A 51205-nucleotide genomic window follows, 5' to 3' on the forward strand; every position below is an offset into this window, starting at 1 on the left:
TTGTTTTCTTGGACTAATTCTTGGATAAATTTTAATCCAGCAAAACCTCTATCCAACTATTTCACTAAAAACTAGTACAGCACGGCGGAAATAAGCAGATCATTAAATAATCTCCAAGAAGTGGTATTAAATTTTGCAGCTAGCTAATATTCACATTGCACGCTCATTCAGTCAGCGATACTTGTGTGACGTATTTCTTATTTCCATAAAATCACATAGACACTGAATACTCAACAATTACTTAGTAATCTTCATTACTAAGTAATTGTTGAGTCATCTTCATGAAATTTTAATAGACCTCTTGCAAAATTATTTTGTGGTATAATTAAAACTTTTCGTAAAAATTCAGCTCAAAATTGATACAGAAAACTTTTATTACCTCATTGGTATATTTGATTCAAAGGTAGCGCAAATTTTAAAGTTAAAAACTATACCACAAATTCTTTTTGCAAGCGGTCTAATACGAAGTTTCATAACTCCTAACTAAATTGTCAACGTCCGCCAGGTTTGTTGACCAACTATTCCATCCACACCTAAATTCTGCTGATTTTGAAAGGCTTTGACAGCAGTCTCTGTCAGTGCGCCATAAATCCCATCTACTCTAACGGCATAACCGTTAGATACTAACAGCTGTTGTAAGACTCTGACAGCAACACCAGAACTACCGAAATAAAGAGTCGGCAGTTGGCTACTAAACTTCTGGAATCGTCCTGTAGCCTTTGCACGGACTTTACCTTCAGACTGAGAATACTTCTTAGACTCACCTAAGTTAGAAGAAGCTAGTCCCGGATTCTTTTTGCTGATTTTCTTAAGTATATGTTCTTTCTCTAGTGCGATCGCACAGGGAGAAGCCTGAGAAATCTTATCTGTCTGCATGAATTCAGGTGGTGTGACTTGAGCCGTTATCTTTAACTGACTCTGTTTTAACTGGGTTACGTCATTTTCCATCTGAAATAATTGCTGCTCTGGCAAATTAGCCTCAAATGCTTGTCTTATTGTTAAGATGCTTGTCATCATCAGGCCAATTTCAGTCATTGTAGTTCAATTTACTTTAACCAATATTTCTTTTAACCTACAACATTGCTGCTGTCCGGGATAGTGCATCTTGACCAAATAAAAAAGTCAATCGCTGATTACGAAGAGTTGTAAATACTGAAAAAATTTTTACCTTTTCTCATCTCGCCATAAAGCAATACCGCCTAATAAACCAGTGATATTGGGGATGAGTTTGACATTTAATGGTAGCTGGAAATTCACTCTCACAGCTTCCCCACCGCCAATGTAAAGGTAATCATAATTGAACAGATGTTCCAAGGATGTGATCGCTTTTTCTAAACGCTTATTCCATCTTTTCTCACCAATTTTTTCTAACTCTGCACGCCCCAACTGCTGCTCGAAAGTCTGGCCTTTGCGAAACGGATGATGCCCCATTTCCATATTCGGCACGAGTTTACCATCCACAAATAAAGCCGAACCAAACCCCGTACCCAGAGTAATCACCAATTCTACACCTTTAAGAGCGATCGCCCCAAGTCCCTGCATATCTGCATCATTAATTACCCGTACAGGCTTGTTTAAGTGTTTTAATAATGCTGTTTCCAAATCAAATCCGATCCAATCTGGATGTAAGTTTACGGCTGTTTCCGTGACTCCATACTTTACCACACCGGGAAAACCAACCGAAACGCGATCAAATTCACCTTGAGCGGCTGCCAACACAACAATTGCATTAATTACAACTTCTGGTGTTGCCGGTTGGGGTGTATCTAAACGCGCTCTTTGCGTTACAGGATTCCCCGTAATATCCAAAACCATAGCCTTAACGCCACTACCGCCAATATCAACCGATAGGGTAAGAATCGATCCATTTTCTCCAACCATTGAGTTACATCCTTCTTAGTGCTTGCTTGCTGCTTGTTACTTCGTTATTATGCTCTGCTGCATCTGATAATATGCAGATGTTTGGAGAGTCTTCACATTGAGGGGGAGTAGGGGAGGGATTGACACGTTTTACTCAAAGTTAAAAATACAATATTATTAGATGCGGGAAAGCATCAAGATTTGCTAATGTAGGAATAATGGAAATAGTGCTGGCGTAGCTGCTTAAAATCTAGCAAGCAGCAAATTTCTATTAAAACTAATATAAGAGAAAGAATTATGACGGCCTTTGAACCCAAGAGCCTCCGCTCTTATAGTCAAGAAGATGTACACCAAATTTTGCACTTAGCGATCGCTCGTCAAGCTGATGATAAAGACACAGAATTTTCTTATGAGCAGATATTAGAAATTGGTGCTGAGTTAGAAATTTCACCTGAGTCTTTAAAATTAGCAGAACGTGATTGGTTAGTACAACAAGGCCAAGTGCAACAGCGAAAAGCTTTTGATGCCTACCGCATCAGAAAATTTCAGAAGCGTCTAGGCAATTATACAATTTTAAATGGATTTTTGATACTAGCTGATTTAATCACTGGCGGCGGAATTTCTTGGTCGCTGTACATTTTATTATTCTGCGGATTGCCTGTAGGGCTGGATGTCTGGAATACCTTTCAAACCAAAGGCGAAGAGTATGAAATGGCATTCCAGAAGTGGAGCCGTAATCATCAAATTAAGAAAACCATCAGCACAGTTTTGAATAAGTGGTTTAAGGCATTACAGGCTTAGGAGATTTGCTTGCCTAAGCGTACCCTTATTTCTTAAGCAAGCTACGGTCTATGGAGGTATGGCTCAAGTTTTGCCTAGCAGTGTTTGTGTAAAATGGTATGACATGAGTATTCATTTAAGTTTTTCGTGAGCAGCCAAAATAATTTTTTCGGTTTCTTCCCAGCCAATACATTTATCAGTTACAGAAATACCATATTTTAATTCTTCTTGTTTACCAGTAATTGGTTGACTACCTTCATACAAATGCGATTCCAGCATCATTCCAACTATTGATGTGTTGCCATCCAGTATTTGCTGAACAATATTTTCTAAGACAGCACCTTGTAATTTGTAATCTTTATTGGTATTGCCGTGGCTACAGTCAATCACAATTCTCGGTGGTAAATTTGCCTGTTTTAATTTATCTTCTACCAGTTTGACATTTGCTGGATCAAAGTTTGGCTGACTACCACCCCTTAAAATTACGTGGCCGTAGGTATTACCTTTAGTTTGAAAGACGCTAACCTGTCCGTTTTGATTAATTCCGAGAAAATTATGGGGGTTTCTAGCTGATTGTAGGGCATTCAAAGCTACTTGAATATTGCCATCAGTACCGTTTTTAAAACCCACAGGCATCGAAAGCCCACTTGCCATTTCGCGGTGAGTTTGTGATTCGGTCGTGCGTGCTCCAATGGCAGACCATGTAATCAGTTCACTAATGTATTGAGGGATGATTGGATCTAGTGCTTCTGTACCAGCAGGTAATCCCAACTCTGTAATTTTTAATAATAGATCCCGTGCAATTAGTAAACCATTCTCTACATGGAAAGAATCATCCATATCTGGATCGTTAATTAACCCTTTCCAGCCTACGGTTGTTCTTGGTTTTTCAAAGTATACTCGCATAATTAGTCGCAGGTTATCCTGGACTCGCTCGGCCAATATTTTCAACTTCTCAGAATATTCGAGTGCTGCTTTTGGGTCGTGGATTGAGCATGGCCCAACTACTATAAATTTTCGGCGATCCTGAAAATCCAAGATATCTTCTATTTCCTGCCGATATGCTAAAACTCTTTGTTCAGCTAATTGTGTTAAAGGTAATTTTGATTTGACTTCATTGGGAGTTAACAAAACGCGATCGTTCTCAATGTTAGCGTTGTCGATATTACTGTTAGCGTTGTCGATATTACTATTAAATAATTTCTTGTGCATGGGGATGCTCTGGCAATTTTCTATCCGCACTTCAACTCAAGAGTGTAACACAAACCCATCAAATTTTAAAATAGCCGGAAATAGCCTGTTTTCTCCTTGACAAATTTCTCATTAGACTGTATGTCAGTAAGATAATAACTGAAAAAGGGAGAAAATATTCCCCCTTTTTCTTTATTATTGGACTACTGACTCAGTGCAAGTATATATCATTACTGCCATACAAACACTTTAGCTTCGTATGGACCCAAGTCAATTATAATGCCATCATCACCAGCTTCTACATCATAATTGGCTGTCCATTCGTGCCATGTACCAGGGCTAGCAAAGTTAGGAATATGATAGCCAGCTAGGAAGTTTTCTGAGAAATTTGCGATTACGACTACACGAGAACCTTCATCATTCCAACGAGTATAAGCTAATACTTTTGCTTCGGGATTTTCGTGGATAAAATCAATATTTTCTGTGTAGAGGGCATGATTATTTTTACGCAGGTTGGTTAAGCCTTTGTATGAATCAAATAAACTACGATTTAGATCATTACCTAACAGCGTCCAATCAATTTTAGATGATTCAGGTTGTTTAGGTTTATATTCCCCAAATTCCTCTCCCATCCAAATCAAAGGTACGCCAACAGCAGTCATTAGGATGGCTACTCCTAATTTAGCCCGTCTAAAAGCTTCTTCGTTAAAAATCTCACGGTTTCCCAATTCAACCATGACATGGTTATGGTCGTGGTTGGTGAGGTAATTTATTACATTTGTTGCACCCAAGAAACCTTGGCGCTTGCAGTCAATGACATCTTTTAGACGCTCTAAATCAAATGTATCGCCGCAGATATGTTCTAGAATGCAGTGATAGAAACTGTCATGCCAGCAAGCATCCATTGGCCCATCTAGATTGGTAATGCTGGTATTTTCAGGAATATGTTCCGCAATGTTGTAAAAAGGCTTCATGCTAGCAGCTTTTTTGGCTTCTTGAACAATCCAGTACATGAAATCGTAGTTAGCAATTTGCCTTGCTGCATCATAGCGAATACCATCAAGATGATATTCCTGAATCCAGAAACGGATTGTATCACCAATAAATTTCCGCGCTGGATGAATCTCTAATTTTTCGTCATAATGTTCATAATTAAACTCAGGTCCCCAGTTATTATCAGGGTCACGAGGTTCGTGATGATACCAATAATCGTGGTCAATTTGTGTTAACGGAGCAGATGCTTCTGAATGGTTATAAATCCCGTCAATGATTATACGAATGCCTCTGCCATGACACTCGTCAATCAATTTTTTCAACTCAGCAGTAGAACCATAACTAGATTCTGTCGCAAAAAAGTGACGGGGGTTATAACCCCAACTATAATCACCAGGATATTCTTTAAGTGGCATCAACTCAATAGCGTTGATTCCGAGTTCACACAAATAATCTAACTTTTCAATAACATGTTTGTACTTGCCTCGGGCATAAGGATCATCTTCGCCACCAGAAAAGTCACCGACATGCAATTCATAAATTACCAATTCCCGGTCAGCAGGTAAAGGTTTATCATCATGTTGCCAAACATAGGTATCAGTAATCCTTTTACCATCTTTGACCCGGATAACACCATCATCTTTTCCACTTTGTTCATCAATATCAGTTGCATAAGGATCTGTGACATCAACCCATTGTTCTGGTTCAAAAAACCATGAATTAGTCTGAACGCGGAATTTATATTTATAAACGCCGTCTTCTAGTTCAACACTTGTCCGAAAATAACCATCATCACCTTTTTCCATTGGAATTTCTTGCCAATCAGAAAAAGAAGCAATTAATGCGGCTCCTTTGTTGTAAGGTGCAAATAAATTAAATTCAATTGGCTTTGCCATAGAAGTGTTTCTAATATTAAGGGTTGATAGGAATATTCTCTAATGCTAAATTAAATTTGCAAATCGCTCTAGAGAAAGAATTAGATAAGTACTGCTTCTATCTTCAGGAATAATTTATGAATTATTTATAAAACTTAACTAGGTTATTTTGATTTTTGGTTTTTTCCAGCATTTATTAATTGACTAATATACAGATTTACTGTAATGACGATTGTGACTATAAAATTACTAATTTTAAAATGCTATTACATACAACTGCAAAAATTCAGTAAATAAATCAATAGTTTTTTATTAAACTATAATACAGCAGATATTCGGTAAAAATAGGATATTATTTGCCAAATATCTCCTGATAAGATTACTCAATTTTGTCGTTAAGTAGGTAGACAAGAATCAATCAATCCAACTATGCTACGCGATGTAAAATTAATTAAAGGTTTGTAGTAATAGCTTCAGCCCTGACTACAAACCTTTAATTATTCGTACCCACCTACTTAGTTTGTCGCAGATAACTTAACAACCAATTCGCCGCCGTCGCCCTGCGAGTTTGCCGAGGCCCAAATTCACCAATTTTATAACCTTTGAAACCCAGTTTTTCTTTTAGCATTTGTTTATTTTCAGCAGGAATGGAACGAGTCAACTTCACTGTTGCGGGGCGAGATTCAATGAAATCTGGTGGTTGTGGATACTCATTCTGCCATTCTGGTGCAACTTGGCTAGTGTCCCATTGTGCAGTTGATGAGTGATAGCGATAGCCTAAATAATGCCATAGCAACTGGTTAACTGTGGCATCATCCAGTTTCTCGTCAAGAATTGCCCAAATTGTTTCTGTATTGAGTGGTGGCAGGTTAGACATAAACAATTCAAAATTCCAAGTGGAAAAACTGACTACTGATTAAATTACAGCAGTTTTCAGGTATTTAGGCTACGACAGATATGGGGAATAGGCAGAAATGTTGAATGCTGATACAAAACTTTACATTGTTAGTTACACTAAGTCTTAAAAGCTTAAATTAGTCAACGAAAATCGGCGGGAATCCCATCCCAACAAGAGGGGTGTCCGGGATAGCCGCCGGCCTTTCCATTGTCATTAGTTATTAGTCATTAGTCATTAGTCATTGGTACTAATGACTAATGACTCGAAATCCTTCGGGTTCAAGCCGGGGGATGAGTTAACAAAACATCATCTCCTCAAACCAATGAACATAACTGATTTTCTGATAAATACAAGATTGTAAATAGCGGAATTTATCTAATAGCGTATGTCCTCATTGTGCAGGAATAGATAAAAGCTGTAAAATCAAATAAGCTATGAAACTAACGTAAATTTGTCTGGTGATACCATTGAAATTTTTAGTAATTAACTTGTCAAGTTTTAAGTGTATCTTTAAAAACTTCCACAAATATTTTGTTTCGGGAGTTGTCGAGAGCGATCGCACCGAGAACGCCGCAGGCATCGCAAGCAGCGCAACACAGCAATAAATCAGCATTTAAAACCGAGGGGGATGAGTAGGAATACTCATCCCCCAACTTTTGGAAATTTCCCAGTTTCACTAAGTTACAGTGAACGTGTATTATGATGGGCGCTAAACTGTCATTTGTCATTTGTCTTTTTTTCAACCTAATGACCAATGCCCCATACCCAATGACAATAATTAACAGTTGTGTCCCAAGTTGTTTTAGAAAACGTTTATAAAAGTTTTTCCTCGCGTCAAGGGGAAAGTGTGACCTCACAAACTCAATCTTCCCTCACGCCTGGGGAGAAAACTGATACAGCGCCAGAGCGTGCGGGAAGTGTCAACGTCTTGCGGCGGATTAACCTGACGATCGCAGATGGGGAATTTATGGTGCTGGTTGGTCCTTCTGGTTGTGGTAAAAGCACCCTGTTAAGGTTAATCGCCGGGTTAGAAGTGATGACTGGAGGGAATATTTGGGTAGGCGATCGCTTGATCAATGACCTACCACCCAAGGAACGCGACATCGCAATGGTGTTTCAAAATTACGCCCTCTATCCTCACATGACGGTGTATGACAACATCGCCTTTGGGTTACGCCGTAGGCAATTGGGCAATAGGGAAAATCAGCATTCCCCACTCCCCAACTGGGGAGAAAATCTTTTTGTGGGGGCAACAAGAAAGTTACCTAAAGGACTCCGTTATATTTCTGACAAAGAGCGGGCGGTGGATGAGCAGGTACGTAGTGTTGCTCAACTGTTGCAAATCGAAACATTGTTGAATCGCTTACCCAAACAGCTTTCTGGGGGACAAAGACAACGGGTTGCATTGGGAAGGGCGATCGCGCGTGACCCGGAAGTATTTTTAATGGATGAGCCACTTTCTAACTTAGATGCCAAACTGCGGGCAGAAACTCGCGCCCAGATTGTCAAATTGCAGCGCCAATTGGGGACAACGACAATTTACGTCACCCATGATCAAACAGAAGCGATGACAATGGGCGATCGCATTGCAATTATGTCTGAGGGTAAAATTCAGCAAGTTGCTTCTCCCCTAGAACTTTACAACCGCCCTGCCAACCTTTTTGTAGCAGAGTTCATTGGTTCACCACCGATGAATTTTATTCCTGTAGAATTTCATGCGCCGCAGTTAATTACCTATTCCCAGTTTCGTTTCACCCTTCCACAAATCTGGGGAAATGCCCTACAAAAATATGATCGGAAAACTCTAATTTTAGGTATTCGCCCAGAACATTTAAACTTGAGTATGCCTGCCACGAAAAATCTCCCAGTGCAGGTAGATTTGGTAGAGAATCTCGGCAACGATTCCTTTCTCGCTGTTAAGATTGCCGAACCGGGATCTCAACCTACTACTACAGCTAATTACCTACAAGTGCGAATACCACCAGACCGATTTGTACAAGCTGGTGAGCAACTATGGTTATCACTAACTCCAGAGAAAATTCACTTTTTTGATCCAGAAACTGAGTTAGCGATATTTCCCTAGAATCAATCAAATTAGCTCTAAGATTGATTGCAAGACATCCTACAGCACTTGGTTATCTACTGTAAACTATCAACAAAAAGAATTCGTTATGGCTTAAGCAAAACATAAATTTAAGTATAAATTATTATAAGTATAGATCAATGTTTGAAAAATATCATATTTTAGTTGGCGATCGCTAAAATTAAGTACCCAGAAACCGATTAACACGAGATAATAATAAACTCACACTACCCTTGGCTGTTATCCCATCAACCATTACAGAACTTGTTCTGACTTGGTTTAGGTAATTCACTTCCCAGCCACAGGGTCGAATTTTGCAAGTAGTTCTGAACCAAATTATGAAAACATCTACCGAATTGCTAGCCCGCCTGGAGTATTATTACCAGCAAATCAAAACAATCATTCTGACTCGGCAGAATCCGATTACTGGTTTACTACCTGCGAGTACAGCGATTACAGCCCACGGCGATTATACTGATGCCTGGGTACGAGACAACGTTTACAGCATTTTGGCAGTTTGGGGTTTAGGACTTGCATACCGTAAGATTGACGACGACAAAGGACGCACTTATGAACTAGAACACAGTGTGATCAAACTGATGCGCGGGTTGCTATTTGCAATGATGCGACAGGCTTATAAAGTAGAGACATTTAAACATACTCAGTCGCTACTGGATGGACTGCACGCTAAATATAATACCGCGACTGGCGATATTGTTGTTGGTGATGACGAATGGGGACATTTGCAACTGGATGCCACATCTATATTTTTACTAATGTTGGCGCAGATGACCGCAGCCGGATTGCAAATAATTTATACGATTGATGAAGTGAATTTCGTCCAAAATTTGGTTTACTACATTGGACGAGCTTACCGCACCCCAGATTATGGCATTTGGGAACGTGGTAATAAAATTAATCGTGGTAGTGCTGAGTTAAACGCTAGTTCCGTAGGTATGGCAAAAGCTGCTTTAGAAGCTATCAACGGACTCGATTTATTTGGTGTGCGTGGTAGTCAAGCATCGGTGATTCATGTGCTGCCAGATGAAATTGCCCGCGCCCGGATTACTTTAGAATCACTATTACCGAGAGAATCTGGTTCCAAAGAAATTGATGCGGCGCTGTTAAGTATTATTAGTTATCCTGCCTTTGCAGTGGAAGATTTGGAATTACGCGATCGCACCTTTAACGATATTATCAATAAACTGGCAGGTAAATACGGCTGCAAACGTTTTCTGCGTGATGGACACCAAACCGTTTTAGAAGATCATCAACGCTTACACTACGAACCGTGGGAACTTAAGCAATTTGAACATATTGAATGCGAATGGCCGTTATTTTTCACTTATTTAGTTCTAGATGGATTATTTCGCGGCGAGCAAGAGCAAGTTAAAAAATACCAAGAGCTTTTAGAATCATTACTTATAGAACAAGATGGTTTGCGTTTATTACCAGAACTTTATTATGTTCCAGCCGAAAACATAGAAGCAGAAAAATTAGCACCCCAAACGCAACCACGTTTACCCAATGAAAACATTCCCTTAGTGTGGGCGCAGAGTTTATATTTTCTCAGTGAAATGTTGAGTGAAGGGTTAGTGGCGGTTGGTGATATTGACCCTTTAGGAAGATATTTGTGTGTGGGAAAACAGCGCGAGGCATTGGTTCAAATTGCTTTCTTAGCAGAAGATGAAGATTTACAGACAAAACTAGAAGTTCACGGGATTGAGACACAAACGCCTACCCAAGTAGAACCGATTCAGGTGAGAAAAGCTGAAGAATTTTCCGCTATTTATACCCAAATTGGAAGTAACAATAAACTTGGTTTAACTGGGCGTCCAGCGCGGCGGTTGCGGAGTTTAACAACATCTAGAATCTTTCGGATTCGCGGTGAAACAATTGTATTTCTGCCTTCATTTTCCGACTCTCAACAGTTTTACTTAACCCTTGATTACCATTTTCTGCTAGATCAAATTAGAAGCGAACTAGCTTACATTCAAAAATATTGGAACGATTTAGGGCGTCCTACTCTGACTTTAATGTTGACGCATACCATGTTAGAAATTGGTTCTGAGGCATTACTAGAATTAATGCAAGAACTGAAAAATGGTGTTTGTAACGGTGTGCGGGTGAAATTAGGGCGGCTAAATCAGCTAATGCTGACATCTGGAATCCAAAGAATTGATTTTCTCCCAAATGCAGAATTTTCGCGATCGCCAGTGAAAAATGCTAGCCCACGTTGCTATTATTTGGCTTATCATCCTGAGAAAAACTGGCGCTTAGGAAATACCCAAGAATTTCAAATGGAATGCGAAACCAACTTTGGGTTATTACTTTCTTATTTGCGCTCATCAGAGAATATCTACGAGCAAATTGAGTTATTGCAAACTTTAACTCGCTTGCAGGGAATGCAATTTGATACGGGGTACGGTGAACCAGGATATCCCGTCACCGTAGCTGATTTACTAGATGAAGTTTACACCAAAGCTGGAGATTTAGCTATTTGGGCAGTAGTACGCCAGGCTGCGGGGTTACGGCTTATGGTTGATATCAGCCTATCAGATGCAGTGACGAGTATTTTGGTACGGGGTAAGCAAATTGCTGTGGGTAAAGCTTACAGTGAAGCGTCCTTGATTACCGTACCCATGTCCCATAATGAAATTGCCGATAAAATTAATCATTTTTGTCGTGAAGATATACGCGATCGCGTCCTCACTCAAGAGATTTTAATCTATCTTGGTATCTTAATTCGTTCAGAATCCGAACTATTTCAAGGACTACTAACGCTGAGAGTCGGCTATCTGATCTTATTGATTACCAGCGAACTAGCGCGGGAATTGTATGTCACTCAAGATGAAGCTTATGATCACTTAATGCAACTTTCACCCTTTGAAGTGAAAATGCGCTTGCGTCAGGTATTAACTGGATATACAGGTATGAGTAACCTGTTGCGCCAGCAAGAATCACTGCACGTCAAGCAAAAAGAAAGTGATATTGCTTGGGTGGTGTCACCAGCAATAGAAGAAGAAATACAAGTAATACCAGGCGGTTGGCGGCGGTTTCGCCAAGCCGAGGGTGCGACGGGACGCGTACCAAAAGAATTTTTTCAGCAAGTTTGGCTATTAATGCAACATTGCAAGGGTCTAGTAATTGGCGATAAACTAGAGCGCCGCAATCGTTTAGATAGTGAGATAATGTTGTCAGAAATGACAGCAGGTGAAAGAAATTTTGCTCTCTTGGTTGAGCATTTGCTGAATAAAATCGAAGCTCCAGAATATCGCCAAGTTAATATTGAAGCATTAAGAGAATTAGCTGCGATCGCTGCCAATAATCCCAACTTGCAAATAGAAGGATATATAGTATTAGATGTGTTAATTGGTCATGCAGTACGATTGGCATGGTTAGAAAACCATACTCATCGCAGCGATCGCTATGATGAGGATAAAGCTAGTGCGTGGCGATCGTTTTACAATACTTCTCCTAGAGATTGCGTTAGTTATATTTTAAAGGCTTTCCGCTTTTTAACAGAGTTTGTGAAAGATTTTTAAACGCAGAGGAACGCAAAGGAAACCGCAGAGGATGAGAGAGAATGAGTTGAGTGAGGTGATTATTGGTTGTGCGATGAGGGTGCATACTGCTTTGGGGCTTGGTTTGTTGGAATCGGCTTATGAGGTGTGCTTGGATTACGAGTTGAACGAAGCCGGATTGAATGTTGGTAAGCAAATTCCATTACCTTTGGTTTACCAAAATGTGCAATTGGAATGCGTTTATCGATTAGATTTGATAGTCGAAAACCAAGTAATTGTAGAAATTAAGTCTGTAGAATCCTTGAACCCGATTCACTCCGTTCAACTCCTAACCTATCTCAAACTAGCAAACTGCAAACTAGGACTTATGATCAACTTTAACGTCCTCCACCTCAAAGAAGGAATCAAACGCGTAGCCAACAACCTCTAACTCTTCCTCTGCGTTCCTCTGCGTTTCCCTCCGCGTTCCTCTGCGTTTCAAAAAAATATCCCCCACCTCAGATTCCAAAAGCAGGGGTTTTATTAAATCTACTTAACAGAAACAGCATCAACATCAATCGTGCTTGCAGTGGAGGTAGAACCCTCACTAGTATTGGGTACTTCACTAGCCACATCACCCTTACGAGCTTTCCAGCCTTCAATCACTAGTCCAGATACCTCACTAACTAGTAAAGTCAAAAGGAAAACATCATCAATCTGTCCCACAACGGGTAGAAAATCTGGGACAATATCGATTGGGCTAACCAAGTAAACCAACGTTCCTAAAATTACCCACCAACGGTACTTGGGGTTACGAAGCAAATTGCCATACCAAGTGTAAAGTGATTGGATTGAAAATTTCATATTTTGAACCTCCAGTTATCTTTCATTTTGACAAATTATCCTAAAAACTCCCGGTGGGAATAACCGCCCTAGTTAGTCTGGAAGACGCTACTGGTAATCTGTCACCAATACCCAATGCTTACACCGTCTTTTTAGGTTTTCGAGAAATTTATATTTTGGAAGTCCCTCATTTTGCATTAATCTCTAGAATTAAAATGCTTTAGCATATTTGCTCTAGTCATGGAGGGAGGAAACTTAAACAGTGGATATTTTAGATTTGTTTTATAAGGGCGGACCAGCGATGTGGCCTTTGCTGGTTCTCTCGATTCTGTCTTTGAGTGTGATTTTCGAGCGTTTGTGGTTCTGGTTGCGAATGTTGACTCAGGAAAAGCAAATAGTCAATCGCATCCTGGATGCTGCCCAAGATAATTGGGAAGTAGCTGCGGACATTGCTAGCAGGGCAAGCCATCAGCCTGTGGGGCGTTTTCTCTACGCCCCTCTACGCTTTGCTAAAACTGATGCGGAAACCTTTCGATTAGCACTGGAAGCTACCGCCGAAGATGAATTGGCTGGAATGCGGCGGGGCGAAAAACTTTTAGAAGCCGTGATTGCCCTAGCGCCACTGCTGGGATTGTTAGGCACGGTTTTGGGTTTAATCCGCGCTTTGCGATCGATTCGGATTGGGGATTTAGGAACTGAATCTACGGCTGGGGTGACAACTGGTATTGGTGAATCACTGATTGCTACGGCAACTGGGTTAATAGTTGCCATCATTAGTTTGGCATTTTACCGCCTATTTCAAAGTTTTGTAGTTAACCAAGTCAAAGTTTTTCGGAAGGCAGGGAATGAGATGGAATTGCTCTACCGCCAGTCTCCGCCTGATTTTAGTAATAGAACATCAGCAATTGTGCCAGAAAATTTCACTCCACCCCGCAAGCCAGGAAAGACTAAGTTTTCTGAAACTCCTGAACCCCCGAATGCACCTAATTAATAGTCAAGAATTCAACCCCAAAACCAGGTGTTAGAGTGAGACGATGAAAGTTAATCTACATACTCCAATTGAAGAAGTCCAAGTTCAAATCATCCCTTTAATTGATGTTGTTTTTTGTATCCTGACGTTTTTTTTGTTAGCAGCTTTACAATTTACGCGGCAACAGGCAATAAATGTTGATTTGCCTAAAGCCAGCCCCAGTTCAGTATCTGGAATCACCTCACAGAGTGGAAGTCTGATTGTAACTATCGATGCCGTTGGCAATACTTATATAGAAAAACAGCCTGTAAAACGGGAGGATTTGCGACAAAGCTTAAAACAGTATTTCCAACAAAATCCCAGTGCCATTGTGGTGCTGAATGCTTCCCGGACAGCAACTTACAATGATGTGATTGAGACATTGGATTTGCTCCGGCAAGTAGGGGGCGATCGCGTTTCTTTGGGAATTATTCCTGGCCCATCTCAACCACCCACAGACTCACTCAAGGAGCCGGCTGTTCCGTCATTCCCAATCAATCCTGGTGCATCAACACTTCCAGGTATCAATCCCGAAGGGAATCTTACCCCTAATTTTCCCTTAGCACCTAATTCCGTACCCTTCCCGACGGTAACTGGTCAACCTACAACTCGGCAAGGCATCAGTCCGATCAATCCTGGTATTTCTAACCCACCAGCATCCCCAGCCCCTGTAGCACCCAAACAAACCCAACCTACTCTTAAAAAATGAGATCGGGAGCAGGGGAGAATTAGATCCCCACTCCCCTTCAAGCTTTTTCCCAAACCTAAAGATATCTAAAATAAAATTCGGTTAGATAAAAATTTCCTGCTAATTTATAGATAATTGGTTGAGCTTTAAAGATTTTTCCAGCGATAAACTAAAGTAATTTATCACCAATTGCCATTCACGTTTCAGGGGTTGTGGCATGAATATCATGACGCTTTTAATTGTTTGGGTAGTAACAGCTATCAGCCTGTTGATAATTAGCAAATTACCTCTGGGAGTTGAAATTGACACTCCAGGTAAAGCTTTCCTTTCGGCGGCAGTGCTTGGTATCGTCACAGCAATAGTCAGACCGATTTTAAGCCTCGTTTTTGCAGTACCAAATTTACTCACATTGGATTTACTATCCAGTATTTTCACATTTATGATTGCCGTGGTTTGTTTTAGTATTGCTGCTTGGTTAGTAGACGGCTTTTACTTACGTTACGGCATTTGGAGTGCTGTTATCGGAGCATTTACGCTGACTATAATTAACAGCTTAATCTACAGATTATTAGGCGTATAAAGTTAAAAATTAGGAGTTAAGAGTTAAGAGTTAAGAGTTATTAACAATTCCTCACTCAGAACTCCTAACTCATCACTTTCATCTCCTAACTATTCGTTGGAACTTGGGGGAGCAACTGGGGTAGTTGATTGTTGTTTACGTTGCTCGCGTTTTTTGCGATCGGCTGAGAGCATATCTGCCATCACTACCAGTGCTTGCGCCATCTTGTCTAGATTAGAACGGTATAGCTCCAAATCCTTGTTGAGTTTGTCATCAGAGAGGTGCAAGCCAGCAGCGATCGCTTTCAGCGCCTCAGTGAGTTGTTTTTCATCTTTGACTAATTCCGGATCTGACAGTTCTAATAACGAAAATACACCAATTGCAAACAAACGGTTGTATTTAAAGTTAGGATTGTTGGCGATCGCTTGCAGGTGTCCTTGCAAGTCAGCATCTCGATCTAAATGAGTAGTTTGACCTAGCCACGCAATTAAATCTTTAACTGGCAAACCTTTAGCTACAGTTTGCAATCTTTCGGCATCCTGTCGATAGCGTTGCGGATCGTTTTCTATAGCCCGACATAGGGCATTAAAAATTGATTCTTGATCACGTTCTGGTTGATAGCCCTCCATGAAGCGGTCAAAGGTAGTGACGACACCCAAGGCATAAATCGGATTGTAGCTAAAATCGATATTTACTGACAGCAGATGCATTTCCACCATCAATTCTTCTACTACCCGACGATAAATAGTGTTGATCGGACGGGTGTGAAGATTGTAGAAAGTTCGCTTTGTATCAGAGACAGTACGGACGTTATTCACAAAGAAAAAGAGAATGTTAAGGGCGACGTATCTTTATTTTCACGCTTAAAGGCTAGTTTGCCAAGTTAAGCTTTTAGCTGGTGACGGTTTCATTTACAATATAGACAAATCAGAAGTATTTTATCAGCTGCTAGAGACAGGGGATAAGACCATTTACCCTGAAAAACTAGCCAAAAATTATTATCCTTTAATGATTCGTTTATCGCATTTATGAACTTCTCGCCACAGTTAATTGCTTTAGGTGAGTACCTAGCTGGTGAATTTGATAATCGAGAACAAGCGATCGCAGATCCAGTTTGGTATGTCCACCTCCGGCTGTGGCAAAGACCAGTTAATCTGTTCATAGAAGATAGCATCACCTTGTTTGCCGAACAGGCTAGCGTTATTAGCCTAGATCAACCTTACCGCCAGCGAATTATCCGGTTGCGTCAGAGGAGCAACTCTGATGCATCTCTGGAAGTACAATACTATATGCCTCAAGATCCAGGTGCATTAAGAGGCGCAAGTCATAACCCTGCTCTACTGAACACACTGACACCCGAACAATTAGATTTACTACCAGGTTGTATCCTAACAGTTACCCAGAAAACACTAGCTGGCGATCGCTATCAGTTTACCGCTACCCCACCACCAGAGACTCGTTGCAGCTTTACTTATCTTGGTAATATCGTCTATGTTTCTTTGGGATTTGAAGCTACTGCGGCAGAATTTCACAGCTACGACAAAGGAATTGATCCAGTAACTAAAAAAGCAACTTGGGGAGCGATTATGGGGCCTTATCGTTACACCAAGCGAAATCAGTATTCAATAAGATAAAGATATGAGTCATAAGTTATAAGTTTTGAATTAACTCCTCACTCCTCACTCTTAACTTTTAACTTGTTTCTTAGCTGGCAATCCTACGAGGTACACCTTCTAAAGCTTCCTCTTCTGTTTCAAAGATTTCAAAGACAGTATCCATCATCGTCACTTCAAACACAAGCTTGGCTTCTGGATGTACATTCGAGATGCGGAAACTGCCCTTGACTTTATCAGCATCACGCATTCCAGCTACCAAAGAGGTAAGACCGGAACTATCAATAAAATTTACCAGAGCCAGATTTACAACTACATGGCAGCTGAGTTTGGAAATACACTCTTGTAACTTCAGGCGAAATTGCCAAGCAGTGGTGATATCTAGGCGACCTGCTGGCGTCAGAACAATAACGGTGTTTCCATCTTGGGTTGTGTAACTTTTTTGGTCTATATGAATCACTAAAGCCCTCCCCGTGGCATTCCTTTTCAGATTAACTAGTTACAGAATTTTCTAATGCTGTCACTTGAGATTAACAAGCTCTAGCTAAAATTGTCACCTTTTTCTTTTAGGTGCTTACCTTTAGTAGTTTAACTCACCAAAATAGTGCTGAGTAGCAATTTTTAATGGGGAGTGGGGAGTGGGCTTGCCGTGAGCGTAGCCGAATGGGAATGGCGGGACAAGGGGGACAAGGGGGAATTATTGAACAAGTCTCTCTTTTGTCTCCCCCCTCTTCCTGTCTCCCTTGTCTCTTCTTCATGCCCGATGCCCGATTTTCAAGTCACTATTGAGGTGGTGTCCAGTTGATCCAATCTTGGGGCTTGAGGAAGGTTTCATATAACTCGGCTTCAGGGGAATTGGGTTCTGGCTGATAGCCGTATTCCCAACGCACTAAGGGAGGTAGGGACATGAGAATTGATTCGGTGCGCCCATTGGTTTGTAGACCAAAAATGGTGCCTCGGTCATAAACCAAGTTAAATTCTACATACCGTCCCCGGCGGTAGAGTTGAAAATTCCGTTGGCGATCGCCATACTCTATCCCATGTCGTCGTTCTACAATTGGTACGTAGGCTGGTAAAAATGACTTACCACAGTCTTGCACAAAGGCAAACAAATCTTCCCAATTGCGGGTTGCGGGTGTTCCCACCTGGTTGCTATAGATAGCCGCTTCCCCATTGGGATTCGGCCCGCGATATAAAGCACCCTCACCATCTTGGTAATCAAAAAACAGACCACCGACACCCCGTGTCTCATCACGATGTTTGAGGTAAAAATATTCATCACACCACCGCTTAAACACCGGGTAATACTCTGGGTGGTGTTGGTCACAAGCCTGCTTTAATGTTTTATGTAAATGTGCCGCATCTTCAGCAAAGGGGTAATAAGGTGTCAAGTCAATGCCACCACCAAACCACCAAACTGGCCCCGCTTCAAAATAGCGATAATTTAGATGAACTGTGGGCACGTAAGGATTGTGAGGATGTAATACCATTGAAGTGCCTATGGCATAAAAGCCATGCCCTGCTGCTTCCGGGCGTTGGGTTAAAATTGAGGGCGGCAAATGCTCTCCCCAAACTTCCGAAAAACCTACACCTGCTTGTTCAAAGATTGCACCATCACGCAGAATACGCGATCGCCCTCCACCCCCTTCTGGGCGTTCCCAACTGTCTTCAATAAACTTGCTCACACCATCCAGGTTTTCCAGCCTTTGACTAATTTCGTCTTGTAACTGTTGCATAAACTGGCGGACTCTAGTTTGAGCGTCAGATGCTGGCAAAGACTTGGATGATGCTGCTACAGTTGGTGTTTGCGAGTTGGTCAACATAGATTCCCGAACCTAAATTACAAATTCCAGAAAGCCACAAATTTCTTATCTTAAAATTTGGGTGAAACACGCACCAACAATCAAGCTCTATTTGCCCAACCTGCTTTTTTGTTACTGGTTAAGCATTTATACGATTGATGGGCATCACTAGAGTTATTTTCCCTCAAATGCGTATACGCTTGTATATTGACTGAGCTTTTTTTTAATTTTTAATGGGAATATTTTAGTATAAACACTAGACTTTAGTCGTAACCTTGAAATATCAACGGTTTGACTATCCGGCTCAAAACTTATTTGCCATATTCCTATATTGGCTGTTGGCATCTTTGCCGAATCAAGGCTTGCTAAGTTTAGGGCATTTTTGAGAAAGTTTTAATTTAGGGGTTGAGCGTAGTTGCACACCATACCAGAGTTACCAGAAACAGTCTAGCGAGGAGGATTAGGAAAATGCAAGGTTGGTTATCCAAATTCATCCACCGCAAACGTCGTCGGTTTTGCGCTTCTCTGGTGCGGACGTATCGAGAGATTAGTTCTGCTTCTGTAGATGAACTGTGGCAAAAAGTCGCTGATTTAACAGATGTTTCCTGGCATCCACTACTTAAGAGTACTAATGTGCCCTACGGATTAGTACCCAAACCAGGATTGATTTTTCAAGCTGTAACACGCTTTTCGCCAATTCCCATTCGGATTTTTGTGGAACGCGTCAATCCTAGAGAGATGCTGAGTATCCGAGTGCTGGCGATTCCTGGGATAGAGGAACGTGTGACTTATCAAGTAGAGTCAACGGTTTGTGGTACTTGTCTGTCTTATTCTGTAACGCTACGGGGTTGGTTATCGCCCCTGATTTGGTCTTTATCCCGTCCTTATGCCGACCGCGTAGCACGGTCTTTAGTCGAGGCAGTAGAAAAAACGGCATTGTCAACTGTATCTGGGAAGAAAAAATCCCTTAATGACAGTTGTTTTGATTTTTAGAATCCCTAAAGAAAGTTAAGATTCTATTAGGTGATAATGCAATTTGCTAAGTTTTGTTAGGGCAGTCACAGTGAAAACACTAACCTCACCTTGCTCAAGAAAGCATCCAGTTAATAGCTAAGATGTTCGCCACGAGTGTATTTCATCATTTTCAATTTTTAATTTTGAATTTTTATGTACGATGTCCTCGATTCTCGCTCTGTCTTAGAAGTGTTGCGACCAGTGGAAGACCCAGAACTCCGCAAAAGTCTGGTAGAACTGAATATGATTCGCAACGTGAAAATTGACGATGGTAAGGTTAGTTTCACCTTGGTGTTGACCACTCCTGCCTGTCCTTTACGTGAATTTATCGTTCAAGACTGTCAGAAAGCTGTCAAAAAACTCCCAGGCGTTACAGATGTCAGCATAGAAGTGACGGCAGAAACACCGCAGCAAAAAAGTTTACATGACCGCACTGGTATTTCTGGAGTTAAAAATATCATTGCTGTTTCCAGTGGCAAAGGTGGCGTTGGTAAAAGTACGGTGGCGGTGAATGTAGCAGTGGCTTTAGCTCAAACTGGGGCGAAAGTTGGCTTGCTAGATGCTGATATTTACGGACCTAATGACCCGACCATGCTGGGTCTAGCTGATGCCCAAATTGCCGTGCGTTCCACTGAAAAAGGTGACATTCTGGAACCTGCTTTTAATCACGGCGTCAAATTAGTTTCAATGGGCTTTTTGATTGACCGAGATCAACCAGTAATTTGGCGGGGGCCTATGCTCAATGGTGTAATTCGTCAGTTTCTCTATCAAGTTGAATGGGGAGAACTGGACTATTTGATTGTAGATATGCCACCAGGAACCGGAGATGCTCAGTTAACTTTAACCCAAGCAGTGTCGATGGCAGGGGCAGTAATTGTCACTACGCCGCAAACTGTAGCCTTGTTAGATTCTCGCAAGGGATTGCGGATGTTCCAGCAGATGAATGTCCCGGTATTGGGAATCGTGGAAAATATGAGCTATTTTATACCCCCCGATCAGCCGGATAAGCAGTATGACATCTTTGGTTCCGGTGGTGGCTCCAAAACAGCCGCCGAATTGGGAGTGCCACTGTTGGGGTGTGTACCCCTAGAGATTTCCACGCGAGTTGGTGGTGACAGTGGTGTGCCAATAGTTGTTGGCGAACCAGATTCAGCTTCGGCAAAAGCATTAACAGCGATCGCTCTTACCATTGCTGGTAAAGTATCAGTTGCTGCTTTGACATAATAAATTGGGGCATGGGGCATAGGGTATAGGGCATCGAAGATTAGGGGACTTCCAAATAAAAAAATATCCCAAAACTGACGCAAAAACCCTCTCTATTTCTCCTCTGTGTGTGTCTGGAGTGGTAGCCTACGGCAAGCCCTTCTCTACGAGAGGCTGCGCCAACGGGTTCGGGGGTGACGCTCGTTCGCCCTTGGCGTCTCCCCTTCTCTACGAGACGCTACGCGAAGGGAGAAGACTCGCTAACGCTGCGCTAACGACGGGAACCGCCTTCTCTACGAGAGGCTTTGTTAACGCGCAGCGTCTCGCAGAGAAGACTGCGACCCCCTCACAGCTTTGCGTCTACGTTTATTTGGATAATTTATTTCTTGGAAATCTCTAGGAAAATGAGGGAGCAGGAGACGAAAAACTATTAATTATTGACCCAATGCCCAATGCCCAATGCCCAATGCCCAATGCCCAATGCCCAATGCCCAAAACTTAAAAAAGTCTAAACTGGCACAATGTTGTTAAAACGATCGGTCCCCAAAATTCGCTGGAAGTCTTGGGTTAAGCCCTGGCAGTCTGTAGATTGGCTACTATTTTGTTTGCCGATAGCTATCAGCATCTTTGGAGGCATGATGATCCTCAGTACGGAACTGAAGCAGCCAGTAACTGACTGGTGGTGGCACTGGATGGTAGCGGCTATCGGCGTAGTCATAGCCCTATTTTTATCTCGCACCCGTTACGAAATCTTGATGCAGTGGCACTGGGTAACATACGCACTGACGAACTTCAGCTTAATCGCTGTGATGATTGCTGGTACTAGCGCCAAAGGGGCGCAGCGATGGATTAGTATCGCTGGCTTTAACGTTCAACCCTCAGAATTTGCCAAAGTCGGGATGATCATCACCTTAGCAGCTTTGCTACACAGGCGTAGTGCTGACAGTATCGAAGGTGTTTTCCGCGTTCTGGCAATTACTTCTATACCTTGGGGATTAGTATTTTTGCAGCCAGATTTAGCAACATCACTGGTATTTGGTGCGATCGTTTTAGGAATGCTTTACTGGGCAAATGCTAACCCAGGCTGGTTAATTCTGATGATTTCTCCTGTGGTTGCCGCAATTTTGTTTAGTATATCTTGGCCTTTAGCAGAGCCGATAGTTTTATTTAAAGGATTATCTTTTGGGCCATTAGCTTTTGGACCATTAGGGCTAATTTGGTCAGTGGCGATGGCGATTGTGGGCTGGCGAACTCTCCCCTGGCATCGATTTAGTTTCGGCGCGATTAGTGCATGGAGTCTCAATATCTTGGGTGGGGAATTAGGGATCTTCGCCTGGAACCATATTTTGAAAGACTATCAAAAAAAACGGCTAAATGTATTCATAGACCCCGATCACGATCCCCTCGGTGCTGGGTATCACTTAATCCAATCTCGTATTGCTATTGGTGGTGGTGAAATTTGGGGATGGGGTCTGTTCAAGGGGCCTATGACGCAACTTAATTTCGTACCGGAACAGCATACAGACTTTATTTTCTCCGCAGTGGGGGAAGAATTCGGTTTTTTTGGTTGTTTGGTAGTGCTGTTTGTCTTCTGCTTAATTTGCTTACGTCTACTGCATATTGCCCAAACCGCCAAAGATAACTTTGGTTCGTTGTTGGCTATTGGCGTTTTTTCCATGATCATGTTTCAGGTGATTGTGAACGTTGGTATGACTGTAGGTTTAGCGCCTGTGGCAGGAATTCCTCTACCTTGGATGAGTTATGGGCGTTCTGCCATGCTGACTAACTTCATTTCCTTGGGAATAGTTGAATCAGTAGCAAATTTTCGACAAAGACAAAAGTATTATTGATGAAGTAGTCATTAGTCATTAGTCATTGGTCATTGGTCATTAGTCAAAGATACAAGAGTTTTTGGTACATACCTCGTCCTGCAACGCTTACGTGGGCGAAAAAAACTTTGTCTTTCATCGGAGTAATTCAAACCACGTTAAAGAGTGGGTGTGGTATCTCAAGGACTTTCTTACTAATAACTAATGACTAATGACTCTCACGTTGCGGTTTGATTCGCCATTTGTCCTTTGCAAATGACCAATGACCAACGACCAATGAGTATTAACAAGTATTAAGCTATTAAAAGGAAACAAGCGAGGCTAAAAACATGATCCTGCCTGGAGCAACTGTTCGCGTCAACAATCCCGCAGATACCTATTATCGGTACGAAGGACTCGTGCAACGGGTAAGTGATGGCAAAGTAGCCGTATTATTTGAAGGTGGTAACTGGGATAAATTAGTTACCTTCCGTCTGAGCGAATTGTCACTCGTAGAAACCACTGCCGGACGTAAAAAAGCCAAATAAGATTAGTCATTAGTCATTTGTCCGTTGTCATTTGACAAAAACTAATGACTAATGACTTTTACGGGTGATGCCTCCGGCACGCTAAGGGCGAACGCCAGTCACTCATGGGGGAAACCCCCAGACGCTCGCGGACTCGCTAACGCTGCGCTATCGCCCTTGGCGTCTCCCCTTGGGAGAAGACCGCGCTGGCTCACCAATGACTAATGACTAAATTACCATGCGCCTCCCCCTACCACAGTTTGCTACTGGCGATCGCCATCCCAATCACATTGCGGAGGTGATTGAAACTACTACTACTGAATTTTTAGCCCAGTGTTTGGAACCAAAAGATTTGAGCTTTCCCTCGATGCCACCCTTTGGTAGTTGGGTTTGTTCTGTAGATGAAGAATCTGGCAATCAAATTTATGCTGTAGTGTATTATGCCACAACTATGCCGATAGATTCAGTACACCGGGCGAGAGCTTTGGGGTTATCTTTGCAAGACTTACGGGAGGAACAACCCCAAATATTTGCCATGCTCAGAACAGAATTCCGGGCTGCGATCGTGGGATTTGAGCAGTCTTCTCAGAATCAAGGTTATAACCAAAGAATATATCAGTATCTACCACCCCGTCCGCCACAAATTCATCAAGCCGTTTATCGGTGCGAACCAGAAGCGATCGTTAAATTTACTGAAGAACTAGATTTTTTGCGGACACTGCTTTGTATTAATGGTGCCCCAATAGAGTCTTTGACCGCAGCTGCAATTCGAGATGTCTACCAGTTACGCAAAGCTGACCGAGAATGGCTAATTAAAGCTGGACGTAACTTGAGTGTGCTACTTAAAGACGACTACGATCGCTTGCGGTTCATTCTGAGTCAAATCCACCCGTAGATAGTTAGTTCTCAGACAATTGCCTAGTTAGTGTAAATTAAGATTTCTGATTTTTCGTCAGGTGGCTTCTCCATTTAGCAATCAGGCGATCAGCCCAAGGTAATCGCAGTTTTCCCATAGCCCCTTCAATTCCTACCTATGGAACTCATATCACAAGTTCTTGTTCTGGAACCAACTTCCCAAGTTCTTGGCAAGGAACCAATTGTTCCCTTTGCTATTTTGCTGGTGGTGATCTTAGTTATACCGATCATATTTGAGCGCCTAAGATTACCAGCATTAGTGGGTTTGGTTTTCTCAGGGCTAGTACTTGGGCCTTCAGGCTGGAATCTATTTCAGTCTGACTCGCCGATGATTAACCTGCTATCAGACATTGGGTTAATTTACTTGCTGTTTGTCGCTGGTCTAGAAGTTGATCTAGAAAAGTTCCGCCGCCAGAAAAGTCGTGCTTTTGGATTTGCTAGCTTGACTTTCAGTATACCCCTAGTGATGGGAACCTTAGTAGGGCTGATTTTAGGCTATGGCTGGAATATATCAATCTTAATTGGCTCTTTATTCGCTTCCTATACCCTTTTGGCATATCCGATAATCAGCCGTTTGGGAGTAGTAAATAACGAAGCTGTTAGCGTCACCATTGGAGCGACAATTTTTACAGATATTGGCGCAGTGCTGATCTTAGCCCTTTGTGTAGCTGTCGCTGATGCTGGAGCTTTCAGCTTTGCTAAACTACTCACCTTATCGGGTTGGTTAATTATTTACTCTGTTGCCGTTGTCACAGGCTTTGATTGGGCAGGCAAAGAATTTTTCAAGCGGTCTGGAGACGACGAAGGAAACAAGTTTTTGTTTGTGTTGCTTTCTGTGTTTCTGGCGGCTGTGGGCGCTCAATTGATGGGGATAGAAAAAATTGTTGGTGCTTTTTTAGCGGGTTTGGCGGTGAATGAAGCTGTAGGTGATGGCCCAGTCAAAGAAAAGGTGGTATTTATTGGCAGTGTGCTATTCATTCCCATTTTCTTTGTTCACCTGGGCTTACTGATCAATCTACCCGCTTTTGTGAACAACCTGGACACGCTGAAGTTAACACTGTTGATGATAGTCGGTTTGATTGTCAGCAAATTGATTGCAGCTTTGTTCACAAAACTGGTTTACCGCTATAAGTGGCAAGAAATGCTCACGATGTGGTCGCTGTCACTTCCCCAGGTTGGTACAACTTTAGCAGCAACCTTAGTGGGATATCGGGCTGGGTTGCTGCCACTAGAAGTATTACACAGTGTGATTATCTTAATGCTTGTCACATCAACCTTGGGGCCTCTGATGACCAGTCGAATAGGTGTTGGTTTGAATTCCTCACCAGCCGAAGATCCAACACCACCCCTACTTGAACAGAACGCATCAGAGACAAACAGTGCTTTTACTATAGTCGTACCTGTGTATAATCCTCAGACCCAGCAGTATTTGATTGAAATGGCGGCGTTATTAGCGCGTCAGTGTCAGGGTAAAATTATACCCCTAGCGATCGCTGCTGCTGCTGCTCACATGGATGCACCCCAGTTAGAAACGTCTCTACAACGGAGTGAGGGGTTATTAACCAAAGCCACGGCACACAGTCGAATATTGGGCGTGGCCGCAGAACCAATGCTGCGAATTGATGATGCCTTTGCTCAAGGAATTAGCAGAGCAGCTCGTGAACAAAAGGCTAATTTAATTGTTATGGGTTGGGGTAAACGGACTGGATTACGAGCGCGTTTATTTGGGAATGTAATTGATGGTGTGCTTTGGGCATCCCATTGTCCAGTCGCGGTGACACGTCTAGTAGAATCACCGAAAAAAATTCAGCGCATCTTAGTACCAGTAGAAAATTTAACAACACCGACATTACAGCCTGTGCTATTTGCCCAGATGTTGGCAGAGGCAAATCAGAGCCACATTACTGTGCTGAATGTGTGCGATCGCCGCACTAGTTCTAGTAAAATTGCTTGGAGGCGATCGCATCTCTCCCTATTGGTATCTAAATTAGCTTTGGCCAATACCCCAGAAATTCAAATTATCGCTCATGAAAATGTTGCTCAAGCAATTTTGCAGGCAGCACGATTATATGATTTAGTCGTTTTACCTTTTATACGTAATCGTACCAGTCCTGGAGGGTTCGCCATTAGCGATGTCACAACCCAGTTAGCCAGACAAATCAACTGCTCCATTGTCATGCTTGGAGAACCGCAACGCACTCAAACCACAAATGTAGTTATGTCAAACACGATTACCAGCATTACATCTGCTGTATGATTGAGTGGATTTGGACTGGGACGCCGAATAGCCCGCACTTCGGCAAGTAGCTCAGGGCATCAAAACCTCACCCTCGCTTTACCCAAGGGTAAATATTTCCCTCTCCGAACTCACGGAGAGGGACAGGTGAAAGCGTAGCAGAACCAGGGTGAGGTTTTTCAAGATTTTTGGGTAATTCGAGGACTTGTGTTTACACCGTAGCCTTTTAGAGGAGAGGAATGGAATCGGGGTTTTACAGCAGAAATGATGTCTTTGAACCACATCTGTCGTAGGGGCACAGCAATGCTCATACGTGTCAACTTAACGTAAAAGTTAGTCTAGAACCAGCTTTTAGAGATTGTCTCGTTAAGAGTGTCTCTGACTGGGAATGCCTATGGGAGGCTCCGCCTCAAGAAAGAGCGGCAGAGCCGCAATGAGCAACATTTCCAGCCTCTGGCTGGAAACGAGGTTTTAAAAGGGTTTTGGCTTAAGTTGACACCAATGAGCTTTTTCTGTGCCCCTACCGCATGGTCTATTTAAGACGAAAATATCTGTAAGAATAAGTTGCACATCGCGTGTACTAACCATAAAAAGACTCTATTTTATTGAAGATTTGATGAACTTCATCTGGAAGACTGACAACTTTGAGACTAAATTTGGTATTTTTCTAATTAAATTGTTGAGCAAAAAGGTAAAAATATTACAAAACTACATCCGTAGAAAAATAGGTAATTCGTTTTATATTTTTGTCTCCAAGCTGGGTAATCTAAAAGTAAGTGCGATCGCTACTGAAAATATTTGTAAGTAACTGGGAAACTATGAGAATTTTGGTGACGGGCGGTGCTGGGTTTATTGGTTCCCATCTCATCGACCGATTAATGAGCGATGGGCATGAATTAATATGCTTGGATAATTTTTACACCGGTCATAAACGCAACGTCCTTAAATGGTTGGGTCATCCGTACTTTGAACTGATCCGCCACGATATTACCGAACCAATTCGGTTAGAAGTGGATCAAATTTATCATTTAGCTTGTCCGGCTTCTCCGGTACATTACCAGTACAACCCAGTGAAAACCGTTAAAACTAACGTGATGGGAACGCTGAATATGTTAGGACTGGCTAAACGGGTGAAAGCGAGGTTTTTCTTGGCTTCAACTAGTGAAGTATACGGAGATCCAGAAGTTCATCCGCAACCTGAAGAGTATAGGGGTAGCGTCAATCCCATTGGGATACGTTCATGCTACGACGAAGGTAAAAGAATTGCTGAGACTCTAGCATTTGATTACTACAGGCAAAATAAAGTTGATATTCGAGTTGCTCGGATCTTTAACACTTACGGGCCGAGAATGTTAGAAAACGATGGTCGTGTGGTGAGCAACTTTATAGTTCAAGCCTTGCGGGGTAATCCTTTAACTGTATACGGTGATGGTTCGCAAACTCGTAGTTTCTGCTACGTTTCCGATTTGGTGGAAGGATTCATCCGCCTAATGAATGGGGAGTACATTGGCCCAGTAAACCTGGGTAATCCTGGTGAATACACGATTTTACAATTGGCAGAAGCTGTGCAAAACATGATCAACCCGGACGCGCAGATTAAGTTTGAGCCACTACCCTCGGACGATCCCCGACGTCGCCAGCCTGATATTACAAAGGCAAAAACTTGGTTAAATTGGGAACCAACCATTCCTCTGCAAGAGGGGTTAAAACTGACAATAGAAGATTTTAGCGATCGCATGCAAAGCGATGTGAATAATTTAACCGCCTAAGGTGCGCCTAACGTCGCTCTGAATTTTCATGCAGGCTCACCCTATGGGTAGCTAGTATGCTTAGTGGCTGAGTTTACTGCCAATGTGTAAGTGTTAAATTGAGAACTTCTTTTTGAAGACTAACCCAAAAAAAGCGAGGAGCTAAAAAATGCGTGTTTGCGTGATTGGTACTGGTTACGTTGGTTTAGTTACAGGTGCTTGCTTGGCTCATATTGGGCATGATGTAATTTGCGTAGACAACAACGAAGAAAAAGTTAAGTTAATGAAGTCTGGGCAGTCGCCAATTTTTGAGCCGGGACTCTCAGAAATTATGCAGTCTGCCATTCAAACAGAGAAGATTCATTTTACTAGTGATATCGCCGCCGGAGTTACCCACGGGGAAATTCTGTTTATTGCTGTGGGAACACCACCTTTACCCACTGGTGAAAGTGATACTCGTTACGTCGAAGCTGTAGCCCGTGGGATTGGAGAAAATCTCAACGGTGGTTATAAAGTGATCGTGAATAAATCCACAGTGCCCATTGGCTCAGGTGACTGGGTGCGGATGCTTGTTCTAGATGGTATTGCTGAACGGCACAAAACACTAGTACCCGCAGGTGGGGTATCGAGTGATGAGAAATTACTTCAGGTTGCAGCCGAGTTTGATGTCGTCAGCAATCCAGAGTTTTTGCGCGAAGGTTCAGCAGTTCACGACACCTTCAACCCCGATCGCATTGTACTAGGAGGCAATAGTCAAAGGGCAGTAGCCTTAATGCAACAACTGTATGCCCCAATTGTGGAACGCAAGTACGCTGAGGATCAATCTTTACCTCCTGTGCCAATTTTGGCAACAGACCTGAGTTCGGCGGAGATGATCAAATACGCCGCTAATGCCTTTTTAGCCACTAAGATTAGTTTTATTAACGAAGTTGCTAATATTTGCGATCGCGTCGGTGCTGATGTCACCCAAGTAGCCAAAGGTATCGGTCTAGATTCCCGCATTGGTAACAAGTTTTTACAAGCTGGTATTGGTTGGGGTGGTTCCTGCTTCCCCAAAGATGTCTCCGCTCTGATTCACACTGCTGATGACTATGGTTATGAAGCCCAATTACTGAAAGCTGCTGTCAGTGTCAACGAGCGCCAGAGGTTGATTGCTTTGGAGAAACTCCAAAAAGTTCTGAAAATTCTCAAAGGCAAAACAGTCGGACTACTCGGACTGACATTTAAGCCAGATACCGACGACTTGCGCGACGCTCCAGCACTCATCTTAATTGAGCAGCTAAACCGATTGGGAGCCAAAGTCAAAGCCTACGACCCGATTATTTCCCAAACAGGTATGCGTCATGGGCTTTCCGGTGTGTTAGTAGAAACCGATGCCGAAAGACTTGCTGACGGCTGCGATGCTTTAGTACTCGTCACCGAATGGCAGCAGTTCAGCACTCTTGACTATGTGAAGATGGCAAAATTGATGGCGCACCCCGTTATTATCGACGGTCGTAACTTCCTCGACCCCGAAACACTTATCCGGGCTGGATTCCAATATGTAGGTGTGGGAAGATAGATAGTTAGGAGTTAGGAGTGATAAATAAAAGTTAATACAACCCATAATCAATAACTCCTAACTCCCTTCAAAACCTAAAAATTTAAAATACCGCCTAGAATCTTCTAGGCGGTATTTAATTTGTTTAATTTACTTGGCGTTTTTGCGTAATTTCATGTCAAGCGCTATGTGGAATACGTTCAATTTCAGCATATCCACTGAAAATAAGTTTTTGACCTTCAGTTTCTAATCGGTTTAGCCGCATTTTCACTCCATCCAGGTCAAAGCGATCCAAATCAACCATATTATCTAAAATTTCTACCAACGCCACGCTCAAGGTTTGCGAGATTTCCCGTTGGGCTTCTGGCAATTGGTCAAGTTGAATTTTCGGATCTTTGAAAGAAACCCGCCGCCGCCTTTCAATGCCTATAGTTAGGATCATGCTCAGGGGCACGAGTTCGCCATTGTTTAAATCAGCTTTTGCTACAAGCTGTAAGCGATTTTCAGGTAATAGCTGTACCTGAACTTCGGTAAATGAGACTGGTTCACCCCCAGATAATGCTGTCAGGGATGGTACGGTGAGGTTAAGCAGGCGCTTTTTCACCAGTTCCGCATTAAAGGCTTGGTTGATGCCTGCTTCTGATAGAATTACCTGTGCGATCGCTTGAGTGGATTGCTTGAGATTGAGTTTGCCACTTAAAACTGAGCCGAAGTCAATAGCCACCGCATCGGTTTCAAAAGACATCTCCTCTACTGCGAAATCTTTCCGAATCACCAAGCCACGACCGCTCATTTTGAAGCTATCAATGCTGCCTTGCAAGAGCTTGCTGGAGGGGTGGCAGCGCACAAAGACTTCTACTGACTCGCTTTGGGTAAACATATGGCGAATCGTTTGGCTGGCGACCGTGTTGAGCATCCGCTCTCCCCAATCTGTGCCTTTAGGATCTTGTAAACCAGTAAGTCCGCCGAACATGTGGTTTTGGGTCTCTAGAAGTTCTTTGTACTTTTGTAACAAATTGTCAAGAATAGAGCAAGCGATCCCCAGATTAATTGTGCTGATGGGTAGGTGTAGGATCGCTGATGGTTAAAAGTTTAATGTATCAGATGTTACTTTTGATCTGAGGAGTGGGAATAATTGAATTAAGTTATCGATAAGATTCTCACCAGTACTAAGTATGATACAGCTAAATATTCTAAAACGATGGTAAGCCACCCACTTAAAAGTGTCATAAATTGCTAACATTAAAGAGCGTTCAAAAATAGCGATCGCTCTAAATCAAACCCAAAAATCGGAGTGCGATCTTTGTAGCTTACCGTAGGTATCGCGCAATCTCCAAAGCTGAATTCTGATACTTGATTTGTATCTTAATTTGCTCATCAGCGATATGGACAACGGAGGTGGGGTAAGTTTAATATTTTACAGCTTCAATATAACTGGCAAAAGAGGCGAATTGCCTGCCAAATTTCTTCCATAACATTACCCAAGGCGTGGTCACTGTCGAGTTCGACTAATTCCACCCAAGGACGCGAACGCCCAAAGTCACGACTGGCTTCGATGGGGATCACTTGATCATTTTTTCCATGCAAAATCAGGGTGGGGATAGGACGTTGCAAAAGCTTTTCTTGGTATTGCGCGGCATCTGTAAGGAAATTGTAACTTAAAGGAAGCGATCGCTCCTCCCCATAGTGGTAGACCATGATATATTTTTCTTGCTGCCAACCCTGTATTTGCTCATTCCCTAGCTTGGGCAGCCAATTGGATAAAAAACCAAAAGCTGGCGCTAGCAAAACTAAGCGTTGCACTTGTAAATATTGCTGTCCCAAGTGAGCAGCAGTCAAACCGCCCAAGCTTGAGCCAATGAGTGTTACTGGTGTAGAATCATTGCTGAATTGGGCGGCAACTTGAGTTAGCTGACGAGTGATTGTCAACTGGGAAAAATCACCAGCATTCAAGTCGGGAATTTTTACCTTTGTCTGAATTTGGGTAAAGCGATCGCTTATATCCCGCGCTTTGGCAGATTTAGGGCTGGAAGCAAAGCCGTGAAGATATATGTAGTGCAAGGCTCTAGATAGTTAGGAGTTAGGAGTTAGGAGTAGCTCTTTCAAGGTGATATGTTATACTGTTTGACTTTAATTATGATACAAATACCTTGGTAGGGGCACGGCAATGTTCCCTACGAGAAATCTATATGTATCAGGGTTTTAATAAAATGGTATTAGAGGTTGAATTTCATATTCGTTTAAACAAAATCTTCACTTGTTTATGAGAATTTTGAAAATTCCGAGTTCAAAGGCTCAAGTTCCGAGTTCAAAGGCTCAAGTTCCGAGTTCAGAGGTGTAATGAATACGAAACTTACCTTCACAGAGCTAGAGTTTGGAGTTTGAAGTTATAAGTTTCTTTCTTAAACTCACAACTCATAACTCCTAACTCCTAACTTTTATTACCGCATTGTGACAAATTCCTCTGCGGCTGAAGGATGGATACCCACAGTGGCGTCAAAGTCTTTTTTGGTTGCGCCCATTTTAACTGCGATCGCTATACCTTGAATGATCTCAGCTGCATTTTCACCTACCATGTGAGCGCCTAGCACTTTATCAGTGTTGCTATCAACTACCAATTTCATCATTATTTTCTCTTGCTTACCAGTCAAACTATGGTACATGGGGCGAAAGCGAGTGTGAAAAATTTTTACGGCATCACCAATTTTTTCCCGTGCTTCGACTTCTGTCCAGCCGACTGTAGCGGCTTCTGGGTTAGAAAATATGGCTGTGGGTACAGTTTGGTGACTGAATTCGCGGCGGTTATTTCCGAATTCACTATCGGCAAAGGCGCGACCTTCGCCAATGGCCACGGGAGTTAAATTGATTCGGTCAGTGACATCGCCAACAGCAAAAATATGCGGTTGACTAGTTTGACTATATTCATTGACTGCGATCGCACTTGTGGTAGGATATCCAAGCCCTTCGATAGAACTAGCGACAACATCAACCCCAGCGTTTTTTAAACCTAGTCCATCTACATTGGGAGTTCGACCGGTCGCAACTAAAAACACGTCGGCAATTATTGGTTTTTGGTCGTCCCCGGATAAAGTCAGTTTCAACCCTTCTGGCAGACTTTCAACTACTTTTACCACATTATTCTTAATCAGTCGAATTCCGTGGTTCGTCATCCCCTCTTCAATTTCTATGCGAATGTCATCATCAAACCCGTTCAAAATCTTTTGACCTCTGGTAATTTGTGTCACCTCAGAACCCAAACCGCGCATAATACAGGCAAATTCTGTGCCAATATAACCAGCACCAATAATAACAATGTGTTTTGGTTGTTCTTTTAGATGAAAAATTTCGTTAGAGGTAATGCCATATTCCATCCCTGATAGATCTGGCTTTACAGGACGCCCACCAACAGCAATTAAAATTTTGTCTGCTGTAACTTTGCGTCCATCAACTTCTACAGTGTGGGGGTCTACCAATGTGGCGCGACTAGGAATTAGTTCCACACCCGCTTTTTCTAAAAAGCTGATGTGTAGTTGCGACAGTCGCCGAACTTCCTTATCTATAGATGTAATGAAATGTTCCCAGTCCAACTCCACATTACCCACTTTCCAGCCATAGCCTGCGGCGTCACTGAATAGTGCCGGAAAGTGAGAACCATAGACCATGAGTTTTTTGGGAACGCAACCGCGAATTACACAAGTGCCACCAACTAAATCATATTCAGCGATCGCCACTTTTGCCCCATAGCTAGCCGCCCGTTTGGAAGCCGCTAAACCTCCAGAACCCGCACCAATTACAAACAGGTCGTAATCAAAAGTCATAAATTTATCTTCTCTTTAGCAACAAGTTAGTTCCTGGGAACTTACACAGAAAACGTGATTGAACTATATAAGGATATCTGGTGAACGCTGTGTAAGTCCTGTCCTTGATTTAATCTACCGTTAGCAGATGTTCTCTGGTCGTAGGGAATATCACTTTTTGCTTTGCTGGCTGTAGAGGCAGTACTTAACTGTTATAATTCTGCCTCTGGCATGGGGTATAAATTTACGTTTATGTGGTTGGTTTTTGCGGTATAGGTTCTACAGGAATTATTGGTATTGACTACCAGGCGAACTTCTCGGACTTTACACAGCGCGATCGCGAAGACCAATTTCATCGGCTATTCTAAGGGACAAGGTAAAAGAAGATTTAGCCTCAATCGAGTGATGGCGAAACTGTCTCATACTTCTCAAACAGCTATTGCTATTACTTTTTTGGTAATGAATCTTTCTACTCACCTGTCACGGGTTTTTTCTGCCTTTTTATGTCTATTTTTCAAAAATAGACCTTTTTTAGAGATTGGCATAATTGAGCGTTATGATTTTGCAAGCTATAGGCAACAAAAACTTATCTTTGACCTTGCTTAAATAACTAGTCAACCCAAAAGAATTGCTTTTTTATGACTTTTTCAGCAACCCCTAATTAGAGGTAGGTTGGGTGGAGCGGAGCGCAACCCAACAGATATCAGGATGTTGGGTTACGCAAAGCCTCCAACGCCACTTGCTACAACGGGGGGAACCCGCGCAACGCAGTGGCTCCCCAACCTACAATTTTTTTGCAACTACGTATATTTCAAAAATCAAATATGAGTCTTATATCATGTCTGCATAATTAGTTATGATTCCCACAGTCATTGTATCCCACACGCCAGATATGAATAATTACGTCATGAACATTCGTGAGAGTTTAAGAAAAAATCACTTTTGTCAACTAGGAATTATACGGAAAATTTACTAAGATTGTGAGTATTCAATTAATCTCTCACTCCTAACTCATAACTATAAATAGGAAATCCAATCACTCCAGCTACCAGCATAAAGTTTACCCTTGTCAATGCCAGCTAATTCTAAAGAAAGTAAATTCACACAAGCAGTAACGCCAGAACCGCAATATACCAGAATTTCTGCGGCTGTTTCTAGCTTCTCCCACCGACGGCGTTGTTCATTTTGAGGAAGTAGATAGCCGGAAGAGTCTGTAACTTCTTGCCAGGGATAGTTGACTGCACCGGGAATATGACCAGCAATTTTATCAATTGGCTCTCGTTCACCTCGGTAGCGATCGCTCTCTCTTGAATCTACCAATACTACCTCCTGGCTATCTTTGCGACTTTTCACCTCTGTAATATCTACCAGCTTTTCTGTTTGTACTTGAGCTACAAACGTACCCATCCGGGCGTGAGGAATAACATTTGTAACAGAATACCCAGCTTTTTGCCATCCTGCAAAGCCTCCATCCAATACTGCTACTTGCTCATGTCCGAGATAGCGCAACAGCCACCACAGACGAGCCGCAAACCCAAAGCGCGAATCATCGTAAGCTACAACCAGAGTTTTTTGGTAATTTACCCCAATCGCCGCAAATTTATTCGCTATATCATTGGGATTAGGTAAAGGATGTCTCCCGCCATGCTTACCCACTGGACTGGAAAGATCCTGATTCAAATCTAAGTAATATGACCCCTCTATATGACTTGTCTGGTACTGTTGTTGTCCTAGTTGTGGATCGGCTAGAGAAAAGCGACAATCGACAATAACGACTTGCGGATCTTCTAGATGTTCAAACAGCCAAGCTGGCGAAACAACAAATTGAGGACTTGTACTGAGCGTTGCCGAAGTATTGGGCATGGGGCATGGGGCATTGGTCATTATTTAGTTTTATAAAATGTCAGACTTAGAGAATTTTACACCTAAGTTAACAGCAGATGGCTCTTTCACCTTTGTCTCTCAAGAGTTTGGTGAATCCTTTCACAGCCATTATGGAGCTAAACAGGAGAGTTTTTTCAAGTTTGTAGAACCTACTCAACTAGCTACAGCCGCTCAAAAACCAGTCTTGCGGCTGTTGGATATTTGTTATGGTCTAGGATATAACACAGCTGCTGCTTTGCAGACAATTTGGGCAGTGAATCCTAGTTGTTGTGTAGAAGTAATCGGTTTAGAACTGAATCCATCTGTGCCACAAGCTGCGATCGCTCATAACTTGTTCGACAATTGGAACTGTAACTATATTGAAATTCTGAAAGAGTTAGCTTTTGAGCATCAAGTCCAAACACCTTACCTGAAAGCGAAGCTACTAATTGGCGATGCTAGAACTACAATTAGCTTAGTACATCAGTCGGATTTCTGGGCAGATGTAATTTTCCTCGATCCCTTTTCACCACCTCAATGTCCTCAATTATGGACTGTTGAATTTATTAAACAATTGTCATTGTGTTTACATCCAGATGGTTTACTAGCCACCTATTCTTGTGCTGCTGCTGTACGCACAGCACTTTTGTCTGCTGGCTTGATCATCGGTTCTACTCCACCCGTGGGAAGGCGATCGCCTGGTACTGTGGCAGCCCATTCTAAAAGTGCTGAGTTGAAAAACTACTCAGCACTCCCTACCCTCTCGCCAGCTGAAAAAGAACACTTGCTAACCCGTGCTGCTATTCCCTATCGCGATCCTCAATTAAGCGATCCAACCGAAGTCATTGTGATGCGGCGACAACAAGAGCAACAAACCTCTTGCCTGGAACCTACTTCTGGTTGGCGAAAAAAGTGGTTATTAGGAACACAACGCAGGGATTTTATGGAAACTAGTTTGTAGTTAGATTGAGATGTCTACGACCGGCTAACCTATGCAACTACAAACTATTTCCCAGTCCTTAATTTCAGAAAAGTTAGACATTTTTTTGCCAAAAATTCTGATTTATTTTCCAGATACTCAGACAACAAGTTTTTACAAGCCAAATAGCTTAATTATGGGTTATTCTTTAGGCTCATCTCAAGAAAACCTTATGCTTAAAGATAGGCAAGCCTAAAGTCTTGTTGGATAAAAGCTGATGTTAATTGCGGTGATGATTCATTGGGATCTAGAACACTATAAGTCAAAGGTTCTAAAGTGAATGGATTTGATTTAGATCCGCCGAGGGTTTTAGTAGTTGACGATCATCCTGCCAGTCGCATGACTGCTGTTTCCCTCTTGGGAATAGAAGGATACGAAGTGATTGAGGCGGACAGGGGTTCAATTGTTGTCGAATTGGTAACTCAAAAACAACCAGATTTAATTTTGCTGGATGTGATGATGCCAGGAATAGATGGGTTTGAAGTGTGCCAATTACTCAAACAGGATGAGCAGACTAGGCTAATCCCAGTGATTTTTATTACGGCCTTAAATGACAAGCGATCGCGCATTCGCGGAATTGAAGTTGGGGCTGATGATTTTCTCAGCAAACCTTTTGATCGTGTGGAACTGGCGGCACGCGTAAAATCCTTGGTGCGGCAGAAGCGTCTGAACGAAGATTTAGACCATGCCGAACAAGTACTATTTTCCATTGCTATGTCTATTGAAAGTCGCGATTCCAACACAGGTAATCATTGTGAACGGCTGGTAAAACAGGGACAAGTTTTTGGTGAATACCTCAACCTTTCACGCTACCAAATTCGAGATTTGCGGTGGGGTGGTTATCTCCACGATATCGGCAAGGTGGGTATTCCCGATGCAGTACTGCTGAAAAAAGGCAAACTCACCCCCGAAGATTGGCAGATCATGCAGCAGCACGTTTTAATTGGAGAAAAAATCTGCCGGCCACTACGCAGTATGCGGGGTGTAATTCCTATTATTCGCCACCACCACGAACGCTGGGATGGTTCAGGCTACCCTGATCGACTCAAGGAGAATAATATTCCCTACCTAGCGCAAGTATTTCAGTTAATCGATATTTATGATGCTCTGACCAGCGAACGACCTTACAAAAGAGCTCTTACTTCCGCAGAAGCACTGTCAATCATGCAAAAAGAAACTGATTCCGGTTGGCGTAATCCCAAACTAATGCAGCAGTTTACAGAGTTTATCCGCTCCTGTCAGGAAAAAGACAGGGAGTAGGCTTGCCGTGAGCGTAGTCGAATGGGAGTAGGGAGTAATGAACGCTTGGCTTGGTGGAGACCACAAACCTTTGTTCTCTAGTACATCATCTGTATCAATTTAATTACAGCTATTTTCAGGTAAATAGACCACGCGGTAGGGGCGCAGAAAAAGCTCATTGGTGTCAACATAAGCCAAAACCCTTTTAAAACCTCGTTTCCAGCCAGAGGCTGGAAATGTTGCTCATTGCGGCTCTGCCGCTCTTTCTTGAGGCGGAGCCTCCCATAGGCATTCCCAGTCAGAGACTCTTAACGAGACAATCTCTCGTAGCTTGCTTCTTTACAGGAGTACGCGCTGCGTCTGGCAGAGAAGAATCATTGAGTTTGCGTAAGTCCGATAATTTTATATTGCGTAACATATAGCGATGTCTACGATGATCACTGAGCCCTTCGACAAGCTCAGGGTAACACTTGCCGTTCGCGGAGCGTCTCGTAGAAGAAGTGCGGGCTATTCGGCGTCGCTCGTTTGTATGCAATACACTTTGACCTCACTTCCATTCCTCTCTCCTAAAAGGAGAGAGGCTTTGAATATTACTCCCCAACGCTACAAGGGTTGGGGCTGTTCTTGTTAGGTCTGTATTGCACTCAACTCAGAAGCGCTATAGTTTGATTTATTCTTGCCCACTTACTTACTTACTTATTTACTTACTTACTCACAGTTTTAACTAGAGCAATCTTATTTGATTAGTGAAGATTGAAAGCTTTAGATCCCCGACTTGTTAGAGAAGTCGGGGATCTTGTTGTTCATAAATGATTAAAGGAATGCTATATACCAGACAAGTCTCAACCATTCCTTTGATGAACTCAAAGCTAAAGCTAAACAAGTAACCATTTTCCCTAAAGTTTTGGCAGATAAATATGCCGTTGTAATTTGCATTGAAGACAAGAATTTAACTCTATTCTATTATTTTAAAAACTAAAAATCAGAAACCTGGCTTTAAAAAATACCAGTAAATATACTTATAAAAATCTGCGAAAAACTTGAAAAAACTCAGTGGTGCAACAGTAAAACAAAACTTATATGTCTTTTTTGTTTCTTAGCTAGGACTTAAGTAGGAGAATTTCACCAAATCGCAGCTAATTGTCAGGAAAGTGAGATATTTGTACTGAGGTATTTATAAAAACTTATTTAATAAAATCTTTTGCATATATATACTTGTCGTAAAGAACTATTAAGAAATTCTGATTAAAGAATATTGCAATACCTTGATTTAATTGCTAACGTGTGTATTACAACGATGCTGATGAGCGCTTGGATCTAGGAGAAATAAAATCTATGAGCTACGTGTATTCAGCCAAGTGTGTTAGGCTTTGACAGATTAAAAACGAGAAATGTCTGCCTCGTATAGACAATTATGAGGGATTGCAGATTAACCAAAAAGTATCTCGTTGATAAAGGCTTAGTTTTAGTTTGATTTTAATTGCGATTAATTATTTGTCTTACCTTGTGCCGATAAGCGAGTAGGTGTTGATTATGTGTGTCAGCAATAACTAAGAGTTTGGTAAGACTATAGATTTTGGAGGATAAAACCAATGGATATTCAAGGCAAAGTAGCCCTCATTACAGGGGCTTCCCGTGGTATAGGACGAGCGATCGCCCTCGAACTAGCGCAACAAGGCATCAAGCGACTAATATTGATAGCACGCGATCGCCAAAAGTTACTCGAGGTAGCCAAGGAAATCGAGGCAATGGGCACAGAAACTGCGATCGTGGCATTAGATTTGACGCAGACAATTGAAGTGAATATTGCTGTTGCCCAACTGTGGCGCAACTACGGACAGATTCACCTGCTGATTAATTGTGCGGGAGTCGCATACCAGAGCTCGTTTTTGCAATCTAAAATGCCTCAAGTTCAAGAAGAACTCTCTGTGAACTTGTTAGGAATGTACAACCTTACTAGTCTGATCGCTCGACGCATGGCCAGCCAAAGACAAGGGACAATTGTCAATGTGTCGAGCCTGATGGGGAAAGTTGCTGCACCGACGATGGCGACTTACTCAGCTACCAAGTTTGCAATTTTGGGATTTACCCAAGCCTTGCGGCGCGAACTAGCTGAACATAATATTCGGGTGATCGCATTACTGCCTTCCCTTACAGACACAGACATGATGCGCGACTTAAAATTATTTCGCTGGGTGATCCCCATGACTCCCCAGGAAGTGGCTAAAGCACTCGTCACCGGAATGCAAAATGATTCAGCAGAAATTTTAGTCGGATGGCAAAGTCATTTAGCCGTGTTGTGTCAACGCTTTGCTCCCTGCTTGCTAGAGCTAATTTTAAAAATAGCAGCTCCGCCATCACCAACAAAACAGCCGAGTCAAAAACTGAACAAGCTGATCCCGAAACTAAGTTTTTTCACGAGAATCCATCGTTTTGGCGATATGTTCTTGTCAAGAACATGATTTCTGGTGTGTCTGCACATAAGTCCTAAATTTTTTGACGCGATCGCCTACCGGGGAGCAAAATTTCTACCAGAGTTGCGATCGCGCCATAATGACGCATTTGCCTATTTATCTACCTAAAGTGAAATTAAACCAAGCTTTACTTGCTGCATCCACAGAGCGTAAACAAACTTTATCAAAAAGTAGAACACAAAGATGCGAATATCTGGGTAGACTTGCCTGAGTTCGCATCTTTGTGAAAATCACCAAATTAAAAATTTTATGGCTCAGGGTATTTATTCTATATATACTGAGCCAACTGCTATTAGATACTCAGGTAAATTTTATATAGATACAACTTATTTCGGAGCAACCAAAAATGCTTTCCTTCCCTACAACTCTCACTCCTTTGCCCGAAATCATTGATGGCTTACCGAATATTTCTGGTTGGGAAACAGAGGTTCTCTCTGTAGTTAACCACGATCAACCAGTATTTTTACCAACAACAAATATCCGCTTAGAAGACGTAAATGCTGTGTTTGTGATCGCCTTACACATGCACCAGCCAACTATACCTGCTGGAAATGGTGGTACATTGATCAGCAATCTGCAATATATGTTTGAACATCCCAATGAGGGGGATAATCACAATGCAGATGCTTTTGCTTATTGTTACAGCCGCATGGCAGACTTGATCCCCGAACTTGTAAATCAAGGTTGCAATCCCCGTGTGATGTTGGATTACTCAGGTAATCTTTTGTGGGGATTGCGACAAATGGGACGCGGTGATGTTCTCGATAATCTCAAACGCATCACTTGCGATCGCACATACCAACCTTATGTAGAGTGGCTGGGTACAATGTGGAGCCATGCAGTTATTCCTTCCACACCCATAGCAGATATTAAATTGCAGATCATTGCATGGCAACATCACTTTGCAGCAATTTTTGGCTGGGAAGCACTAGCGCGAGTCAAAGGATTTTCGCCGCCAGAAATGCACCTCCCAAATCACCCTGATGCTCTCTTTGAATTTGTGAAAGCGCTGAAAGAATGTGGATATCGCTGGCTACTGGTTCAAGAGCATTCTGTAGAAACAATTAACGGTCAATCTCTTACCCATAAACATTTACCACATCGTCTGATTGCTCGTAATTCCCAAGGCGAAACAATTAGCATTACAGCCTTAATTAAAACTCAAGGTTCAGATACTAAATTAGTCGCACAAATGCAGCCTTATTATGAAGCCAAAACCTTATCTAAACAACAAATTGGCAGTGTATTTGTGCCACCAATAGTTAGCCAAATTGGAGATGGTGAAAATGGTGGTGTGATGATGAATGAATTTCCTAGCGCTTTTAAACAAGCTTGGTGGGATATGGTGAATAACGGGGGAGGAAAATCAGGTGTTGTGGGGATATGTGGTACAGAATATTTAGAATTAATCGAAGCTGCTGGATGCAAACCTGAAGATTATCCAACTTGTCAGCCAGTGGGACAACATCAGATTTGGGAGCGAATTTCAGCAGACAATAGCCAACCGGAAGCTGTAGAGAATGCGATTCAAGAATTAAAGCAAATCAACTCTAATTTTCACATGGATGGAGCCTCATGGACAAATCATATCAGTTGGGTGAAAGGATATGAAAATGTGTTGTCTCCCATGTATCAACTAAGCAGTTTATTCCATCAAAAAGTTGATCCATTACAGCAAGTTGACTCAGCAGAACCTATCACTAGACAATTTCAATACCGTAACGTTTTTCTACATAACCTTTTGCTGCAAACCAGTTGTTTTCGTTATTGGGGACAAGGTGCTTGGACTGACTATGCGCGCGAAATTTATCAACGTGGCGAAAATTTATTGCCGCTAAATTAAACTGGGAACTAAGAACTATGGAGTTAATTTTGTAGAAAATGCTCCCAAAATTTTTCATGCAGTTTTTGTGTCGTCATCTCATGTCCAGGTAATTAGTTGTGATTTCCATAGTCATTGCACCCCACCCCTTAATCCCCTCCCCGCCGGCGGGGAGGGGAGACAAAACGCAGTTTTGGCGGGGTGGGGTTCTTCGGGTTTAATAAGTAATCAAGCGAATATCAGATGAGACGGAAAATAAAAAATCAGGTGAATTGAGATTTAGTTCAAGTAAGTGGGAAATCTAAGTGTAGGTTGCAGGGTGCTGCCATCCAAATTGGATTAGCACACTGATATTGAAACTTACAATGGGGTAACTGTGTTTCGAGTTGTTGTTGGTCATAGTGACGATCCTGATTCCCAAAATGCGATCGCTGAAATTCTTCAAGAATGTAGCTGTTCGCTAGCAGGGTCAATTCCTCAGGCTGGACTTTTATTCACTGCTATAGACTTTGACCATGCGTTAATTTTGCAAAGCATCCAGGATGCTTTCCCCGGAATTGAGTTGATTGGTGGAACTACAAATGGAGAAATGTCCTCAATTCTGGAGTTTCAGCAAGATTCTCTAACCTTAATGCTGTTTGCTACCGATGAAGTGGAAATTCGGGCAGGTATTGGACGAGAAGCATCCAAAAATCCAGCCCTTGCAGCCCAAGAAGCGATCGCCCAAGCAAAGGCAAAGAGTGCATCATTACCACAATTGTGTATCACCTTTCCCGATAGTCTAACGAGCAATGGGGTCTTGATTTTAGAGGGTTTAAAACAAAGCTTGGGAGAGCATATTCCGCTCATTGGGGGAATGGCTGCCGATGACTTTACCTTTGACAAAACCTACCAATTCTTCCAAGGTGAAGTCTTAAGCGATTCAGTTCCAGTCCTACTGTTCTCTGGAAAACTACTATTTTCTCACGGAGTTGCCAGTGGTTGGACTCCCATCAGCCAACGTAGGCGTGTAACTAAAGTAAATGGCAACGTAGTGTATGAAATTGATGGACAGCGTGCCTTAGATTTCTATCGGCACTATCTTGGTGAAGAAAGTTTTGCGTCCAACTATGCCATCCATGCCCTGGCAGTTTTTGAGGATCAAGATCATTTCTATTTGCGGGCACCCAATGGCTACGATGAACAGTTTGGTAGTGTGACCTTCTTCTCAGATATTCCTGAACAGGCAGTTGTGCAAATCATTGATGCAACTCGTGACAATATTCTGTCAGCTTCTGAGACATCCTTGAAAAATGCTCTAGCTGATTATCCTGGTGTGGAACCAACAGCAGCATTACTTATTTCCTGTGCAGCCCGACGGCGAATTCTGGGAACTCTTGCTAAAAAGGAGTATCAGCTTGTCAAAACTCATTTACCAAAGGCATTACCTTGTTGTGGTTTCTATGCTTATGGTGAAATTGCTCCTTTAGTGAGCGGAGGTCAAACACAATTTCATAATCAAACGTTTGTCACACTGCTAATGGGGAGAAAATAAGTGGTTTATGGATAACCAAGATGATTCCATACAAATCCAAGAATTGGAAAAGACAAACCGGATCTTGCAAAAAAAGCTGAAACGCTGCGAAACTGAACGCTGTCAGCTAGAAACTGACATTGAAACAAAGGAGTTTTTACTCAAGAAAGTCATTTGTGAGTTAGAAAACTCTCGGACAAACTTGCAGCACAGAAGCCAAGAGTTAGAAAATACATTAGATAGGTTGCATAATATGCAAGCTCAAATGATTCAAAGCGAAAAGATGTCTGCTCTGGGTCAAATGGTGGCTGGTATTGCTCACGAAATCAACAATCCTGTTAGCTTTATTTACGGAAATCTCAGCTATATTAGCCAATACACCCATGACTTATTACGATTAGTCGAGCTTTATCACCTTTACTTTCCCAACCCACCTGGTGAAATTCAAATCGAACGCAAAACCATCGATTTAGAGTTTATAGAAAAAGACGCGATTATGGTATTGCACTCAATGAATATCGGGACAGAGCGTATTCGGGATATTGTGCTTTCACTGCGTAACTTCTCCCGTCTAGATGAAAGTGAGATCAAAGCGGTGGATCTTCATGAAGGCATTGACAATACTTTGATGATTTTGCAGCACCGCCTCAAAGCCACTGACAAAAGTCCAGAAATTCAGGTCATCAGAAACTATGGCAATTTATCCAATCTAGAATGTTACCCTGGACAGATCAACCAAGTATTTATGAACATTCTAGTAAATGCGCTGGATGCGCTCGAAGAATTCAATGCCAAACGAACTTATCAAGAAATCCAGCTTAATCCCAGTCGCATCATGATTCGTACTTCTGTCGTTGATTCACAATGGGTAAAAATTGCTATTACTGACAATGGTTCTGGAATTCCCGAATCGATTCAAAAACAGATATTCAATCCCTTCTTTACAACAAAACCTATCGGTAAGGGAACAGGAATGGGAATGGCTATCAGCTATCAAATCATTATTGAAAAACATGGCGGCAAGTTAAATTTTTTTTCGACACCTGGAAAAGGAACGGAGTTTGTGGTTCAAATTCCTATCCAGCAGCAAGTTTATCAAGTAATCTAACGTAACATAATGATGGGTATTCAAAAATTTGTTCATAATTTAGAATAAATCAAACTAAAGGCAATAAAATTTCAAATTCAGTGCCTACACCTAGCTGGGAACGTAAATTTAATTTACCACCATGTCTGGCTGTGATAATTCGATAACTTACGGCTAAACTAGTATTTTTACCAGTCTTTGTTTCAAAAGAAAAAGACTCCCTAATTTGCTGTTGTAACTCCTCAGACATTCCAAGGCTATTATCAGCAATGCGAATTAAGATCAAGCGAGAATCTGGTGTATCTGGGTTGCTTGCTTCTTGCGAAATAACTTCTGTGGTAATCTCAATTCGGGGTTTTTGAAGAGTCTTAGTATCTTCTAGATGCAACTGCTGTCGCACGGCTTCATTGAGTAAAGTATCCACAGCTTCGCTTAAAATATTCATCAAAACCTGATTTAACTGCCCCATAAAACAATAGACTGGCGGCAATTGACCGTAGTATTTGACAATTTCAATTTCTCCTTGAAGACGACTATTAATTAATAAAATAATACTATCTATGCAGGCGTGTAAATCTACTGGTTTGGGATAAAGTTCGTCGATGTGACAGAAGTTTTGTAAGCTGGTGACAAGTTTTTTTAATCTTTCCGCTCCTGTGCGGATACTAGCAAGCGATCGCGACAAATCTTGTTCTAAAAAATCAAATTCAATCTCTTCTTTAACCTGATTAATTGCCTGGGAAGCTGATGGTAACTCTTGATCATAAGCCGCGATCAGCTTGAGTAAATCTTGGCTGTAGGTTGAGACATAAATTATATTACCCCAAATAAAACCTACTGGGTCTAAAATTTCGTGCGCTATGCCGTCTACCAAACGTCCCAGATTTGCCATTTTATCATTTTGAATCATTTGGGCTTGGCTGCGTTCATAGCGCACCAAATTGTCGATTCCGCGAATTTGCCAAGAAATAATATTTAATTCTTGGACATCTAACAATCTATAAGCACCAGATTCTGTTTGTACTACAATTGGTTCTGCTAATAATTCTGGCGATCGCTTTAAGCTAAGTTGCATCGCAGTTAAAATCGATGTTGAATCAGCAAGCAGCAACATCGGTATCCGCGCATAGCTGTAGAGAACGGTTAATGATTGCTGAACAAATAACTCTTGTCCATAGGGGCGAATCAAAAATTCTAGCAGTCGCCGCCGCGAAATCATCCCAATGAACTTTCCCTGTTCTACCAAAATTACTCCTGGTAGCAGGGGGTATTTTCCCAAAAAATGAGCCACTTCCATACCAGTGCGGTTGATTTCCACTGGGAAGTTGTACATTGGTAGTTCTTGGAGGGTTGACTCTACATCAAGATCGCGATCGCTACCAACAGACAAAAATGGGGGTGAAATTTGGTAACTGAATTCTTCTGGCACAAGACACCCTGATTTTTACAAATATTAGGTAAACAATAAGTTAATATTTTGCATTTTGTCACCCTCTAAATCCGGTTTCGATTTAGGTATCTAGCACGACTAACCCTTTCAAGGTGAAAATCCTTTTAATCTCTTGCAAGCAACTGGCGTGCGATTTTTTATCTGGGTGGAGAATATAAAGAAGTGCGATCGCAAGCTAGACTAAAAACAACCTTTACAAAGAGTGCAAAGGTAGCGTTATGACTTCTACAACCGAACCATCCACTGCCCTTACTCCTTTCCCCGATCATACCTAGCTTCCAGACTCTGATGGCACGTTTGTGTTCGCGGAGCGGCTTGTCGTTAGACATCGCTCGGCGTTGAACCAGAAGTCTAATATTTTTCTATGAATTACGAATTAAATCTGTGGCTTAATTTGTTTAGACACAAAATTTACTGCTACCAGGGTAATTACGATGACAAATAGACCTCCTTCCGAACCAGAGTCATCCCCAAGAACTGCCCTTGGCTTTGATGAATTTATAGCCATTCTGGTTGCCTTCGCCACTATCGGAGCGATTCTTTTTTGGTCATTGTCTCGCAGAGATTCTAGCTGGAACTTAAACGGGCTGCTGTTGCCTGACTCCACCCCCTCTTCTAGTGTTCAACCAAAGCAAGTATTGCCCTCCTCTGGTCTAAAGGTAGAACCAAATATAGTCCCCAACAACGTCTTGCCCGATTCTGGACCTGCGGCTGTTTTTGAACCCAAGACACCTTCATTGCCAACTAAAAGCGCAACTCCTGACCGCGCAGTCTTGCGATCTGCTCAGGTAATTCCAACTCAATCCCCCCAACCACAGACACCTGTATCCTCTTCAATAGGACTTGAGTCATCAATTGCATCATTAGCGTTGCCTTTAGTAACTCCGGCAAAACCAAAATCAATCATTCCGCCGCCAATTGCATTTAACGATGTACCCAATAACTTCTGGGGTCGGCCTTTTATAGACGTTCTTTCTTCCCGTGGTATTCTCAAAGGGTTTCCTGATTATTCTTTTAGACCAAATCAGCCTGTAAACCGCGCCGAATTTGCTGTTCTACTGCAAAAAGCCTTTGACCAAGAACCGTCTAAGACTGCGATCGCATTTCAAGATGTACCAGCAAAATTCTGGGCAACTCCAGCAATTGACCAAGCCATTAGTAGCGGATTTCTCAAAGGCTACCCGAAAAAAAGCTTCAAACCACAACAAAATATTTCGCGGGTGCAAGTTTTAGTTGCCCTTGTTAGTGGGTTCAATTTTAAAGCAGCCACTTCCCCAAATCAGATTTTAAGTGTTTATAAAGATGCTAAAAATATTCCAACCTATGCTATTAAGAAAATAGCCACTGCTACAGCTAATGGTCTGGTAGTTAACTATCCAAATCCACAAATTCTTGCTCCTAACAAAGTAGCTAGTCGGGCTGAAGTAGCGGCGATGATTCATCAAGCTTTAGTAAAACGCGGCAAGTTGCCCTTAATCGCATCTCAAAACATTGTGCTTCGGCATAGCCCCAAGCAGGTTTTACCCTGAGCCCATCGACAAGCTCAGGGTAACACCTGCGCCGTACCACTTCGTGGAAGCAAGCTACGTGGAGCGTCTCGTAGAGAAGGGCATCGCCCAAAATATCTCCAAAACCGAACTCAAAGGAGAAATTGTCCGCCAGAGGTTCCTCTCAATGAACTTCGTAGGGAATTTTAAGAGAAGTCTGATCGCTGACTTCGGGCGATCAGACTTCGGTGATTGGGAATTAGAGCCTAGTCTTACACAGGAGCAAGCTACGCCTAGGGCGATGCCCTGAGCTTGTCGAAGGGTCTTATAGAGAAGCGATAATTAGATATTAAGCTTCTGGAATTTCTTGCCCGACAACTTGTGATTTAAGAACGGTGATTTCACCAGTTAACTCTTTCCTGGTTGAGGCTTTGAGTAAATAGCGGTAAATAAACCAAGCAGAATAACCAATACCAATCAACTCAAAAGTAGGTGCTACCAAGGGTATATCATTCAAAGCATCTAATATTGCAAAGAGTACTTTAACCCCAACAATTGATCCCAGAATTAAACCAACTGTTACCAGGGGTTGCTTATATTGATTAAAGAAGCTTCCCACATATTCTGGCAATGTTGCTAAAAAGGTAGAAATTTGCTCCCCGTATTTTAGCCATTCGTCTTGAGACTGCGCGGGAGGCTGGAGTTTGGTGATCGTACCCGTTTGGTTGTTGATCTCTGCCACTTTAGTCTCGTTGGATGCGGTTTCGGTAAATTCTTGTTCTGGCATTTTAACTCCCATAAATTTGACAGTTGAGTTTTTCTAATCTGGATAATTACAACCAAAAGGCTGTTGATTAGGTAATGCAAAAGTGCATCACTACAATTGTGTGAAGGGCACAAAAGGGTTTTAGTGTCCTATAATCATAACTTTCCCGTAATATCTACTGCATCAACTACAAGGTAGAAATTGACAAATAGCTGTTTGTCGAAAGTATTGGTAGCCGACTTTTTAGCCAGGGTAACTCCTGCCTTAAAAACCGAGATGACCTTTATATAAGCCTAAAAGCCGTTATCTGATATTAAAGCTATCTTAAGCCGCGTTGGTCAATTAACGCATTGCTATTGATATTAATACGTAATACGAATTTTTGTGTATTCACATCGACTAGACTTTTAACATCTTTTATGATATGTCTGCTTGGGATGAAGAAGAAATAAATTCAAAATTGTTCGTGCAGCACGTCGGTCAGTACCCAACTCTTGGAGACGCTACGCGTAGCTTGCTTCCACGTTCGCGCAGCGTCCCGTAGGGAAGTGGTACGGCAAGCTCAGGGCAGGCAAAGTCAGTACAAGTGCCCAATGCCCAGCGAATATCAAAGCTTTTGTTTTTTTCCTGATTGTATTAATTTTATCAGGAAGCAGTAAGGTAGAGTAGTGGCATAGCTGATGGCAAGAACTCTTTGTTATCAACTGTATATTCAGAAAAGTGGTGTGGTAATCGGAAGACTGTCTAAGACAGCTCTTTAGGGACGTAGATTAAATAAAATGGAATTCATCCTGTCTCTAGCTTCCCTCTCTTTTATAAGCAGAGGGATTGAAGGTGAGGTAAGCCAGGGACATAAATTGGATGTTATTTAATTCTTATTCCTTAGTACAGAAAATTATTCATTGCTGCTGAAAAAAGTGAATTCTATTCGTTCTAAGTAATTTTACTTAGAAAAATTGCGATCAAAACCACTCATACTATATAAGGTTATACTAATTATCTAGTAAGCAATTATTTGCTCTTGCTATAAAAGAAGATAATCTAGATGTTAATCGCCAATTGAAGTATTTGCACAAGCTAGACTGATTTGGTGATTTTTGCGGGAAGGCAAAGAGGTTTGAGAAATGCCAACTCCAAAGCCAACCCCTATCGACAACAGTTCAGAAAGCAAAAAAGTGCCAGCCGAAGAGCCATCGACAGACGAACTCCCGACTATAGAATTTCCCTCACGAGGGAAACTCAAAGCCAGTTCTTGGCGCATCCATCAAAAAATTGGCTATGGGTACTTTGTAGCGATCGGAATTGGCTTTTTTGGCTCACTGACTGGGCTAGTAATCGCCAACTACTACCGGGGAAAGGAAGTTAGGCAATTCAATCAAGCCTATGAACAAGGACAACTACTGAGTAATTATAAAGATGCAGTAGTCGGGGCACAATTACATAGCTCTAACTTAGTTGCTGTATTGGAAAATTCACAACAGCTAAAAAGCAAAAAAGCCGATTTTCTGAAGAATGTTGAAAAAGCTAAACAATTAGAGTCAAAAATTGCCGGATTTATTGACAGTAAACCTAAAAGACTAGCAGCAACAACTTCGACTTTACAGACGTTATTGCTAGATTACAAGACTAATTTAAAAGCTTACGTTGACCAAATCGAGGTCGTCTTACAGAAAATCGACTCCCAACAAGTGCAGCCTCAGCAAATTTCTTCTGCCCGATCGCAGTTATTGACAATTATGGCTGGTGAAACAGCCATGCGGCTAGACCAGCTTTCGCAAAACTTGACTAACATCCTGCAAACGGCTGAAGATCAAGAGCAAGAAAGGCAAAAAGCCGTTTATGAAGCAAAAATAGTTGAGCGATTTATTGTGATCATGAGTATGCTGCTTTCGGTAGCGATCGCAGCCATTGTAGCTTGGCGAACCAGTCGGGCGATCGCTGAACCAGTGATTATTGTCACCCAAGTAGCAGAGCAAGTTGCCAGAAAATCTAATTTCGATTTGCGGGCGCCCGTCACCACTGAAGATGAAATTGGCCTACTCGCCAAATCTCTAAATCATCTGATTGAGCGAGTATCTGAGCGAACAAAAGAACTACAACAAGCGAAAGAATTAGCCGAAGCTGCTAGCAAGGCAAAAAGCGTATTTCTGGCGAATGTCAGCCACGAATTACGCACACCATTAAATGCTGTGATTGGCTTGAGTCAACTTCTAGAAGACGACGCCACCGATCTTGGTTTATCGGCAGACTTCATCACAGATTTAGAAACAATTAACGCTGCTGGTAAGCATCTACTGCACTTGATTAACGAAATCCTCGACTTGTCAAAAATTGAAGCCGGGAAAATGACCCTCTATCCAGAGATATTCGAGATTGCAACGCTGATTCATAACGTCGTCCTCACAGTCAAACCAGCTATAGAAAAAAATGCCAATGTTTTAGAAGTGGATTTTGATCAGCAACTTGGCATCATGTACGCCGATCAAACTAGGATGCGGCAGGTATTATTAAACTTACTCAGCAACGCCAGTAAATTTACTACAAACGGTAAGGTGACGCTGACAGTCAACCTAGAAAAGGATGAATTCCGACCAGAGGCACCTTTGGGCATGATTACTTTTACCGTTACCGACACAGGTATAGGTATGTCTCACCGTCAACAGCAGCAGTTATTTCAACCTTTTACACAAGGAGATACCTCCACTACGAAAAAGTATGGAGGTACGGGACTGGGGTTGGCAATTAGCCGCCACTTTTGCCAGATGATGGGTGGTGAGATTATTGTCAAAAGTCAGCCGGGCGTCGGGTCTACTTTCACTATTCGTCTGCCAATGACTGTACAGGATTGAATGGGGCATTGGGCATTGGGCATTGGGCATTGGGAAAATACTTTCTTTCTTCATCCCCTCGTCTCCCTTGTCTGGCTTACCTCCTTTGTCTCCCTTGTCTGGCTTGTCTCCTTTGTCTCCCTTGTCTCCCTCGTCCCTGGAGTTTAGACTAAGCCATGCAAAATGACCCAGCAGGGCTGAGTTAATTAGAG

General features: G+C 42.2%; 40 protein-coding genes and 3 pseudogenes. 26 read left to right on the plus strand and 17 right to left on the minus strand.

From position 1 onward, the window contains the following. Nucleotides 1-483: 483 nt before the first annotated feature. The gene (locus tag HWQ38_RS09345; RefSeq protein WP_292792543.1) at nucleotides 484-1035 is read right to left on the minus strand and encodes a peptidoglycan-binding domain-containing protein; all 552 of its coding nucleotides are present in this window, start codon (nucleotides 1033-1035) and stop codon (nucleotides 484-486) included. Nucleotides 1036-1164: 129 nt separating this feature from the next. Then, nucleotides 1165-1881 carry an ROK family protein gene (locus HWQ38_RS09350; RefSeq protein WP_292792545.1) on the minus strand — a complete coding sequence of 239 codons (717 nt, stop codon included), beginning with the start codon at nucleotides 1879-1881 and terminating at the stop codon, nucleotides 1165-1167. A gap of 276 nt (nucleotides 1882-2157) precedes the next feature. On the opposite strand from HWQ38_RS09350, the gene HWQ38_RS09355 reads away from it, so the two are divergent. Then, nucleotides 2158-2661, plus strand: coding sequence for a 2TM domain-containing protein (locus HWQ38_RS09355; RefSeq protein ID WP_292792547.1), 504 nt, complete (start codon nucleotides 2158-2160; stop codon nucleotides 2659-2661). A 111-nt stretch (nucleotides 2662-2772) separates the two neighbouring features. Here HWQ38_RS09355 and HWQ38_RS09360 read toward each other — a convergent pair whose 3' ends face one another. The 5 genes and pseudogenes from HWQ38_RS09360 to HWQ38_RS09380 all read right to left on the minus strand — a co-directional run bounded on the left by HWQ38_RS09360 (nucleotide 2773) and on the right by HWQ38_RS09380 (nucleotide 7325). Further along, a complete protein-coding gene (locus HWQ38_RS09360) occupies nucleotides 2773-3852 on the minus strand; it encodes a 3-deoxy-7-phosphoheptulonate synthase (protein WP_292792549.1) in 1080 nt (359 codons plus the stop codon). Between the two features lie 209 nt (nucleotides 3853-4061). Beyond that, nucleotides 4062-5720: an alpha-amylase family glycosyl hydrolase gene (locus HWQ38_RS09365; RefSeq protein ID WP_292792551.1), complete on the minus strand. Its 1659-nt coding sequence runs from the start codon at nucleotides 5718-5720 to the stop codon at nucleotides 4062-4064. A gap of 490 nt (nucleotides 5721-6210) precedes the next feature. After that, entirely contained in the window at nucleotides 6211-6576 is a 366-nt protein-coding gene (locus HWQ38_RS09370) for a DUF1823 family protein (RefSeq protein WP_292792553.1), read from the minus strand. Between the two features lie 316 nt (nucleotides 6577-6892). Beyond that, nucleotides 6893-7123 (minus strand): annotated as a pseudogene (locus HWQ38_RS09375) (IS4 family transposase); the annotation flags it as partial. Continuing rightward, entirely contained in the window at nucleotides 7089-7325 is a 237-nt protein-coding gene (locus tag HWQ38_RS09380) for a hypothetical protein (RefSeq protein ID WP_292792621.1), read from the minus strand. The gene HWQ38_RS09380 and the pseudogene HWQ38_RS09375, both read right to left, overlap by 35 nt. A 59-nt stretch (nucleotides 7326-7384) precedes the next feature. On the opposite strand from HWQ38_RS09380, the gene HWQ38_RS09385 reads away from it, so the two are divergent. The 3 genes from HWQ38_RS09385 to HWQ38_RS09395 all read left to right on the plus strand — a co-directional run bounded on the left by HWQ38_RS09385 (nucleotide 7385) and on the right by HWQ38_RS09395 (nucleotide 12634). Continuing rightward, nucleotides 7385-8680 carry an ABC transporter ATP-binding protein gene (locus HWQ38_RS09385; RefSeq protein WP_292792555.1) on the plus strand — a complete coding sequence of 432 codons (1296 nt, stop codon included), beginning with the start codon at nucleotides 7385-7387 and terminating at the stop codon, nucleotides 8678-8680. A gap of 338 nt (nucleotides 8681-9018) precedes the next feature. Beyond that, nucleotides 9019-12225 carry a glycoside hydrolase family 15 protein gene (locus HWQ38_RS09390; protein WP_292792557.1) on the plus strand — a complete coding sequence of 1069 codons (3207 nt, stop codon included), beginning with the start codon at nucleotides 9019-9021 and terminating at the stop codon, nucleotides 12223-12225. A 31-nt stretch (nucleotides 12226-12256) separates the two neighbouring features. Further along, complete coding sequence (locus HWQ38_RS09395) at nucleotides 12257-12634, plus strand: GxxExxY protein (RefSeq protein WP_292792559.1); 378 nt, start codon at nucleotides 12257-12259, stop codon at nucleotides 12632-12634. Nucleotides 12635-12732: 98 nt separating this feature from the next. On the opposite strand, the gene HWQ38_RS09400 is transcribed toward HWQ38_RS09395, so the two are convergent. Further along, nucleotides 12733-13047, minus strand: a complete 315-nt coding sequence (locus tag HWQ38_RS09400; protein WP_292792561.1) for a YkvA family protein — start codon at nucleotides 13045-13047, stop codon at nucleotides 12733-12735. A gap of 241 nt (nucleotides 13048-13288) precedes the next feature. Here HWQ38_RS09400 and HWQ38_RS09405 point away from each other — a divergent pair, with 241 nt between their 5' ends. The 3 genes from HWQ38_RS09405 (at nucleotide 13289) to HWQ38_RS09415 (ending at nucleotide 15303) form a co-directional block, all read left to right on the plus strand. Next, on the plus strand, nucleotides 13289-14017 hold the full coding sequence (locus HWQ38_RS09405) for a MotA/TolQ/ExbB proton channel family protein (RefSeq protein WP_292792563.1): 729 nt from the start codon (nucleotides 13289-13291) through the stop codon (nucleotides 14015-14017). Between the two features lie 43 nt (nucleotides 14018-14060). Next, nucleotides 14061-14744 (plus strand): biopolymer transporter ExbD, encoded by a 684-nt coding sequence (locus HWQ38_RS09410; RefSeq protein ID WP_292792565.1) that lies wholly within the window; start codon nucleotides 14061-14063, stop codon nucleotides 14742-14744. 196 nt (nucleotides 14745-14940) lie between these two features. Next, nucleotides 14941-15303 (plus strand): phage holin family protein, encoded by a 363-nt coding sequence (locus HWQ38_RS09415; protein WP_292792567.1) that lies wholly within the window; start codon nucleotides 14941-14943, stop codon nucleotides 15301-15303. Nucleotides 15304-15392: 89 nt separating this feature from the next. Here the strand turns inward: HWQ38_RS09415 and psb29 are convergent, their stop codons facing one another. Next, nucleotides 15393-16100: a photosystem II biogenesis protein Psp29 gene (gene psb29, locus HWQ38_RS09420; RefSeq protein WP_292792569.1), complete on the minus strand. Its 708-nt coding sequence runs from the start codon at nucleotides 16098-16100 to the stop codon at nucleotides 15393-15395. Between the two features lie 210 nt (nucleotides 16101-16310). Here psb29 and HWQ38_RS09425 point away from each other — a divergent pair, with 210 nt between their 5' ends. Continuing rightward, the gene (locus tag HWQ38_RS09425; protein ID WP_292792571.1) at nucleotides 16311-16916 is read left to right on the plus strand and encodes a chromophore lyase CpcT/CpeT; all 606 of its coding nucleotides are present in this window, start codon (nucleotides 16311-16313) and stop codon (nucleotides 16914-16916) included. Between the two features lie 70 nt (nucleotides 16917-16986). On the opposite strand, the gene HWQ38_RS09430 is transcribed toward HWQ38_RS09425, so the two are convergent. Further along, nucleotides 16987-17355, minus strand: coding sequence for an STAS domain-containing protein (locus HWQ38_RS09430; protein WP_292792573.1), 369 nt, complete (start codon nucleotides 17353-17355; stop codon nucleotides 16987-16989). Between the two features lie 322 nt (nucleotides 17356-17677). Next, nucleotides 17678-18718, minus strand: a complete 1041-nt coding sequence (gene hemF / locus HWQ38_RS09435; RefSeq protein ID WP_292792575.1) for an oxygen-dependent coproporphyrinogen oxidase — start codon at nucleotides 18716-18718, stop codon at nucleotides 17678-17680. Nucleotides 18719-19165: 447 nt separating this feature from the next. Here hemF and HWQ38_RS09440 point away from each other — a divergent pair, with 447 nt between their 5' ends. The 8 genes from HWQ38_RS09440 to HWQ38_RS09475 all read left to right on the plus strand — a co-directional run bounded on the left by HWQ38_RS09440 (nucleotide 19166) and on the right by HWQ38_RS09475 (nucleotide 29709). Next, nucleotides 19166-19690, plus strand: a complete 525-nt coding sequence (locus tag HWQ38_RS09440; RefSeq protein WP_292792577.1) for an SRPBCC family protein — start codon at nucleotides 19166-19168, stop codon at nucleotides 19688-19690. A gap of 174 nt (nucleotides 19691-19864) precedes the next feature. After that, the gene (locus tag HWQ38_RS09445; RefSeq protein ID WP_292792579.1) at nucleotides 19865-20935 is read left to right on the plus strand and encodes an Mrp/NBP35 family ATP-binding protein; all 1071 of its coding nucleotides are present in this window, start codon (nucleotides 19865-19867) and stop codon (nucleotides 20933-20935) included. A 500-nt stretch (nucleotides 20936-21435) separates the two neighbouring features. After that, on the plus strand, nucleotides 21436-22764 hold the full coding sequence (gene rodA, locus HWQ38_RS09450; protein ID WP_292792581.1) for a rod shape-determining protein RodA: 1329 nt from the start codon (nucleotides 21436-21438) through the stop codon (nucleotides 22762-22764). 308 nt (nucleotides 22765-23072) lie between these two features. Next, nucleotides 23073-23270, plus strand: coding sequence for an NAD(P)H dehydrogenase subunit NdhS (locus tag HWQ38_RS09455; RefSeq protein ID WP_292792583.1), 198 nt, complete (start codon nucleotides 23073-23075; stop codon nucleotides 23268-23270). 217 nt (nucleotides 23271-23487) lie between these two features. Then, nucleotides 23488-24144 (plus strand): HAS-barrel domain-containing protein, encoded by a 657-nt coding sequence (locus HWQ38_RS09460; RefSeq protein WP_292792585.1) that lies wholly within the window; start codon nucleotides 23488-23490, stop codon nucleotides 24142-24144. A gap of 138 nt (nucleotides 24145-24282) precedes the next feature. Continuing rightward, entirely contained in the window at nucleotides 24283-26421 is a 2139-nt protein-coding gene (locus HWQ38_RS09465; RefSeq protein ID WP_292792587.1) for a cation:proton antiporter, read from the plus strand. A 797-nt stretch (nucleotides 26422-27218) separates the two neighbouring features. Further along, nucleotides 27219-28169: a UDP-glucuronic acid decarboxylase family protein gene (locus HWQ38_RS09470; protein ID WP_292792617.1), complete on the plus strand. Its 951-nt coding sequence runs from the start codon at nucleotides 27219-27221 to the stop codon at nucleotides 28167-28169. A 148-nt stretch (nucleotides 28170-28317) separates the two neighbouring features. Further along, nucleotides 28318-29709, plus strand: coding sequence for a UDP-glucose/GDP-mannose dehydrogenase family protein (locus tag HWQ38_RS09475; protein ID WP_292792589.1), 1392 nt, complete (start codon nucleotides 28318-28320; stop codon nucleotides 29707-29709). Between the two features lie 157 nt (nucleotides 29710-29866). Here HWQ38_RS09475 and HWQ38_RS09480 read toward each other — a convergent pair whose 3' ends face one another. The 3 genes from HWQ38_RS09480 to gor all read right to left on the minus strand — a co-directional run bounded on the left by HWQ38_RS09480 (nucleotide 29867) and on the right by gor (nucleotide 33506). Next, entirely contained in the window at nucleotides 29867-30661 is a 795-nt protein-coding gene (locus HWQ38_RS09480; RefSeq protein WP_292792591.1) for a DUF2993 domain-containing protein, read from the minus strand. A gap of 452 nt (nucleotides 30662-31113) precedes the next feature. Next, nucleotides 31114-31749 carry a YqiA/YcfP family alpha/beta fold hydrolase gene (locus tag HWQ38_RS09485; protein WP_292792593.1) on the minus strand — a complete coding sequence of 212 codons (636 nt, stop codon included), beginning with the start codon at nucleotides 31747-31749 and terminating at the stop codon, nucleotides 31114-31116. A 380-nt stretch (nucleotides 31750-32129) separates the two neighbouring features. Further along, on the minus strand, nucleotides 32130-33506 hold the full coding sequence (gor, locus tag HWQ38_RS09490; protein ID WP_292792595.1) for a glutathione-disulfide reductase: 1377 nt from the start codon (nucleotides 33504-33506) through the stop codon (nucleotides 32130-32132). A 348-nt stretch (nucleotides 33507-33854) separates the two neighbouring features. Between gor and HWQ38_RS09495 the strand changes: the two are divergent. Then, nucleotides 33855-34091, plus strand: a pseudogene (locus HWQ38_RS09495) (transposase); the annotation flags it as partial. Nucleotides 34092-34502: 411 nt separating this feature from the next. Here the strand turns inward: HWQ38_RS09495 and HWQ38_RS09500 are convergent. Further along, complete coding sequence (locus tag HWQ38_RS09500; RefSeq protein ID WP_292792619.1) at nucleotides 34503-35348, minus strand: sulfurtransferase; 846 nt, start codon at nucleotides 35346-35348, stop codon at nucleotides 34503-34505. Between the two features lie 37 nt (nucleotides 35349-35385). Here HWQ38_RS09500 and HWQ38_RS09505 point away from each other — a divergent pair, with 37 nt between their 5' ends. The 6 genes and pseudogenes from HWQ38_RS09505 to HWQ38_RS09530 all read left to right on the plus strand — a co-directional run bounded on the left by HWQ38_RS09505 (nucleotide 35386) and on the right by HWQ38_RS09530 (nucleotide 44483). After that, nucleotides 35386-36309 (plus strand): MnmC family methyltransferase, encoded by a 924-nt coding sequence (locus HWQ38_RS09505; protein ID WP_292792597.1) that lies wholly within the window; start codon nucleotides 35386-35388, stop codon nucleotides 36307-36309. A 154-nt stretch (nucleotides 36310-36463) separates the two neighbouring features. Continuing rightward, a pseudogene (locus HWQ38_RS09510) lies at nucleotides 36464-37587 on the plus strand (two-component system response regulator). 1571 nt (nucleotides 37588-39158) lie between these two features. Then, nucleotides 39159-40028, plus strand: a complete 870-nt coding sequence (locus tag HWQ38_RS09515; protein WP_292792599.1) for an SDR family NAD(P)-dependent oxidoreductase — start codon at nucleotides 39159-39161, stop codon at nucleotides 40026-40028. 358 nt (nucleotides 40029-40386) lie between these two features. Continuing rightward, nucleotides 40387-41883, plus strand: coding sequence for a glycosyl hydrolase family 57 (locus tag HWQ38_RS09520; RefSeq protein WP_292792601.1), 1497 nt, complete (start codon nucleotides 40387-40389; stop codon nucleotides 41881-41883). Between the two features lie 355 nt (nucleotides 41884-42238). Next, nucleotides 42239-43396 carry an FIST N-terminal domain-containing protein gene (locus HWQ38_RS09525; RefSeq protein ID WP_292792603.1) on the plus strand — a complete coding sequence of 386 codons (1158 nt, stop codon included), beginning with the start codon at nucleotides 42239-42241 and terminating at the stop codon, nucleotides 43394-43396. Between the two features lie 7 nt (nucleotides 43397-43403). Continuing rightward, nucleotides 43404-44483, plus strand: a complete 1080-nt coding sequence (locus HWQ38_RS09530) for an ATP-binding protein (RefSeq protein WP_292792605.1) — start codon at nucleotides 43404-43406, stop codon at nucleotides 44481-44483. A 49-nt stretch (nucleotides 44484-44532) separates the two neighbouring features. Here HWQ38_RS09530 and HWQ38_RS09535 read toward each other — a convergent pair whose 3' ends face one another. Next, nucleotides 44533-45891: an ATP-binding protein gene (locus HWQ38_RS09535; RefSeq protein ID WP_292792607.1), complete on the minus strand. Its 1359-nt coding sequence runs from the start codon at nucleotides 45889-45891 to the stop codon at nucleotides 44533-44535. Between the two features lie 455 nt (nucleotides 45892-46346). Here HWQ38_RS09535 and HWQ38_RS09540 point away from each other — a divergent pair, with 455 nt between their 5' ends. Further along, on the plus strand, nucleotides 46347-47441 hold the full coding sequence (locus tag HWQ38_RS09540; protein WP_292792609.1) for an S-layer homology domain-containing protein: 1095 nt from the start codon (nucleotides 46347-46349) through the stop codon (nucleotides 47439-47441). Between the two features lie 43 nt (nucleotides 47442-47484). Beyond that, entirely contained in the window at nucleotides 47485-47709 is a 225-nt protein-coding gene (locus tag HWQ38_RS09545; protein WP_292792611.1) for a hypothetical protein, read from the plus strand. Nucleotides 47710-47748: 39 nt separating this feature from the next. On the opposite strand, the gene HWQ38_RS09550 is transcribed toward HWQ38_RS09545, so the two are convergent. Then, on the minus strand, nucleotides 47749-48186 hold the full coding sequence (locus HWQ38_RS09550) for a CAAD domain-containing protein (RefSeq protein WP_292792613.1): 438 nt from the start codon (nucleotides 48184-48186) through the stop codon (nucleotides 47749-47751). A 1103-nt stretch (nucleotides 48187-49289) separates the two neighbouring features. On the opposite strand from HWQ38_RS09550, the gene HWQ38_RS09555 reads away from it, so the two are divergent. Beyond that, nucleotides 49290-51014, plus strand: a complete 1725-nt coding sequence (locus HWQ38_RS09555; RefSeq protein WP_292792615.1) for an ATP-binding protein — start codon at nucleotides 49290-49292, stop codon at nucleotides 51012-51014. The last annotated feature ends 191 nt before the right edge of the window (nucleotides 51015-51205 follow it).

Source organism: Nostoc sp. NMS7, from assembly GCF_017115085.1.
Taxonomy (GTDB): Bacteria; Cyanobacteriota; Cyanobacteriia; order Cyanobacteriales; family Nostocaceae; genus Nostoc.

Coding starts and splice junctions, on each gene's coding strand:
- HWQ38_RS09345 (WP_292792543.1), bottom strand. CDS start 1,035: ATGACTGAAATTGGCCTGATGATGACAAGCATCTTAACAATAAGACAA.
- HWQ38_RS09350 (WP_292792545.1), bottom strand. CDS start 1,881: ATGGTTGGAGAAAATGGATCGATTCTTACCCTATCGGTTGATATTGGC.
- HWQ38_RS09355 (WP_292792547.1), top strand. CDS start 2,158: ATGACGGCCTTTGAACCCAAGAGCCTCCGCTCTTATAGTCAAGAAGAT.
- HWQ38_RS09360 (WP_292792549.1), bottom strand. CDS start 3,852: ATGCACAAGAAATTATTTAATAGTAATATCGACAACGCTAACAGTAAT.
- HWQ38_RS09365 (WP_292792551.1), bottom strand. CDS start 5,720: ATGGCAAAGCCAATTGAATTTAATTTATTTGCACCTTACAACAAAGGA.
- HWQ38_RS09370 (WP_292792553.1), bottom strand. CDS start 6,576: ATGTCTAACCTGCCACCACTCAATACAGAAACAATTTGGGCAATTCTT.
- HWQ38_RS09380 (WP_292792621.1), bottom strand. CDS start 7,325: ATGACAAATGACAGTTTAGCGCCCATCATAATACACGTTCACTGTAAC.
- HWQ38_RS09390 (WP_292792557.1), top strand. CDS start 9,019: ATGAAAACATCTACCGAATTGCTAGCCCGCCTGGAGTATTATTACCAG.
- HWQ38_RS09395 (WP_292792559.1), top strand. CDS start 12,257: ATGAGAGAGAATGAGTTGAGTGAGGTGATTATTGGTTGTGCGATGAGG.
- HWQ38_RS09400 (WP_292792561.1), bottom strand. CDS start 13,047: ATGAAATTTTCAATCCAATCACTTTACACTTGGTATGGCAATTTGCTT.
- HWQ38_RS09410 (WP_292792565.1), top strand. CDS start 14,061: ATGAAAGTTAATCTACATACTCCAATTGAAGAAGTCCAAGTTCAAATC.
- HWQ38_RS09415 (WP_292792567.1), top strand. CDS start 14,941: ATGAATATCATGACGCTTTTAATTGTTTGGGTAGTAACAGCTATCAGC.
- HWQ38_RS09425 (WP_292792571.1), top strand. CDS start 16,311: ATGAACTTCTCGCCACAGTTAATTGCTTTAGGTGAGTACCTAGCTGGT.
- hemF (WP_292792575.1), bottom strand. CDS start 18,718: ATGTTGACCAACTCGCAAACACCAACTGTAGCAGCATCATCCAAGTCT.
- HWQ38_RS09440 (WP_292792577.1), top strand. CDS start 19,166: ATGCAAGGTTGGTTATCCAAATTCATCCACCGCAAACGTCGTCGGTTT.
- HWQ38_RS09445 (WP_292792579.1), top strand. CDS start 19,865: ATGTACGATGTCCTCGATTCTCGCTCTGTCTTAGAAGTGTTGCGACCA.
- rodA (WP_292792581.1), top strand. CDS start 21,436: ATGTTGTTAAAACGATCGGTCCCCAAAATTCGCTGGAAGTCTTGGGTT.
- HWQ38_RS09455 (WP_292792583.1), top strand. CDS start 23,073: ATGATCCTGCCTGGAGCAACTGTTCGCGTCAACAATCCCGCAGATACC.
- HWQ38_RS09460 (WP_292792585.1), top strand. CDS start 23,488: ATGCGCCTCCCCCTACCACAGTTTGCTACTGGCGATCGCCATCCCAAT.
- HWQ38_RS09465 (WP_292792587.1), top strand. CDS start 24,283: ATGGAACTCATATCACAAGTTCTTGTTCTGGAACCAACTTCCCAAGTT.
- HWQ38_RS09470 (WP_292792617.1), top strand. CDS start 27,219: ATGAGAATTTTGGTGACGGGCGGTGCTGGGTTTATTGGTTCCCATCTC.
- HWQ38_RS09475 (WP_292792589.1), top strand. CDS start 28,318: ATGCGTGTTTGCGTGATTGGTACTGGTTACGTTGGTTTAGTTACAGGT.
- HWQ38_RS09480 (WP_292792591.1), bottom strand. CDS start 30,661: ATGTTCGGCGGACTTACTGGTTTACAAGATCCTAAAGGCACAGATTGG.
- gor (WP_292792595.1), bottom strand. CDS start 33,506: ATGACTTTTGATTACGACCTGTTTGTAATTGGTGCGGGTTCTGGAGGT.
- HWQ38_RS09500 (WP_292792619.1), bottom strand. CDS start 35,348: ATGCCCAATACTTCGGCAACGCTCAGTACAAGTCCTCAATTTGTTGTT.
- HWQ38_RS09505 (WP_292792597.1), top strand. CDS start 35,386: ATGTCAGACTTAGAGAATTTTACACCTAAGTTAACAGCAGATGGCTCT.
- HWQ38_RS09515 (WP_292792599.1), top strand. CDS start 39,159: ATGGATATTCAAGGCAAAGTAGCCCTCATTACAGGGGCTTCCCGTGGT.
- HWQ38_RS09520 (WP_292792601.1), top strand. CDS start 40,387: ATGCTTTCCTTCCCTACAACTCTCACTCCTTTGCCCGAAATCATTGAT.
- HWQ38_RS09530 (WP_292792605.1), top strand. CDS start 43,404: ATGGATAACCAAGATGATTCCATACAAATCCAAGAATTGGAAAAGACA.
- HWQ38_RS09540 (WP_292792609.1), top strand. CDS start 46,347: ATGACAAATAGACCTCCTTCCGAACCAGAGTCATCCCCAAGAACTGCC.
- HWQ38_RS09550 (WP_292792613.1), bottom strand. CDS start 48,186: ATGCCAGAACAAGAATTTACCGAAACCGCATCCAACGAGACTAAAGTG.
- HWQ38_RS09555 (WP_292792615.1), top strand. CDS start 49,290: ATGCCAACTCCAAAGCCAACCCCTATCGACAACAGTTCAGAAAGCAAA.